Source organism: Streptomyces sp. NPDC053474, from assembly GCF_044544845.1.
In the GTDB taxonomy this organism is placed as follows: Bacteria; Actinomycetota; Actinomycetes; order Streptomycetales; family Streptomycetaceae; genus Streptomyces.
In genome coordinates this window covers 345,236-402,906 of sequence record NZ_JBITXV010000003.1, presented here as the reverse complement: position 1 = coordinate 402,906, position 57,671 = coordinate 345,236, and the positions used below count along the sequence as shown (strand labels likewise).

Sequence of the window (57,671 nt, the reverse complement as noted above, 5' to 3'; positions counted from 1 at the left end):
TGCGGTCGGCCAGGCGCTGCGCGGCGGCCTTGCCGTTCTGCGCGTCCTCGACGAGCTTGGCCATCCGGGCCAGCTGCGTGTCGGCCCCGACGCGGGTCGCCTCGACGACGAGCCGCCCGCTCTGGTTCACGGTGGCCCCGGTCACCGTGTCCCCGGCGGTGACGTCGACGGGCACGGACTCGCCGGTCAGCATCGACACGTCGACGGCGGACGCCCCCTCGACGACCGTGCCGTCGGTGGCGACCTTCTCGCCGGGCCGCACGAGGAACCGGTCTCCGACCTTCAACTCGCTAACTAGAACGTTCTTTTCAGTCCCATGAAGAAGTACGGTGACGTCCTTGGCGCCCAACTCCATCAGCGCGCGCAGCGCCGCGCCCGCCTTGCGCTTGGAGCGCGCCTCCAGATAGCGGCCGAGCAGGATGAACGTGACGACGCCCGCGGCCACTTCGAGGTAGATCGCCGAGGACCCGTCGGTACGCGTCACCGTCAGGTCGAAGCCGTGCCGCATGCCGGGCTCCCCGGCCGTGCCGAGGAACAGGGCCCACAGCGACCAGCCGAAGGCGGCGAGCGTACCGAGGGACACGAGCGTGTCCATGGTGGCGGCGCCGTGCCGGGCGTTCAGGAGCGCGGCCCGGTGGAAGGGCAGCCCGCCCCACACCACGACCGGCGCCGCGAGCGTGAGGGACAGCCACTGCCAGTACGTGAACTGGAGCGCCGGGACCATCGCGAGCACGACGACTGGCAGCGCGAGGGCGGCGGAGACCAGCAGCCGCCGCAGCAGCTGGTCGGCCTCCGTGAGGTCGGCGGTGGTGGGGCGTCCGGCGGGGTCCACCGGCGCGTGAGGGCCCTCGGGCCGCGGCGGGACGATCTCGCGCGCCGAGTAGCCGAGCTTCTCGACGGTGGCGAGGAGGTCGGCGACCTCGACCCCCTCGGCGTAGCTGACCTTGGCCTTCTCCGTGGCGAGGTTGACCGACGCGGTCACGCCCTCCATGCGGTTCAGCTTCTTCTCGATGCGCGCCGAGCACGAGGCGCAGGTCATGCCGCCGACGGCGAGTTCGACCTCGGAGGTGTTCATGACGGCTCTTTCGCGGCGTGGGGGGTACGAGGGCGACGGCGCGTGGTGCGCAACGGGCTCAGGGCCCCGCGCCGTGGTGGCGCGGGGCCCGGGGCCGGGGGAGGGGAGGTCAGGCGGTCGCGCCGGTCAGCTCGTAACCGGCCTCGTCGACCGCGGCGCGGACGGCCTCCTCGTCGAGCGGGGCCGCGGAGACCACGGTCACCTTGCCGGTGGCGGCGACCGCCTGGACCGAGCTGACGCCCGCGATCTCGGAGATCTCGCTGTTGACCGCGGACTCGCAGTGGCCGCAGGTCATCCCCTTCACGTCGTACACGGTGGTGACGGCGCCGGGCTGCGAGGTCTGGGCGTTGGCGGTCATGTCGTTCTCCTCAGTGAAACGTGTGTGACGTGCGGGTTGTCGGAACGTCGACGTGGGGGAGGGGCCCCGGTAGCTCCAGGGAACCTCCCGACGTGCTTCACACTATACCCCTAGGGGGTATTTTCCAAGAGGGGCTCGGGTGGCGGGGCAAGACGGGGGTCACTCGCCCTTGCGCGCGCGGTTGCCGGGCCGCGACGCGACCCAGGCGCGGATGGTGTCGGCGTACCAGAACGGCTTGCCGCCCTCTACGTGGTCGGGCTCGGGCAGGAGGCCGTGCTTGCGGTATGAGCGCACGGTGTCCGGCTGGACGCGGATGTGCGCGGCGATGTCTTTGTACGACCAGAGCCTGCGGTCGGTCATCGGTGGCTCCTCCCTGTGCGCACCCAGGGCGACCGGAGGGGTCGACGGGGGAGCTGGGCGCGGCACTGGTGTCACTCAGCCTGTGCCCCGTGAACGACGGAGAGTGACTGTGGAGGAGTGCTTGTCGACTGGCTGTGACGGGAAACCCGCGTACGTGTCACATGTGTGACGGGAGTGCAGTGTTTGTCACCTACGTGACGCGCTTGACTGGCGCGGGCGCCCGGCGTGTTGGGGGCGCGTTCGCGTGCCGAAGCGGTAAAGGGGGGCCTGGACGCGGCTGAGGGGAGGCCGCGCGGTCGCGGCCTCCCCTCGGGTGTCAGGGGCGTGCGGGCCTCACGCCCCGCAGGAGCGCAGGAAGGCGCGGGTGCGGCGGGCGATGGGCAGCGGCTTGTCCGGTGCGCACGGGTACATGTCCTGCTCGACGATGGCGAACAGGTCGACGCCCAGCCTCTCGGCCGCCGCGAGGACCGGTTCGAGCGCGGGCACCCCGGCGGGCGGCTCGCACATCACGCCGCGCGCGACGGCGGGCCCGAACGGCATGTCCTGCGCCCGCACTTCGGCCAGGACCGCCGGGTCCACCTGCTTGAGGTGGAGGTATGCGATGCGCTCGCCGTACGTCTCGATGAGCTTGACGCTGTCGCCGCCGCAGTACGCGTAGTGGCCGGTGTCCAGGCACAGCGAGACGAGGGCGGGGTCCGTGGCGTCGAGGAAACGGGCGACGTTCTCCTCGGTGTCGATGTGGGTGTCGGCGTGCGGGTGGACGACGATGTCCAGGCCGTAGCGCTCGCGCACCTCGTGGCCGAGCCGCTCGGTCTGCGCCGCCAACTGGCGCCACTGCTCCGGCGTCAGCGTCGCGTCCTCCAGGACGGCACCGGTCTTGTCGTCGCGCCAGAAGGACGGGATGACGACGAGGTGCCGCGCGCCCATCGCCTGCGTGAGACCGGCGATGGCGGACACGTGCTCCCACGTCCTGTCCCACACGTCCGGGCCGTGGTGCAGGCCGGTGAACACGGTGCCCGCCGAGACCTTCAGGCCGCGGCGCCGCGTCTCGTCGGCGAGCCGGGACGGGTCGGTCGGCAGATAGCCGTACGGGCCGAGCTCGATCCACTCGTACCCCGACGCGGCGACCTCGTCGAGGAAGCGGCTCCACGGCACCTGCTGGGGGTCGTCGGGGAACCACACGCCCCAGGAGTCGGGGGCCGAACCGATCCGGATGCGGCTCAATCGGGAACCACGCGACAACTCTGTCTGCTGCGCCATGGCCGCAAGCCTCGCCGTCCGCCGAGAACAGTGTCAAGCAGTAGTCCGAATGTAAGGACAAAATGTTGACAGGGTTCCTGGGACGGGATTAGACCTGAGGGAAGCCACCATGAAGGGATGTGCAGGGTGACCGATCCGCACCCGGATCCGCACGCCGACGCCGGCGCCGATCCGTACGACGTCATCACCATGGGCCGGATCGGCGTCGACCTGTACCCCCTCCAGACCGGGGTGCCGTTGTCGCAGGTCACGACGTTCGGGAAGTTCCTCGGCGGCTCGGCGTCGAACGTGGCGGTCGCGGCGGCCCGGCTCGGGCGGCGCGTCGGCGTCGTCACGCGGACGGGACAGGACCCCTTCGGCGCGTACCTGCGCGGGCAGCTGCGCGCGTTCGGCGTCGACGAGCGGTGGGTCACCGAGGTGCCGGACCTGCCGACGCCGGTCACCTTCTGCGAGGTGTTCCCGCCCGACGACTTCCCGCTGTACTTCTACCGCCTGCCCAAGGCCCCCGACCTGGAGATCCGCGCGGACGAGCTCGACCTCGGCGCGATCGCCGCGGCGCGGATCTTCTGGGTCACCGGCACCGGCCTCAGCGAGGAGCCGAGCCGGGCGGCGACCCTGGCCGCGCTCGCCGCCCGCACCGGCGGGACCACCGTCTTCGACCTCGACTGGCGGCCCATGTTCTGGCGCGACCCGGAGGAGGCGCGCCCCCACTACGCCGCCGCGCTGCGGCACGCGACCGTCGCCGTCGGCAACGTGGACGAGGTGGAGATCGCCACCGGCGTGCGCGAGCCGCGCGCCGCCGCCGAGGCCCTGCTCGCGGCGGGCGTCGAACTGGCCGTGGTCAAACAGGGGCCGAAGGGCGTGCTCGCGATGGACCGGGCGGGGGCGGTGGCCCAGGTGCCGCCGCTGCCGGTGTCGGTGGTGAACGGGCTCGGGGCGGGCGACGCGTTCGGCGGGGCGCTCTGCCACGGGCTGCTCGCCGGGTGGGAGCTCGCCCGGGTGATCCGGTACGCCAACGCGGCGGGGGCGATCGTCGCTTCGCGCCTCGAGTGCTCCTCGGCCATGCCGTACGCGGCCGAGGTCGAGGCCGCCCTGGAAGCGGGGGCCGTGCGGTGAGTCGCTCCGGCACGTCCGTGGACGTCTCCGCGCTCGTGCGGACGCGTGCGCACCATCCCGAAGCCATCGCCGAAGCCGCCGCGCGGCGGCTTCGGCGGCCCTTGGTCGGGGCTTCCGGGCGGTTGATGATCATCGCGGCGGACCACCCGGCGCGGGGCGCGCTCGGCGTGGGCAAGGACCCGCTGGCCATGGCCGACCGGGCCGATCTCCTGGAGCGGCTGTGCCTGGCGCTGTCCCGGCCCGGCGTCGACGGCGTGCTCGCGACCGCCGACATCCTCGACGACCTGCTGCTGCTCGGCGCGCTCGACGGCAAGGTCGTGATGGGGTCCATGAACCGGGGCGGGCTCGCGGGCGCCGCCTTCGAGCTGGACGACCGGTTCACCGGCCACCGCGCCGAGGACCTGGAGCGGCTCGGCTTCGACGCGGGCAAGCTGCTGCTGCGCGTGGACTACGAGGACCCCGGGTCGCTCGCCACGCTGTACTCCACCGCGCGCGCGGTCGACGCGATGGCGGAGCGTCAGCTTCCGGTGTTCGTCGAGCCGTTCCTGTGCCGCAGGACGCCCGGCGGCCTGCGCAACGACCTGAGCGCCGAAGCGGTCACCCGGTCCATCGCGATCGCGTCGGGGCTCGGCGGCACGTCGGCGTACACCTGGTTGAAGGTGCCCGTGACGGAGAACCCGGATGACATGGCGCGCGTCATGGAGACCTCGACGCTGCCCGCCGTGCTGCTCGGGGGAGACATCGGCGGGGACGCGGACACCGCGTTCGAGAAGTGGCGCGGTGCGCTCCAGTTGCCCACCGTGTACGGCCTGGTGGCCGGGCGGACGCTGCTGTACCCGCCGGACGGGGACGTGGCGGGCGCGGTCGACACCGCCGTCGGGCTGCTGTAGCCGTGACGTACGCATCCGACAGGAGATCCGCATGACGTACGTACCGAAGGGAAGCGCGGTCGAGGGCCCGTACGCCCTCGCCGTCGATCCCGCGCGCGCGGGCTGGGTGTACTCCAGTTTGCGCGTGGTCGAACTGCCGCCCGGCGGGTTGCACTCCTTCGCCACCGGGGAGAGTGAATGGATCGTGCTCCCGCTGACGGGCGGCTGTACGGTGCACGCGGAGGGCGAGATCATCGAACTCCTGGGCCGGGAGAGCGTGTTCAGCGGAGCGAGTGACTTCGCTTACGTTCCCCGCGATACCCGCATCCAGATCGCCTCCGGCGTGGGAGGCCGCTTCGCCCTGGCAGGAGCGAAGTGCGAGCGCCGACTCCCCGCCCGCTACGGCCCCGCGCCGGAGGTCCCCGTCGAGCACCGCGGCAGCGGCACCTGTGCCCGCCAGGTGCGCAACTTCGCCGCCGCGGACACGTTCGCCTGCGACCGGCTGATCGCCGTGGAGGTCGTCACGCCCGGCGGCAACTGGTCCTCGTACCCGCCGCACAAGCACGACGAGCACCGCCCCGGCGTCGAGGCCGAGCTCGAGGAGATCTACTACTTCGAGATCGACGGCGACTCCGGCTTCGGCTACCAGCGGGTCTTCCCCTCCCGCGAGGGCGGCACCGACGTGCTCGCCGAGGTGCGCTCGGGCGACGCGGTCCTCGTGCCCGACGGCTGGCACGGCCCGTCCATCGCCCAGCCGGGCCACGCCATGTACTACCTGAACGTCATGGCGGGCCCCGGCGACGAGCGGGAATGGAAGATCTGCTTCCACCCTGACCACACGGAGGGATACCGATGAGCGGCACGGTCCGGCTCACCACCGCCCAGGCCCTGGTGCGCTTCCTGGCCCGGCAGTTCACCGAGCGGGACGGCGTCCAGCGGCGCCTCATCGGCGCGACCTGGGGCATCTTCGGCCACGGCAACGTCGCCGGGCTCGGCCAGGCCCTGGTGGAGCACGGCGACGAGATGCCCTTCCACCAGGGGCGCAACGAGCAGGCCATGGTGCACGCGGCCGTCGGCCACGCCCGGCAGTCGGGCCGCCTGACGACCCACGCCGTCACCACGTCCATCGGCCCCGGCGCCACCAACCTCGTCACGGGCGCCGCGCTCGCGACCATCAACCACCTGCCGGTCCTGCTGCTGCCCGGTGACGTCTTCGCGACCCGCCCGGCCGACCCGGTGCTCCAGCAGCTCGAAGTGCCGTACGCGGGCGACGTGTCCGTGAACGACTGTCTGCGCCCGGTGTCGGCGTACTTCGACCGCGTCACCCGGCCCGAGGCGCTGATCCCCGCCGCGCTCCAGGCGATGCGGGTGCTCACCGACCCGGTCGCCACGGGCGCGGTGACGCTCGCGCTGCCCCAGGACGTGCAGGCGGAGGCCTTCGACTGGCCGGCGGACTTCTTCGCCGAGCGCGTCTGGCCGGTGCGCCGCCAGGCCCCCGACCCCGCGGAGGTCCAGGCCGCGGCGCGGGCCGTGCGCGCCGCCGCGCGGCCCCTGCTCGTCGCGGGCGGGGGAGTGCACCACAGCGCGGCCGAGGACGCGCTGCGCGCCTTCGCCGACGCCACCGGCATCCCGGTGGCGTCCACCCAGGCGGGCAAGGGCTCCCTGCGCCACGACCACCCGGCGGACGTCGGCGGCATCGGCCACACCGGCACCGCCACCGCCGACGAACTCGCCCGCGGCGCCGATCTGGTGATCGGCGTCGGCACCCGCTACACCGACTTCACCACCGCGTCCGGCACGCTCTTCGCCGCCGACGGCGTGCGCTTCGTGAACCTCAACGTGGCGCCGTTCGACGCCCACAAGATGGCGGGCGCCACGGTGGTCGCGGACGCCCGCGCGGGCCTGGAGGCGCTGACCGCGGCGCTCGCGGGCCACCGCGTCGATTCCGCGTACGTGGCGTCGTACACGGCGGGCAAGCAGCGCTGGGAGCGGCGCGTCGACGCCGCCTACGCGGCCGACGAACCGGCCGCGCGCCCCACCCAGGCCCAGGTCCTCGGCCTGCTCGACGCGCTCGTCACCGACGAGGACGTCGTCATCAACGCGGCGGGCTCGCTCCCCGGCGACCTGCACAAGCTGTGGCGGGCCCGCGCGCCGCGCCAGTACCACGTCGAGTACGGCTACTCCTGCATGGGCTACGAGATCCCGGCGGCGATCGGCGTGTCCCTGGCCGCGCCCGAGCGGCCCGTGTGGGCGCTGGTCGGCGACGGCACGTATCTGATGATGCCCACCGAGATCGTCACGGCGGTGCAGGAGGACATCCCCATCAAGGTCGTCATCCTGCAGAACCACGGCTATGCCTCCATCGGCGGCCTCTCGGAGTCCGTCGGCGGCGAGCGCTTCGGCACCGACTACCGCTACCGGGCGCCCGACGGCACGTACACCGGCGGCCCGCTGCCCGTGGACCTCGCGGCCAACGCGGCCTCGCTGGGGCTGCCCGTGACGCGGGCGAGGACCGTGGCCGAGCTGCGCGCGGCCCTGCGCGAAGCGCGCGAAGCGGACGGCCCCACATGTGTCTACGTGGAGACGGAAACGGCAGACACAGTGTCGGGCCCGCCCCCGGCGCAGGCGTGGTGGGATGTGCCCGTGGCCGAGATCGCGACCCGCCCGTCGGCGGTCAAGGCCCGTGAGGAGTACGACCGGCACGTGTCCGCCCGGCGCCGCCAGCTGTGAAGGGATTCCTGGCATGACCAGCATGACGAAGACCGTCGACCACTGGATCGGTGGCAAGAGCGTCGAGGGGACCTCCGGCACGTACGGCCCGGTCACCGATCCGGCGACCGGCGCCGTGACCACCCGGGTCGCCTTCGCGAGCGTGGACGAGGTGGACGCGGCGGTGGCCGCCGCCAAGGCCGCGTACGCGACCTGGGGCCAGTCCTCGCTGGCGCAGCGCACCTCCGTGCTCTTCAAGTTCCGCGCGCTGCTCGACGCGCACCGCGACGAGATCGCCGAGCTGATCACCGCCGAGCACGGCAAGGTGCACGCGGACGCGCTCGGCGAGGTCGCGCGCGGCCTGGAGGTCGTCGACCTGGCGTGCGGCATCAACGTGCAGCTCAAGGGCGAGTTGTCCACGCAGGTCGCCAGCCGTGTGGACGTCGCCTCGATCCGCCAGCCGCTGGGCGTCGTCGCGGGCATCACGCCCTTCAACTTCCCGGCGATGGTGCCGATGTGGATGTTCCCGCTCGCCATCGCGTGCGGCAACACCTTCGTCCTGAAGCCCAGCGAGAAGGACCCGTCGGCCGCGATGCGCGTGGCCGAGCTGCTCGCCGAGGCGGGCCTGCCGGACGGCGTGTTCAACGTGGTGCACGGTGACAAGGTGGCCGTGGACCGGCTCCTTGAGCACCCGGACGTGGCGGCGGTGTCCTTCGTGGGCTCGACCCCGATCGCCCGCTACATCCACACCACGGCCTCCGCGAACGGCAAGCGCGTGCAGGCCCTCGGCGGCGCCAAGAACCACATGCTGGTCCTGCCGGACGCCGACCTGGACGCGGCGGCCGACGCCGCCGTCTCGGCCGCGTACGGCTCCGCGGGCGAGCGCTGCATGGCCATCTCGGCCGTCGTCGCGGTCGGTTCGGTCGGCGACGAGCTCGTCGCGAAGATCAAGGAGCGCGCCGAGAAGATCAAGATCGGCCCGGGCAACGACCCGGCCTCCGAGATGGGCCCGCTCATCACGGCCGCGCACCGCGACAAGGTGGCCTCGTACGTGACGGGCGCCGCCGCGCAGGGCTGCGAGGTCGTCCTGGACGGCACCGGCTACACCGTGCCGGGCCACGAGGGCGGCCACTGGATCGGCCTGTCGCTGCTCGACCGGGTGCCGGTCACGGCGGACGCGTACCAGGACGAGATCTTCGGCCCGGTCCTGTGCGTGCTGCGCGTCGACACCTACGAGGAGGGCCTGGCGCTCATCAACGCCTCGCCGTTCGGCAACGGCACGGCGATCTTCACCCGGGACGGCGGCGCCGCGCGCCGCTTCCAGCTGGAGGTCGAGGCGGGCATGGTCGGCGTGAACGTGCCGATCCCGGTGCCGGTGGGCTACCACTCCTTCGGCGGCTGGAAGGACTCCCTCTTCGGCGACCACCACATCTACGGCAACGACGGCACGCACTTCTACACCCGCGGCAAGGTCGTCACCACCCGCTGGCCGGATCCCTCGGACGCCCCGGCGGGCGTGGACCTGGGGTTCCCGCGCAATCACTGACAGCTCCACCCCACTGAACGAAGCCGTCCGCCCTGCGGACGGCTTCGTTCCTTTTTTCGCCGATCACCTGCGGTTCCCGCACGGAGGGGATGAATGGGGCGAGAAAGGCGTGGGCGAAATTCCACCTTGCTATCAAAGGTAAACAAGGCAAACATCTAGCTAATTGCCACCTATGGTCGCCAACATCTGCGATTCATTGGCCAGTTGAAGATCGTCAGGGCTGCGGATTCCGTAGGCAACCGGCCATTGACGTTTTCCTGACGCGGGGATTCCATGACGCTCTGCCGCCCCCCTCTGGTACGAGCCGATCGGAATCGCCGCATGACCGAAACGCTGCACACGCCGCCGCAGTCCGCGGCCGTCCCCGCGGCGGCGGAAGCCCCCGGGACCCCGGCTGCTCCCCGCAAGCTGAAGCGGTCCATCGGCGTCGTCGGCGGCACCCTGCTCACGCTGTCCTGCGTGACGCCCGCGTCCACGCTGTTCGTGGTCGTGCCCGACCTGTTCTCCTCGCTCGGCACCGCCACCACCCTCACCATCGCGATCGGCGCGCTGCTCTGCGTCGGCGTCGCCTTCTGCTACTCCGAGCTCGGCACGCTGATCCCCAGCGCGGGCGGCGAGTACGCGATGGTCTCCACGATGGCCGGACGGCTCGCGGGCTGGCTCGTGTTCGTGCTCTCGCTGCTCGTCGTGATGATCGTGCCGCCCGTGATCGCCATGGGCACGGCCGACTACCTCGCGCCCCTGGTCAAGATCGAACCCGCCTACGCGGGCGCGGGCGTCATGCTCCTCGCCACCCTCGCGGGCCTGCTCGACCTGCGGGCCAACGCCTGGATCACCGGGATCTTCCTGGTCCTCGAAGTGGTCGCGGCCGCCGTCGTGGCCGTCCTCGGCTTCGCCCACGCCGAGCGCGGCGCGGGCAGCCTCGTCGACCTCAGCGTGGCCAGCGGCTCCGGAGACGGCACCAAGACCGTCACCGCGATGCTGATCGTCTCCGGGCTCGCCATCGCGCTCTTCGTCACCCAGGGCTTCTCCACGGCCGTCTACCTCTCCGAGGAGATGGAGAACCCGCGCCGCAACGTGGCCCGCACCGTGCTGCTCACCCTCGGCATCTCGGCGGTCGTCCTGCTCGTGCCCGTCGCCGCGATCACCCTGGGCGCGCCGGACCTGGCCGCCCTCACCGGCGGCGACATCGGCGCGATGGTCACCGCCTGGTCCAGCTCCGGCGTCGGCACCTTCATCAGCCTCTGCGTGGCCCTCGCCATCATCAACGCGGGCATCGTCATGGTCATCCAGAACTCCCGCGTCCTGTTCGCCTCCGCGCGCGACAAGGCCTGGCCCGAGCCCGTCAACGCGGTCCTGTCCCGGCTCGGCGGCCGCTTCGGCTCCCCGTGGGTCGCCACCCTCCTGGTCGGCGTCCCCGGCGCCGCGCTCTGCTTCGTGAACCTCGACACCCTGTACGGCGTCACCGGCGTGTCCGTGACCGGCATGTACCTGCTCGTCGCGGTGGCGGCCCTGCTCGCCCGCCGGGGCGGCCACGGCGCCGCCCCGGCCTGGCGGATGCCGCTGTGGCCCGGGATCCCGCTGGCGCTCATCGCGGTCCTCGCGTACGTACTCAGCCAGCAGGAGGCCCGGTACCTCCTGTGGACCGGCGGCATCGTGGCCGTCGCGACGGTGTACTGGGCCTGCTACCTGCGGCCGAGGGCGGCCACGCGCTGGCTGGTGACGGTGCCGGAGTAGCCCTCGCGGGGCGCCCCTGACCCGCCCCTTCCCGCTTCCTGGGGGCTCCGCCCCCAGACCCCCGCTCCTCAAACGCCGGAGGGGCTACAAGTAGCCCGTCCGGCGTTTGAGGACGAGGCGCGAAGCGCCGATAAGGGGGTCCAAGGGGGCGGAGCCCCCTTGTTCGGGAAGGGGCGGGTCTGGGGCGCCCCCGCGAGGGCTAAAGGCCCAGCCAGTCCTCCGCGGCCACCGCGGCAGGCTTCGCCAGGAGGTCCCGGTCCTTGAACCCGCTGGACGTGGAGACGCACACCACGGGCCCCTCCCCGCCCGGGCAGAGCTGCCGCAGGCCCGCGAGTCCCGCCGCCGCGGACACCTCCGCCCACACCCCGCCCCGCGCCAGCTCCGCCCGCGCGGCCACCAGCTCCTCGTCGGTCACGAGCAGCGCCGCGCCCCCGCTCTCGCGCAGCGCGAGCACGCCCCGGTAGCCGCCCACCGGGCAGTCGATGGCGTACGCGGCGGTGTCCCCGACGGGGACGTGCGCGGCGGGCACCCCGTCGCGCACGGCGGCCGCGAGGGGCCCGCCGACGGCGGGCTCGCAGGAATACAGGCGCGGCACCCGCTCCCCGTACCCGAGCCGCACCAGCTCGGCGAACCCCTTCCAGACGCCGAACAGCATCTCCCCGTACCCGGTCGGCACGAACACCGCGCGCGGGAGGGCGCCGAGCTCGTCGTGGATCTCGTAGGCGATCGTCTTGTAGCCCTCGGGCCCGAACCCGTGCCCGGTGTGCGCGGCGGACGTGAGGTTGCTGACGGGGTGGTACCCGGTCCGCTCGACGATGCGGCGCAGCAGCGGCCACCGCTCGTCGGTGGGCACGTGCAGCACGGTGGCGCCGTACGCGCGCAGGAACGCGTCGACGGCGGGCGGCGCGTCCGGCGAGGTGAGGACCGTGCACGGAAGACCGGCCCGGGCGGCGTACGCGGCCGCCGACGCGCCGTGGTTGCCGGAGGAGGCGACGACGACACCGGGGGCGCCGACGCTGACGGCCGCGCTCACCGTGATCCGGTTGAGCCGGTCCTTGTGGCTCCAGGTCGGATTGCGGGACTCGTCCTTGATCCACACGCCGTCCTCCAGGGGGAGCAGCGGGGTGCCGCCCTCGGCGAGGGAGGGGGCGCGCAGCGGCGGGAGGAGCGGCGCCCAGCGCTCGTGCCCGCGCGGCCGCGCGGCGGCGGCTCCGGGCGCGAAGAAGCCGTCGGGGACCTGGTCGTAGGCGTAGTCGACCTCTACGGGGTACGCGATGTCGTCGGTACTCGTGACCGGACAGCCCGCCGTGAGCGGCGGCCAGAGCGGGAAGCGGACGGAAGGGTCACCCAGGGAACGCTGGCCGATGGCAAGGGAGGTCATGGGTCAGCAGCGTAGGTGCCCCTGACATCCGGTGCGGGGCGCCGGGGGCCTCCGTACCGCGGCGGACGTACGGGGGCGGCGGATCGTACTCCCCGGGGAGACAGCGGGGTTCCGACCGGCGGCCGCATCGGTTGTCGGTGACCGCCCGTACCGTTGACGCATGGATCTACGACTGCCCCGGGCCAGAGCCTGGAAGGCGGCGCTGCGCGCGCCGCGGCGGACGGCCGCCGCCGCGGCGGCGGTTGTGGTGCTCGCGGGCGCGGGCACGTGGACGGCGCTCGCGTCCGACGAGGCACCCGCCGTGCGCCGCACGGACCAGACGCTCGCCATGGGCCGGGGCCAGGGGCAGGAGGTGCGGATCGACACCTCGTACTTCACCGCGGGCGACCCGGGCACCAAGCGCCCCGCGGTGCTCGTCGGGCACGGCTTCGGCGGCAGCAAGGACGACGTGCGCGAGCAGGCCGAGCGCCTGGCCCGCGACGGGTACGCGGTCCTGACGTGGTCCGCGCGCGGCTTCGGCAGGTCCACCGGGCGCATCGGGCTCAACGACCCCAAGGGCGAGGTCGCCGACGTGTCGCGGCTCGTCGACTGGCTGGCGAAGCGGCCCGAGGTCCGCCTCGACAAGGACGGCGACCCGCGCGTGGGCGTCACGGGCGCCTCGTACGGGGGCGCGGTGTCGCTGCTCGCGGCCGGGCACGACGACCGGATCGACGCCATCGCCCCGCTGATGACGTACTGGAACCTGGCGGACGCGCTGTTCCCCAAGGACGTCTTCAAGAAGCAGTGGGCCGGGATGTTCCTGAGCGCGGGCGGCGGCTGCGACAAGTTCGAGCCGAAGCTGTGCGCGATGTACGAGCGCGTGGCGGTCGCGGGCAAGCCCGACGCGCGGGCGCGCGAACTGCTCGCGGGGCGCAGCCCGGCCGCCGTCGGCGACCGCGTCAAGGTGCCCGCCCTGATCGTGCAGGGCCAGCGGGACTCGCTGTTCCCGCTCGACCAGGCCGACGCGATGGCCAAGGCGATCCGCGGCAACCACGCGCCCGTAGCGGTCGACTGGACGGCGGGCGGCCACGACGGCGGCGACCAGGAGACCGACCGGGTCGCGGGCCGGGTCACGCGGTGGTTCGACCGCTACCTCAAGGACGACAAGGGCGCCGACACGGGCCCCGCCTTCCGCGTCACCCGCACCGGCGGCATCGACTCCACGGACGGCGCGGCGACGCTGCGCGGCGCGAGCGCCGACCGCTACCCGGGGCTCGGCGGCGGGCTGCGCGAGGTCCCGCTCGCCGGGCGCCCGCAGACCTTCGACAACCCCGCGGGCGCCGCGCCGCCCGCCGTCTCCGGACTGCCGGGCCTCGGCGGCGCGGGCGGCGGGGGCGACGGCCTGAGCCGTCTGTCCTCGCTGGGCGTCGGCGTCTCCCTGGACATCCCCGGGCAGTACGCCGCGTTCGAGTCGAAGCCGCTCACCGAGGACCTGCGGATCACCGGCGCCCCCGCCGTGCGGGTGCGGGTGAAGTCCGACAGCGCGGACACGGTCCTCTTCGGCAAGGTCTACGACGTGGGGCCCGGCGGCGGCCAGCAGGTGCTGCCCGCGCAGCTCGTCGCCCCGGTGCGGATCGGCGGCGCCGTGGATGGCAGGACCCTGGACCTGCGGCTGCCCGCCGTCGACCACGAGCTGAAGAAGGGCCACCGGCTGCGCCTGGTGTTCGCCGCCACCGACCTGGGCTACGCCTCACCGGCCGAACCGGCCGCGTACACGGTGGCGTTGAAGAGCGGCCTGAAGGTCCCGACGGCCCCCGGCGTGGACACGGCCGCGGCCCCGCTGCCCGCCTGGGTGTGGTGGCTGCCGCTGGTCGGCGCGGCCGTGGCGGCCGCCCTGCTCCTGGTCGGCCGCAGGCGCGTGACGGCGCCCGCGCCCGACCCGGACCTCGCCGACGTGCCCCTCCAGATCACCGGCCTGAGCAAGCGGTACGCGAAGTCCACCGAGCGGTACGCGGTCCGCGAGCTGTCCTTCCGCGTCGAGAAGGGCCAGGTCCTCGGCCTCCTCGGGCCGAACGGCGCGGGCAAGACCACCACCCTGCGCATGCTGATGGGCCTCATCCGCCCCGACGCGGGCGAGATCCGCGTCTTCGGCCAGGCGATCCGGCCGGGCGCGCCGGTCCTGTCCCGCGTCGGCGCGTTCGTGGAGGGCGCCGGGTTCCTGCCCCACCTGTCGGGCCGGGAGAACCTGGAGCTGTACTGGCGTGCCACCGGCCGCCCCGCCGGGGACGCGTACCTGGACGAGGCCTTGGAGATCGCGGGGCTCGGCGACGCCCTCGCCCGCGCCGTGCGCACGTACTCCCAGGGCATGCGCCAGCGCCTCGCCATCGCCCAGGCCATGCTGGGCCTGCCGGACCTGCTGATCCTGGACGAGCCGACGAACGGCCTCGACCCGCCCCAGATCCGCGAGATGCGCGAGGTGATGATCCGGTACGCGGCGGGCGGCCGCACGGTCATCGTCTCCAGCCACCTCCTCGCCGAGGTCGAGCAGTCCTGCACGCATCTGGTCGTCATGGACCGGGGCCGCCTCGTGCAGGCGGGCCCGGTCGACGAGATCGTCGGCGCCGGGGACACGCTCCTGGTGGGCCTCGCGGCGGACATCCCCGACCCGCTGGTCGAGAAGGTGGCCTCGCTCCCGGGCGTGGCCTCGGCGGCCCGCACCGAGGGCGGGCTGCTGGTGCGGCTCGACGGCGGCCCGGCGGCCACGGGGGCGGCCCTCCTGCCCGAACTGGTCCGCCTGGAGGTGCCCGTGGAGGCGCTCGGCCCGCACCGGCGCCTGGAAGACGCGTTCTTGACCCTGATCGGAGGAGGTGCGGCGTGACGGCCCCACAGGACACGACGGCGGCCCCGGACGGGCCCCGGGCCGCGGCGGCGACCGGGGGACCCCGGGAGACCGGCACGGCGGCGACCGACGGCCCCCGGGAGACCGGTACGGCGGTGGCCGACGGCCCCCAGGACACCGGCGCGGCCCAGGACACCGGCGCGGCCACCGCGCCCGGCTACCGCCCGGGCCGCACGCTGCCGCTGCGCGTCGAGGCCGTCCGCCAGCTCAAGCGGCGGCGCACGCTCGTCATGGGCGGCGTCCTCGCCCTGCTGCCCCTCGTGCTGCTCCTCGCGTTCGCGATCGCCGGTTCGCCGGGCGGCCGCAACGACCGGGTGACGCTGATGGACACGGCCACGGCCTCGGGCGTGAACTTCGCGGCGACGTGCCTGTTCGTGTCGGCCGGGTTCCTGCTCGTCATCCCCGTCGCGCTGTTCTGCGGGGACACCGTGGCCTCCGAGGCGGGCTGGTCGAGCCTGCGCTATCTGCTCGCGGCGCCCGTGCCCCGGGCCCGCCTTCTGTGGTCCAAGCTGGCGGTGGGGCTCGGCCTGAGCGCCGCCGCGATCGCGCTGCTGCCGGTGGTGGCGCTCGTCGTCGGCACGATGGCGTACGGCTGGGGGCCGCTGGAGATCCCGACCGGCGGCGTCCTGGAGCCCGGCACGGCCGCGCGGCGCCTCGCCGTCGTCGTGGTGTACGTCTTCGCGTCCCAGCTGGTCACGGCAGGCCTCGCGTTCTGGCTCTCCACGAGGACGGACGCGCCCCTCGGCGCCGTCGGCGGCGCGGTCGGCCTGACCATCGCGGGGAACGTCCTGGACGCGGTGACCGCGCTCGGCGGCTGGCGCGACTTCCTGCCCGCGCACTGGCAGTTCGCCTGGGCGGACGTCTTCCAGCCCACCCCGGAGTGGTCGGGCATGCTCCAGGGCACCGCCGTCTCGGTGACGTACGCGCTGGTGCTCTTCGCCCTCGCGTTCCGCGGGTTCGCGCACAAGGACGTGGTGTCCTAGGGCCTGCCCGATGGGTCGGCACGGCGTCGCGGAGCCCTAGCGCCTGCCCGCCCCGCACAGCTCGCGTTCCGCCCGCACCGGATCGTTCGGGAAGCGGAACGCGGTGCGCTCCACGGCGCCGCCGACGTTGCGCAGGAAGCGCCCCGCCGTGAGGGGCTCCCGGGTGGCCGCGCGGAGTTCGGCCAGCGGGCCGCAGGCCAGGGCGCGGCGGGCGGCGGCCACGCGTGCCGGGTCCATGCCGGGCGGCAGGTCGCCGGTGCCCCGGTCGGCGACGATCCACTCGTCGGGGAGCCGCTTGTCGTGGCCCACGCGCGCGTGGGCGATGCGCTCGGAGTGGGCGGCCAGCGGGTAGGCGAGCCCGATGGGGTCGAGCGCCGCGCCGTCGAGGGGGACGACGGTGCCGTTGAGCCCGAGCGTCGCGTACGCGCCGGACACGGAGGGCGCCGCGCCCTCGACGCGGGTGCGGGCCAGGAACAGCGTGGGCGCCCCGGTGTGCGCGGCGTCCCGCACCTCACGCGCGTACGCCGCGTTGCCCCGGAACCCGGCGAAGGTGTGCCGCAGGGGGTGCGCGGCCGCGTTCTGCCGCACGTACACGCCGCGCTCGTCCGCGATGCCGCGCGGCCCGATCAGCCCCTCGTACGGAACGCGCAGCGACGCCGCGCACACCAGCGCCCAGGCCCCGACGCCGACCGTCGTGAGGGTCCACGCGCGCGTGGCGGGCACCACGAACACCGGCAGGACCAGCAGGAGGAGCCCCGGCAGGAACATCCGCGCGTGCATGAAGTCCCCGCCGACCTTGATGACGTACGCCCAGCACAGGACCCCCGCGACGACGGGCGCGAGCGCGGGCACCCAGGGCACCGCGCGCCCCGGCCGTCCGCCGCGCCGCGCGGGCAGTACGGCGGCCAGGACGAACAGGGCGGGCAGCCACAGCAGATACGGCCCGGCGAAGTCGGCGAGGTAGGCGGCCCCGCGCCCCCACAGGCTGGACGAGGCCTCCTTGGTGACGCCGGGCAGCGGCATGAGGTGTCCGTAGTAGCCCATCCGGAAGACCTCGTAGGCGACGGGCAGCACGCCCGCGGCTGCCGCCCCGGCGAGCGCGGCGCGGCGCGAGGGGCGCGCGCTCAGCCACTGCGCGCCGAGGAACACGGCGGACACCAGGGCGAGATCGGGCCGTACCAGCGGACCGAGCCCGAGGACGAACGCGGTGGCCAGCGCGCGCGGACGGGTCACGAGCAGCAGCCAGGCGCCCGCGAGCCAGCACGTGGCGAGCCCCGTCTCCAGGCCGGAGGTGGCGAAGTCCCACACGGGCGGCAGCGCGAGCGGCACCAGGGCGCCGAGCGGCAGGAGGGGGCCGCCGGACGCCCCCGTGTGCAGGCGTGCCGCGCCCCACGCGGCGAGTGCGAACCCGGCCGCCGTGAGCAGCAGCCCGCCGTACACCGCGGCCGCCACCACGTCGGCCCCCGGCAGCCCCGCGAGGACGAGCAGCCACTGCCACAGCGTGCCCGTCGAGGACTCGGCCCGCTCGCCCACGTTGAACACAGGACCGTGCCCCGCGAGCACCTGCCGGACCGTCCGGACGTAGATGTGCCCGTCGTCGGACATCCAGCGCCGCTGGTACCCGGCCCAGACGACGGCGAGCGCGGGCAGCAGACACACGACGACCCGGAAGGGCTGCCGGGACCGGAGGGGAGGGTGCATGGCTGTCATGCACGGTACTTCGGCGCAGGTCAGCGAGGCCTTGAACGGGATGGATCTCTAGCCCGTCCGGCGTTTGAGGACGAGGCGCGGAGCGCCGATGACGGGGGGTCCGGGGGGCGGAGCCCTCTGGTTTCGGGAAGGGGCGGGCCTGGGGCGCACCCGCGAGGCCCCGGCCCCCGCGAGGCCCCGGCCCCCGCGAGGCCCCGGCCCCGTCCCCGGCGAGGACCCCGCGACTCACGCCTTGGGGATGTCGAAGTACCGGGTGAGCCCCGCGGCCAGCGCCACGTCCCCCACGACCTTGAGCTTGCGGGTCATGAACAGCGTGACGGGCTGCGCGTTGCCGGACACCAGCTTCAGGAACTCCGCGTCGCCCATCACCAGCGTGACCCGCGGCTCCGCCGCCGAGCGCCCCTCGCGCACCACGCACGCGCCCTCCGCGATGTCCGTCTCGTACACCGCGTCCCCGACGCCCCCGCTCCCCGTGACCTGCCACCGGATCAGCGCCTTCAGGGAACCCGCGGCCTCCGGCCTGAACTGCTGCTCCATGCGCGTGAACACCTCCCGCAGGACGCGGGCGCGCAGCGGGCCGTCCGTGGCGATCTCGGTGAGCTCCTTGCCGGAGAGGCCCTTGACGATCCGCGCGAACTCCGTGGGTGTGACACTGGCGAAGTCGAGCCCCGCGATCTCCCCGGCCTTGTCCGTCCCCAACGCAAGCTCCTTACCACGAAGTAAACTTACTGGGAGGTAAGGTAAAGCCGGGGCGAGGAGGCTGACAAGGGTGGGTGGCACGCCACAGGAGCGCAGGCGGCGCGTTCCGCGCAAGGAGCGCGAGCAGCAGATGATCGACGTGGCGGTCCAGGTCTTCGCCAAGCGGGGCTACCACGCCGCGTCGGTCGACGAGATCGCCGAACTGGCCGGGATCTCCAAGCCGATGGTGTACCTCTACCTCGACTCCAAGGAAGGCCTGTTCCTGGCCTGTCTGCGGCGGGAGGCCGACCGGTTGGTCGCGGCGTTCCAGGGGGCGGCCCGGGAGGCGGCCGCGAGCGGTCCCGCCGACGCACGGGACCGAGGCGCGCGGCCGGGCGCGACGAAGCCCCAGGGCGCCCCCGAAGTGCGCCTGTACGCCGGGCTCCTGGCCTTCTTCTCCTTCGTCGCCGAGCACCGCGACAGCTGGGTGGTGCTCCACCGCCAGGCGTCGGAGCTGAGCGAGGCCATCGCGGCCGCCGTCGCCGACGCGCGCCGCGCGGTGATGGCGCAGGTCGCGGAGCTCGTCCGGGCGGGCATCGAGGAGAGCGCGACCCCCTCGCAACTCACCGAAAGGGACGCCGATTTCGTGGCCCACGCCCTCGTCGGCGCCGCCGACTCACTCACCGACTGGATGGCCCGCAACCCGGACCAGTCACCGGAGGGCGTCACCCTGCGCCTGATGAACATGGTCTGGGTCGGGATGGGCCGGGTCCTGGAGGGGGAGATCTGGACCCCGGCCCGCGAGTGAGGCCCGCGCCGCCGCCACGCTCCTGCCCGGACTTCTGCGCGACCCATTGAAATCTCCCTACGCGCCGGTAAGTTGACCGCAAGGCAAGTACGCGCGCGCCCGTACAGCACGCAGCCGTACCGCGCGCACCCGCACCACGGACCACCACGGACACGTACCCGCACGTACCCGCACCACGGACACGTACCGGGAGCCGTCATGGGCGTACGCAAGGACTTGAAGAAGGCGCGGCGCCACCCCGGTCTCGCCGGGCGTGCCGAGGTCGAGCTCGTCCGGGACGGGCACGGCGTGGTGCGCGAGGCCCGCGCCCCCGCCCTAGTCCCGGAGGCCACGCACGGCAGCACGGCCGACATCCCCTTCACCAACGCGGCCGAGGCCCCCGACGCCGTGGTGCTGCGCCGCAAGGAGGCGGGCCGGTGGCGGCCCGTGACGGCCGCGGCCTTCGCCCGCGAGGTCACCGCGGCCGCGAAGGGCCTGATCGCGACGGGGCTCGCACCGGGCGGCAGGGTGGCCCTGATGTCCCGTACGCGCTACGAGTGGGCGGTGCTCGACTTCGCCGTCTGGGCGGCGGGCGGCCAGACCGTGCCCGTCTACCCGACGTCGTCGGCCGCGCAGATCGAGTGGATCGTACGGGACTCCGGCGCGAGCCTGCTCTTCGCCGAGACCCCGGCGAACGCGGCGACGGCACGGGACGCCGTCGCGGGCCACGACGCGCCCCTGACCGTCCGGACGATCGACGACGGCGCGGTCCTCGAACTCGCCGAACGCGGCCAGGAGGTGAGCGACGAGGAGGTCGCCAAGCGGCGCGCGGCGCTCACCCCCGACACCATCGCCACCATCTGCTACACCTCCGGCACCACGGGGCGCCCCAAGGGCTGCGTCCTCACCCACGGCAACCTGCACGCCGAGGCGGCCAACACCGTCGACCTGCTGTACCCGGTGTTCAAAGCGATCACCGGCCAGCGGGCCGCCACGCTGCTCTTCCTGCCGCTCGCCCACATCCTGGGCCGTAGCATTCAGATCGCCTGCATGCTCGCCCGCATCGAACTCGGCCACTGTCCGAGCATCAAGCCGGACGAACTGCGGCCCGAACTGCGCGCGTTCCGGCCGACGTTCGTCGTCGGCGTGCCGTACCTCTTCGAGAAGATCCACGACACCGGGCGCGCGACCGCCGAACGCATCGGCCGGGGCGCCTCCTTCGACCGCGCGGAGCGGATCGGCGTGCGCTTCGCGGAGGCGTATCTGAACAGGTTCCTCGGCACCGGACCCGGCCCCTCCGTCGGGCTCTACCTCGGCTGGGCGCTGTACGACCTGCTCGTCTACCGGCGCATCCGCAAGGAGGTCGGCGGCCGTCTGCGCTACGCCATCAGCGGCGGCTCCCCGCTCGACCGACAGCTCAACCTGTTCTTCTACGCCGCCGGAATCGTCATCTACGAAGGCTACGGACTCACCGAGACCACCGCGGCCGCCACGATCATCCCGCCGCTGCGGCCGCGCCCCGGAACCGTCGGCCTGCCGGTGCCCGGCACGGCGGTGCGCATCGCGGACGACGGCGAGGTGCTCATCAAGGGAGGCATCGTCTTCACCTCGTACTGGAACGACCGGGACGCCACCGACGCCGTCCTCACCGGCGACTGGTTCGCCACCGGCGACCTGGGCGCCCTCGACGAGGACGGCTATCTCACCATCACCGGCCGCAAGAAGGACATCATCGTCACCAGTGGCGGCAAGAACGTCTCGCCCGCCGTCCTGGAGGACCGGCTGCGCGGCCGCGCCCTGGTCGGCCAGTGCCTCGTCGTCGGCGACAACCGCTCCTACGTCGGCGCGCTCATCACCCTCGACCCGGAGGCCGTGGCGCACTGGCTGGCCGTCCGCAAGCGCCCCGCGGACACGCCACCGGCCGAGCTGCGCCGCGACCCGGAGCTCCTCGCGGACCTCCAGAAGGCCGTGGACCACGCCAACGAAGCGGTGTCGCGCGCCGAGTCCATCCGCCGCTTCGCGGTCGTGGAAGGGGAGTTCAGCGAGGAGAACGGCCTGCTCACCCCGTCGCTGAAGATCAAGCGACGGGCCGTGGAGCAGGCGTACGCGCAGGAGATCGAGGCGCTCTACCGGGGCTGAGCGTCAGGGCGCGTCCGGCTCCTCGCACGACTCCTCCAGATAGGTGCGCGCGACGGCGCTCGCCCGCGCGGACCAGGCGGCGATCACGGCGATCTCGTCGGGCGTGAAGTCGTCGAACAGCGCCATCAGGCGTGCGTAGTACGGCTCGTAGATCTCCCGCACGCGCGCGGACGCGGCCGGTACGGCGACGACGCGCACCCGGCGCCGGTCGGCGGGGTCGGGGCACCGGGTCACGAACCCGCCGCGCTCCAGGCGGTTGAGGATGCCCGTCACCGCGCCCGTCGTGACGTGCGCGCGCGTGGCCAGTTCGCCCGCGGTGACCGCGTCGTCCCCGGCCTGGAGGACGTACGCGAAGCAGATCAGGTCCGTGACGGACAGGCCGAGGTTCCGTGCGAACTCCTGCTGCCCGACGACGCTCGTCGCGACGAGGTCGTCCACCGCGGCGACCACGTCCTGCGCGGACGCGCTGGGGCGACGCTTGCCCTCCATTGAAATCCCTTAGTACGTAAGATAAATTACTTACTCGCTAAGGCATCTTACGTCTGGTGCCGGGGGCGCGGCCAGGCCGTGCCCCCGCGGGCACGGGGAGGGCGCGACACGTGAGTACACATGACGACGGCCACACGATCGCCGGCTGGACCGGCTGCGCGGTCGGCACGGTGGGGGCGCTGATCGCGGGAGTGGGCATCACCGGCTGGCGCCCCGGCATCTGGCTGGGGCTCGGCGTGATGGCCCTCGCGGTGTTCGTCACCTGGTTCCTGCACCTGGCGGGCTGGGGCAAGGGACCGGGCCCGAGACCGCCGTCCCAGCGGCCCATGAGGCTACGCGACAGCACGGCGCGCGCGGGACACCCGGGCTGCGTCGGCTGCCGCCTGGCGGGCCGCCGGGGGATGGCTCCCGGAGCGACGGTGGCGCCTTCCCGGCGGGAGAGCGGGGACGAGGTGGCGCACCCGGTCGCGTGACGGGGCCTCGGCCTGGTGGCTGCGCTGGTGGGGGCGCATTCGTGTTGCGGGGCCCGGCCTGGTGGCCGTGCTGGTGGGGGTGCATTCATGTTGCGGGGCCTCGGCCCGGTGGCCCCGCGCTGGTGGGGGCGCATTCATGCCTCGGGGCCCGGCCCAATGGGCGCGCTGGTGAGAGCGCATTCATGCTGCGGGGCTCCGGCCCGGTGACCGCGCCGGTGAGGGCCCGTTCATGTCGCAGGGCCTCGGCCCGGTGGCTGCGCTGGTGGGGGTGCATTCATGCCGCGGAGCCCGGCCCGGTGGCCGCCCCGGTGAGTACGCGTACTCATGCCGGGGGCGGGCCGCCGGGCCACAGTGGTGCTCGCCGAACCGGACCGAGCCCAAGGACCCGCGATGCCGCCTGCCTACCGCCCTCGCCGCCGCCTGCGCCGCCTGCTCGCGCTCGCCACGGACACCTGGCTCGCGCGGGTCTACCTCGCGGTGGTCGCGGCGGCGCTGGCGTTCTTCCTGGGGGCCTGGTACGCCGGTCCCGACCCGGGGCTCGCCGGGTTCTACCCGTTCCTCGCCACGGCACCGCTCGGCGCCCTCGCCTTCCTGGCGTCGCTGCCCGCCGAACAGTCCTCACTCACCTGGCTCGCCCCGACCGTCTTCGCCGTCGGCACGGCAGCGGCGGGGCTCTGCAACGCGGCACTCCTCGGCAGCCTCACGCGCGTGCCCGCAGCAAAAAGGGCCTTCCCGAAGGAAGGCCAATGAGGTGCGCCCCCGGCGGGGCTCGCCGCAGAAGGTGGACGGTCTGACCTGGGGGTTTTGACGGGGAAGCTTGTTGTCGAGGGGAGCTTCTGCCCGACGGCCAGGGGGAGGGCGGGGCGGTGAAGCGGTCCGCCGTGCGGATGGCCGCCGACTCGGAGGTGTGGGTTCGGCGCGTGGGGGCTGTGGTGGTCGCTGGGGTTGCGGCGTACGCCTCGTACGTCCACCAGCGGGAGTTCGCGCTGCAGGGTGGGGCGGACAAGACCATTGCGACGCTGTGGCCGCTGTCGGTCGACGGGCTCCTTCTGCTGGCGACGGTCGGTGTTCTGAAGCGGTCCAGGGGCGGTGACCGCCGGTCGCGATGGGTGGTGTGGCTGGCGTTTCTGCTCGGAATCGCCGTCTCCCTTGCGGCGAACATCGCCGCGGCTCCCGCTGTGGCGTGGAAGCCGGTGCTGGTGGCGGGTTGGCCACCGGTGGCGCTGTTGCTGGCGGTGGAACTTCTCTCTGATCGTTCCCGTGGCGAGGCGAAGAGCCGGGTAGAGCAGCAGCCAGGGGAGGGAGATACCGACGATCGCGATCCGCTACTGGAACGTGCCCGGCGTGTGGATGACCGGCATCGGGAGCTGCATCAGCGGCCGGTGTCGGCGGAGTCGCTGCGTAAGGAGCTTCGGGTTGGTGCCGAACGGTCGAGGCGGCTGGTAGCGATGGTACGCGCGAGCTGTAACGGCAGAGCGCGAGCTTGAGTCCCGGCGTACAGTTCGACGGGTCTTCCTCTTCTTTTCTGCCGCTGACCAGCACATTTGCTCACGGGCCGCGCGGAGGGCCGAGTTGCCCTCGACGTGGCCGTTCGCGATCAGTGAGTGGAGTTGGGGGACGGCTTCTGAGCCGTCGAGTCCTCAGCGGGCGCCGGTGATGTCGAGGCGATCGTAGTTGGTGCCCCGAACACGAAGGTTGAGTTCCAGGCGGCCGGACTTGACGCCGAACACACCGCCCTTCCGCTGGGCACCGCGACGACGGAGGCGATCACGACAAACCGGGAATGATCGTCGATGCCGGTCACTAGCTTGCATGACCGCCCATCGGCCAGCGGCACTCCGCCAACCAGGTCCAGCTGCCACAGATGCATCGGCGCCTCACGCTGCCAGCGTCGGTACTTTCGCGGGTGCCGCTGTTCCTGCCGCCGGATCAGGCCGTTGCACGACAGCACGCGGTGGACGGTCGCGCGCGACGGGGCAGATCCCGGGCTGCGGCGGTCGAGCTCATGGGCGATCCGACGGGCGCCGTGCTGCGGGTGCTGCCGACGCAGCTCGCAGATCAGCGCCTCAACATCGGCGGAGATCCGCGCCGGACTGTTCCAAGGCCGCTTGGACCGGTCAGCCAGCCCCAGGATGCCCCCTGATCAAAACGTCGCCGCCACGTGTGCAGGGTCTGCCGGGACATGCCATAGCGGGCGGCAACCTCCCCAATCGGTGACCCACCAAGTACCTCGCGAACTGCGCGGTAGCGGTACTCAGTCAGCTGCTGCTGATCCACGTCCACCCCCTCGGCCCGTCAGCGTACGCGGGCGCGGAGGTCACGGATCGGCCGAGTCTGAACCAGGGCAACACCTGAGTGAGGTCAAGCATCTCCTGACGACAAATGGTTCGACAAGTGATGCCGCCGGAGCGGGCGTTGGGGAGAGCAACATCAACCACTCCACGCTCTCGAAAGCCACGACTGAGTAATCTTGTCGCACACGCGGTGATGACAGCATCGCCAGGGTGCGGGCGGTGACGGTCGGCATCCACGACTGAAGCTGGAGGGGTTTCAGTGTCACTTGGTGCAAGCGAGCCGTACCCGGAGAGCCTGGATCTGACGCCCTCGCCACGGCTCCTTGAGGTGCTGGGCGACATCCCCTACAAGCCATGGCAGTGCCTCGCCGAGCTCATTGACAACGCGTTTGACGACTTCCTCTCCGATGACGCTCGCGATGCCGACGATCCGCCTTACGTCCGTGTCACACTGCCGAAGCCTGGCACCCCCGAAGGCGATGAGATTGTGTGTGTCGCCGACAATGGGCGCGGCATGAGCCTTGAGGCCTTCCAGCTCGCCCTGCGCGCCGGCTATAGCCGGAACAGTCGTTACGGAAGCCTGGGACTCTTCGGCATGGGCTTCAACATCGCAACTGCCAATCTGGGATCCGTGACCGAGGTGCGGACCACCCGGGCAGGGGACCGGGACTGGCTGATCGCTGAAATCAATTTCCTTGAGATGCAGCAGAAGGGGGAGTTCAGGGCGCCTCTGCGTCGTGAAGCCAAGGACGACCCCACGATGCACGGAACGGAGATCACCGTGCATCGGTTGAGGACTGACACTCGAGCCGCGCTGCGCCGCCCCCAGTTGGCTTCCAATATCCGGGATCAGCTGGGCAAGGTCTATTCATATCTCCTTCGCGGCAAGGATGATCTGCCCGAGCTTCCCGGGGTTGACCTGAAGGGGCGCGGTTTCCAACTACTGGTCAACAACACCCTTGTGCGCCCGCGTCGGCCTTGCGTCTGGGACGCCCAGCGTTCGGTTCCGTATCGAGGCTCCGATGTGAAGGCCATCCAACCGATCGATCGTCCACTGTCTCCGGCTTGGGCGTGCCAGGACTGCGGACATTGGCACCGCGTGTCCCCCGAGGCGTGCGTCGAGTGCGGCGGCGGGAATCTTGAACTGCGGGAACGCCGTATCGTCGGCTGGGTTGGGATCCAACGCTATCTACACATCAGCGATTTCGGGATTGACTTCCTCAGGAACGGACGGAAGATCCTCACATCGGATCGAAGCCTCTTCGAATGGGAGAATCCTGACACCGGGGAGACGCTTGCTGAATATCCGATCGAGCTAGGCGCGACGGTGGGCGGACGCATCGTTGGCGAGATACATCTCGACCATGTTCCCGTGACCTATCAGAAGAATGACTTCAAGAGAGATTCCCGCGATTGGATCACCGCCGTCCATGCGATTCGCGGGGAAGGGCCTCTACAGCCAAATAAGGCGAAGGCTCTCGGGTACCCGCCCAATGATAGCCCTGTGGGGCTCTTGTTTAACGGCTTCCGCAGGAATGATCCGGGGGTGAAGTGTCTCGTTCCGGGCGACGGTAAGCGACCTCTTCACGAACTGGCTCGGGAATGGGCTGCATCGTTCCGTAAAGGTCTCGCCGAGTTCCTGACGGATGAAAAATGGTACGAGGCCGCACGGCAACACGACGAGATTAAGCGCGGTCGAACGACAACCTCGGCTGGAGGTGGGACGACTGCGGCAGCCGCTAACGGTGCTGCCGACGGCTCCTCCGAACCGCCCGGTGATCTACTCAGCCGCACAGGACTCGGTCTAGGAGACCACGCCGCGATGGCAACGGGTGGCTCGCCGGCCCCCTCCCAGCCACAGCCTCAGCCGGAGACGGAGGACCAGCGTTTCGCCAGGTATCGCACCGGAGCACGGAAGCTGAATGATCTGGGCGGCGCAGTGTCCGTGGCAATGCTGGGCAAGCGCATGGTCACCGTATATGACACGCCCGTGCCGCTGCTGGACCATTCCGGTCGGTCGACCCCGTGCGTGTCGCACACCCTTCGCGGCAACTCGATCGAGGTTTTCGTCCATGGGGACCACAAGGTGTTCCGGGAGTTCGGGCGGGATCCCCGTGACTACGCGATCATTGAGATAGCCGAGGCGTTGCGGGCCCTGGCCAATACCGACGACAGTGCCGCACGCATCGCTGCTGAGGTAACGGTGCAGTTCCCGGATCAGCGCTTTACCGACGGGGCGTTGCGGGAGCGCGCCAGCGCCCTTCTTGGGCGGGTGAGGGAAGGCCTCCAACGCGTCGGCGCGTCCCGGGCTGACGCCCTGTGGGCAAGCCTGCCGGCTGACGAGAAGCAAGCCGCTGAAAAGCACGCCGCTGGCGCAGACCCCCGGCTGGTGTGGCCTTCGGCCACTGAGAACGGCGACTTCATCGTGCATCTGACCGCGGAGGGCATCGCTGCCATCACCCGCGCCCACCCCGAAGTCGTGATGGATGATGCGGTGTTCTCCACGACTTGGTCGACATGGAACGACCCCGATGCCCGCCATGCCCAGGTTGAACGACTCGGTCGTCTCCTCGAAATCATGGGCTCGTTCCTCAGCAATACCAGCGGTAAGACCAGACTCGATCTAGCCATGATGCGCATGACGCTCGACGTGTTGGAGGAAGAGATCGCCGTCGAGGAGTTGGCGTGAGCTCATCCTTTGTAGCTCCGGACTTCCTGCTGGACATCGGCCCCGCAGCCTTCCTCCGCCAGGTGGAGCGACTGCTTCTGCATATCGGCTTCACCGAGGTGGTCAATATCGACGGACCAAACGATCACGGTGGCGACATTCTCGGGACCCTGAACGGTCAGCGCTGGGTGTTTCAGGCGAAGTGGAAGGCGCGTGGGACAGTGGCACCCACCGCCGTCGACGAGGTCATCAACGCGAAAGCTTTCTACCGCACTGATCGTGCGGCGGTGGTTACTAATGCCCGCTTCGGCCCTAAGAGCGAGGAACGACGCGAAGCGCTGCGCCGGGTGGGGCATCCCATCGAGTTTTGGTCAGGACGCGAACTCGTCGACCTGTACAACAGCGAGCAAATCTGTTCCGAGCGATTGCCGGAACGCCCACTACGCCAATATCAGGCCAAGGCTTTCGAGCGTCTCGTGGAGGACCTTGAGGGAGCGGGACGCGCCCTGTTGATCCTCGCGACCGGCCTGGGGAAGACAGTGATCGGCGGGGAGATCGTCGCCCGTCATCTACGCCTCAAGCCATCGGACAAGATCCTTATCGTCGCCCATACCAAGGATCTCGTTGAGCAACTCGAGCGCGCACTGTGGTATCACACGCCGAAGACTGTACGCACCCAGCTGCTCACCGGCGACCACAAGCCGGACGACCTGCGCGGAATTACCTGCGCCACGGTGGCCACCGCCCTGACCTACGTGCGCAGTGGGTATAGGCCCGCGCTGGTCATGGTGGACGAGGCCCACCATGTGTCCAAGGACGGATACTTCGCCGAGCTGCTCGATCTCCTGGCCGATGTGCCGCGGCTCGGCGTCACCGCCACACCGTGGCGCGGAGACCGCTTCGACATCCGAAACAGCTTCGGAGAGCCCAGCTACACCTTGGGCATCGACGAAGGAATGAGACTCGGCTACCTCGCCGAGGTCCGTTACCGGCTCTTCACGGACAACATCAACTGGGACTTCGTACGCGAGGCGAGCCAGCACGACTACAGCGTGCGAGACCTCAATGCCCGACTGTTCCTACCAGAACGGGATGAGGCAATCCGGGACCGCCTCATCGAGACGTGGGCACAAGTCAAAAGCCCCCGTGCCGTGGTGTTCTGTCGCACGGTCGAGCATGCTGAGCGCCTCGCCGGCCTGCTCAACCAGGTTCCCCAGTGGAAGAACGTGAAAGCAGTTCACGCTGGTCTGGACAGAAGAGAGCGGCAGTTGCGGCTCATGGCCTTCCGGCAAGGTGACATCCCGATCATCACTGCCGTCGACATCCTCAACGAAGGCGTTGACATTCCAGATGTCAACATCCTCTGCTTCGCACGGGTCACGCACAGCCGGCGAATTTTCATCCAGCAACTCGGCCGCGGCCTGCGCCTCCGCGAAGGCAAGAGTCACGTCGAGGCCCTCGACTTTGTCAGCGACATCAGGAGAGTAGCGGCGATCATGAGCCTCCGCGAGCGAGTGTCCGCCGACGTGTACGAGACGCTGCGCCTGGCTCCCACGGGTACTCGCTTTGAGTTCACTGACACCCGAGCCGAGAGCCTCATGCAGGAATGGATCAAGGATGCGGCGAGCTTGGAGACCGCCCTAGACGAACACCGCCTCCAGTTCCCCGATCCCGACGCGTTGCTTGGAGAAGCATGAGCGATATTCCGGAAACGATCCGACGCGCGGTGATCAGAGACATCTATAGAAAAGCAGATGAACTCGGCTGGGACGGCCTCAGCCCGGTAGATCGCACCACTTGGTACAACCGCTGGGTCGACGACGAGGAACTGGGTGGCGTTCTGACCCGTTACATGCCGCGCGACCGCGCACGCATGTGGATCAAGGACGTACCGATGAAGCACTACAACCGCGCCCGCAGCGGGATCGGACCATACGCTGGCCTCGTGGGCAACCCGCTCCCGAGCGCCTACGATATTGCTCGCTATGCGCTGGGAGAGGATTGGGCGGTGTTGAGCGGAACCCTGCGCGAGAAGCCGAATCGATGCCACGTGACGGATGGAAATCACCAGAAATTGCTGATCTGGGGTAATCCGCGCAACCTTAAGAGCCTCGTGTGGGCTGGCCTCAACGCGCGTGTCGACGGACTTCCGGCCCCCTTGGTAGTCATCAGCTTGCTGCAAGGGGAACGTCTCCCCGACAGTGAACGGAGGCGTCACAAAAGACTGTGCGAGCTCGCTGGGCTCGATGTACAGGTGATCACAACTCGGGCAACCCGAACGGCATCAGCCAATCCCGAGGGTCGAACGCACCTGCTGTCAGACGGCTAAGCTCACCAGCGATACTTGGAGGTGCGGTGTGCGTGATCCTGCAGTGACCAGTCGAATCATGGCGGCCGTGCCCAACCGGGACACGAAACCAGAGGTTGCACTCAGGCGTGCACTGTGGCATCGCGGTCTGCGCTACCGAGTCCGCACGACCTTGATCGGCAAGCCCGACATCGCGTTCCCCGGAGCCAGGCTGGCAGTGTTCGTCGACGGCGACTTCTGGCATGGCAACGCCTGGAGGGTGAGAGGACTGGCCTCCTTCGAGACGCAGTTCGACCGCATGAACAATCCGGACTTCTGGCGCGCTAAGCTACGCAAGAACATGACGCGCGACGCGGAGGTCAATGCCGCGCTCGCCAAGGCGGGCTGGACAGTCTACCGAGTCTTCGAATCACGATTGAAACGCGAATTCGACACGGTCGTCGAGGAGATTATCGAACGTGTCGACGTCGGACCGCCCAGATGACGGACAACCCAAATTCAAAGTTCACGCCACTCGAGCCGCGAAACGGAGCCAAGATGCCTCGGTCAGTAGAATTGTTTGCTGGCGGCGGCGGAATGGCCATAGGGATGTTCAATGCGGGGTTCGAGCATGAGCAATTGATCGAGAGGGATCCGCGAGCATGTGCCATTTTGCAGGCGAACGCGGATCGCTCTCCAGCGCTGTGGAAGCGAGAGCATGTCCGCGAAATGGATGTGCGTAATTGGTTGAAGGAAGCCCCTGATCTCGACCTCGATGGCATCGACCTCGTAGCGGGCGGTCCTCCCTGTCAGCCATTTTCGATCAGCGGTGTACACGCTGGCGAGAACGATGACAGGAACATGTTCCCAGCGTCCGCTGAGACCGTACGCACCCTGCGGCCGAAATGCTTCGTCTTTGAGAATGTTCCCGGCCTTCTGCGGCCGTCCTTCAGGCCCTACTACGATTACATCACCGATTGGCTCAAGAAGCCGTCCGTCCGGCCCAGACGTGATGAGCATTGGACAGCTCATCACGAGCGAATCGTGAAGACGAAACGCCCCGGTCTCTCCTATTTTGTCCATCGACAGGTCATCGAGGCTGCGGACCTGGGTGTACCCCAGGCACGCAAACGCGTATTCCTGATCGGGATCAGAAAGGACCTGCCCGGCGCAAAGCGATGGTCCGAAGTGCGACCAACCCACGCCAGGGATCAGCTGCTTCGAGAGCAATGGGTCACTGGAACCTATTGGCAACGACATGGGATCAAGAAGCCAGAACTTCCGGAGCGCTATCGGTCCCGCGTAGAACTCCTCCGCGGCGGAGGCCTTTGGGCGGAGGAGATGCATGCCTGGCGCACGACTCGAGACGCCATTGCAGGTCTCCCGGCCCCCGAGGATGATGTCGAATGCCCCACTTTTCTGAACCATCGGGGCATTCCTGGCGCACGAGTCTATGCCCGCCACAGCGGCGGATGGATCGACTGGCCCGCTAAGACTCTGAAGGCCGGGGTTCATGGTGTTGCCGGCGGAGAAGCCATGATCCGCTTCCAGGACGAGTCCGTCCGTTATCTCACGGTCCGGGAGTCCGCGCGAGTCCAGACGTTTCCTGATGACTATGAGGTTCCCGGCACAAGGACTGCGGCGATGCGCGCCCTAGGTAATGCAGTGGCGGTTGAGGTGGCGGCTGAGATCGGTAGGCGGCTTCGCGTAGTACTTGACGACAAGCCACCAGTACCGAGAGAGTAAACCTTCCCGTACTGTCGTGCGGCGACTGGTATTGAATGCGTGATGTCGTCTTGGGGGAGTGTGCGCGAGTCCGGCGCCGATCGGGCTACCGTCGATGAATTCCCTGCGGTAATGGATCTCCCCCGTGACCCATCGGTATGGAGCAGCCTCAAGCGCCGCTCGGCGGGCCCCGAGCGGCGCACCGCTACGAACACGCCCAGGGACACATCGCGGGAGCGCTCTATGCCGCCCTCTTGTCAGGGGCCAGCTGGCCCCTTGATCGGCTGCTGTCGCCTCACGAGTTGGACAATGCGGCGGGCCAGATCCATGAGATTCGTGATCGACGGTGCTTCAATGATCAGCAATCGCTCGCCGTGCCCACTGCCATCCCCGAAGCCGCATCCGCTCTGGCTCACCAGCGGGGTGAGCCAATGGACCGTGGAGCGCTCGGCCGCGAAGAAGACCACCGGCCGCTCCGACCACGAGTGATCCGAGTAGTGGCTGCGACAACTCGCCGCAGTGAAGCACCCGATCGACGTTAGGGCATACGACAGTCCGGCCACGCCGAGTTCGAGGCCGTCGAGCGGTGGTATGTCCTCGGCGCTCTCATCAATCACGCGAACGAGATTGCTATCGGGGTTCTGCGCCTTGTATTCGGCTGGAAGATACTCGTGTTCCGTCATCTCCAACGCCTTGGCGAAGGCTTCGAAATCGGAATGCGTCCGACTTACCTGATCTACGAGGTCGACAAAACGTCGTTCCTCGTCGACCATGTTGACCGCTTCCTGATAACTCACCTCCCCCATGGCCCAAACTCCGCGGAAGAATCCGTAACCTTCTTCGTCTACGTCTTCTGCATCGGGCATGCCCATCGCGAGCTTCGCCGGAAACCTGGGATCGACTTCGATGTCGACAATGGGAATCATGCAGCACCTACTCGGTCGTCTAGGTTCGCGCAGGAATGGAAAGGTCAATGCGGCGGAGGTTGGCATCGCCAACGTCGACAGTCACTCGCTGGAGGTGAGGAACGATATTCGCATTCCTCCCTTCGGGGTGTGAAGTGGCCGGGTGGCCCAATGGTACCGAAATAGCGGGATAGAACTCTGAGTTGGCGTCCAACGCCTGGTTGGCACTGATCCTTCGTCAGGCAGTGCTGGCGCAAAAGGTCCGTCATCAAGGGACAGGGCAGGGTGGTTGGCGCTCCGCTGGCGGATCGCCAACCACCTGCAGAGTGTGTCAGTGATGTTCTCGAGGTTGCGCGCCAGCGCCGCACGGATTCCTGCCCTCGGTTGTGAGCCGCGCGCTCCTTTCCTCCAGCACCCCACTGATTTGGTCCAACCACAGCGACAGGACGCTTACCTGGGGCCCTTTCAGAAGCACACCAACCTCGGCGTGGGCGCTCGTACCGTGCACCGTCATGTTCGCCGAGCCTAGATACGCGACACGCCCGTCAGCGATCATGACCTTGCAATGGATGCCAAGGGTGGGCTCCTCCCAGGATCTGATAGTCAGCCGCTCGCGATGCCTCATAGTCCCCTTGGTGAGAACCTGCACAGCCTCCAAGTTCGCGCGGGACTGGCGGCCGCCGGGTGAGGTCAGAGCGCGGGTGATCAGCAGTACATCTCCGCCACTCGCGAGCAGCCTCCGCACGTGGGGCAGAAGCGAGCCCATCAGGTCCCGGTGCAGGAACGGCGCCGCGATGACCAGACGCTTCTTGGCTTCGCGCGCTAGGCCGACCAGGGTCTCCGATGTCTCGCGGGGCCGGTGCACGGCTGGCCTCTCACTAACCAGCTCGGACAATGCCGAGCGGAGAAAGGCGGGGACCGTCACCACCAGATCGCACTGGTTCTCGCACAACGCCTCGACCAGTGCCTCGGCTTGTGCAAGTCGGACAACGGCCGTCGGAAGCAGCCGCGACGACTCGTCAACGACCCCGGCATGGCAGAGAACGCCACTCGCGAGTGGCTTGTCGACGACCGACGCCGCCAGCCGCTTGATCAGTACGTGCCCCGGCTCCGTGTCGGCCGCTGAGCTGAGCTGCCGGCACACATCAGCGGGATTCTCCGCCTGCCCGAGGAGGGTGACCAGCGGCTTTAGCGACTCCAGTACGCCTGCCACCGCGTCCTCCCCTCGTTGTGGTCCACATTGCCCACGGCTCCGAAGAGCATGTTGCGGTCGAGCACCGTGTTAAAGCGAGCGCACGCCACCTCCGACATATGGAGGCAGGCGGCGCACGCCGCACCGTCGCGGAAGTTCCGGCACGGCGGGTCGAACATGCAACGGGAATCGGTATCGAGCTCCTCCAGGGCGTCCCTGAGGTCGTACCGGTAGACGTACTCAAGTCCTCCGAGGGTGAAGTCGCTTCGGGTGTTTGCATAGAGGAGGAAGGCTCCGCGCGCCGGGAAGAGGTACTCCGCCATCGAGTCCGCGTGCAGCCCGCTCCGGCTTGCCAGGGACTTCATGGCGCGGTGGGCGAACGAGTGGACGAGGCCGAGCACCGCATGCGAGATCTCGTCTTCCGGCTTGTGAAACAGGTCCACGATCGGCTGGACACGCTCGAACAGCCAGCGCTGCGCGTCCGCCTGCGTGTCGATACCCCGAGCGTCGTCGGCGACACCACTGTCCACCAGCCACCTCACCATCTTGACGAGGTCGAGCTGGAACAGCAGCGCCTCCGTCTCGGTGCGCACCCCGTACATCGGGAAGCGACCGTTCTTGAGTGGGTCGAAGAATCGGAACGCGACTGGTGTCTGCCCACGCTTGGTAGTGCGGATCGCGGTGGCGTCCTGCCGGGAGTAGCCGGCCACCACGAATGCCATGGGCAGCTTCCGGATCAGGGTGACCTCGGACAGACCGTACCGGGCGAACAGTGAGCCATACCTGTTGTACTCGGTTACGAGAGGGTCCCCGTCGAACTCCTTCACCAGCTCGTCCGAGGTGAGCTCGGAGGCGTTGCGGGCGAGGGTGTACTGGAGGCACTCCTCGCCCAACGCATCGATCACCTGCTCCTTTCGCCCCAGACGGTCGACGCGATCCCCCCACTCCTCCGCCGACAACTGGTCGTCGCGCCGCTTCTTGGCGGCGCGCTTCATGATCTCGTCATACATGGGGTCCCCACGGTCAACCCCTAGCCGAGCGGCGATGTGTTCGGCATCGTCGGCTGGATCTCCGACCTCGTGCCCGCGAACGGCCTGCTGCAGCCCATCAACTCCGGGTGGAAGGGTGCCGAGGGCTTGGGCGACGGCAGCCCGGTGCACCGAGTCATTGGACAGGTCCCGGTAGGTGTCGCGCGTCGGAGGGTTGATGAGGGTGATGTGCTGCGGGTAGTGCGCTCTGGACTGCGGAAGTCGCACGAGCTCCGCGCGAGCCGATCGGCAGGTGCCACACCAGTTCGCCACGGGGCGGCCGGGCTTGACATTGCAGTGCGTACATTGCCAGAACCAGCGGCTTGTGAAGAACGCTTTCGTGTTCCGCAGCGCCATCGGGGCTCGGCACCCGTTGGGGCACCCGGGGGCGGTCAGCTCTCTCAGATGTCCACATTCGTGGATCTCGGCCCACGGGAACTGATCCATTGGACCATGTCCATCGCAGCGCGGGTGATCCCCTGTGCGGACGGACTGAAATCGGCCGCACTGTTTACACAGAAAGGTGTTCGGGAAGCGCTCAGCCTGGAGAGCCTCGGCCTTGATGATCTCGAATCGCCCTTTCTCGACGATTTCAAGTTCCGGGCCGTTCGAACTTCCTCGGAACTCGCGGACGAAGGGTCGGATCAAGCGGCGCAGCTGCGGCTTCGCCCAGTCCTCAGGAATGTCCAGATCACTGGTCTGCCGCGGCGGTCGGCCGATGACGGTCGCCTTGGCCGACCAGTTGTAAGGCTGTCCGGGCATGTAGCGGAAGAGCGCCTGGATGTTGCTTCGGCTCAGCTCATCGAAAGTCATGCAGATCTCCACTCGGATGGTGGTGGCCCGTCAGAGCTGGCCGTAGATAACGATGGGCTCTTCGATGTCACGTAGCGACATGGGAACCGGTGGATTCAGCAGGTCACCGAGCTTGGCGTCCGGATCGGGACGGAGAGCGACCGTGTCCCGCAGGTCGTCCACCCACTTGACGATGAGGTCGCGATGCATCTTGTGATACACGCTGAGCGCATGCACCCCGAATCCCTCAGCCAGATCACGGATCAGAGGGTTGCGCTCGATATAACCCGACTCTATGGCCCTTTGAAACTCGCCGGCGCTCGCGAGGCTTTTCCTCCCCCTGCCCCCTGTCACCCAGCCCCGGTCGTAAACTTGGAGGACCCATGCCAGGAGGCCGCCAGGCATGACACGGTTGAGCACGGGCAGTGACTCCCGGTTCACCGGAACCTTGTGGACCATCCGGTCGAGGTAGCGAATCCATTCCGCGTAGTACCGGTACACGCTGGCGTCACGGTCACGCGTCGGGTTGATGACGTTGATCACGAGTCCCGGATACTTGCGTCCGACCCGCGCCGATGCCTGGATGATCTCAGAAGCCTGGTTCGGGGTCCCCATCACGGCCATGACTCCGAGCCGGTCGACATCAAAGCCATGGCCAATGGCCTTCGTCGCCACCACGACCTTGACGCGGGATTCCGGGGCTTTCGGCGGGTCGACGAGTCGGCGTACAGCCGCCTGGATCTCGCTCGTCGTAGCGTCGGAATTGATCACCACGAGGTTCTGGTCGGGCGCGACTTCCTGGACCCGCTGGTCGCGAGCGAACGAGGTGAGGTCCTCGATCCTGAGACAATAGGCGGTCAGAACCTCATACAGGTCCTCGCCCATGTCCTGGACCAGTTGCACGACGCGCGGGTCGGCGGCGTCGAGTCCGGATTCGGTAGCAACCTCCTCTGGGCGGCGGCGCATGTCCTCGACCCATTCGGCGTGGGCAACCGCCACCTCCCGGGTGGCCGTGATCATCGTGCCCGCCCGAGGACGAACGCCGACGTATTGGCGAAGGGGGTCGCCCGGCCTTGCGGTCGCCCAGAAATTCTCGCCCGCGCGGGGGCCGGGAACGGGGAAGCGGTGCGCCTGCCGCTTGTACAAGTGGTCCACCTGGCGCTCGTAGCCCTCGATGGTCGCCGTTGCGCCGACGATCTGGAAGGGAGGCCTCCTCAGTTTGCGGTTGATCGCGTGGAGGAGCGTCTCGTACATGCCGTCGAGCGCGCCGAGGCTTTCCTCAAGGAGATGGAGCTCGTCAGCGATCTCCAGTCGGAGCCCACCGAAACCTTTGCCAACCGCTTCGCGGCGTTCCTCACAGCGGAAGACAGCGCAGAATCTCGGATTGGCTCCGTAGCCGTGCCGTGGGCAGCGGGAGTGGGCACGTCCCAGGAGAATCTGGAAGTTTCCATTGATGGCGAGCAGCGCCAGTTTGTCGACGGTGCCCACCAACACGGAGGGCGCGTTGCGGTAGATGTCGTCGTCCACGCTCCAGACGGGAAGTGGCCCAGCCATCTCACACGTCCCATTCGGGCAGATGTGGCGCATGGTGTGGGATTCCTCGTCGTAGCGCACATGAAGCCGGGTGCGGCACAGCGGACAGCTCTCCAGGACACGGCAAAGCTCGATGACCCGCGGATCATCGGGGTTGGCGCCGAATCGGTACCGGGACCGGGGATCGGGCCGGGACAACTTGTTGGGGGTGTTGGTGCTGCCAACGAAGTAGCCGAGCCCGAACGGTGCTCCCGCCGCGATCTCGGGGATACCCTGGCGTACGAGCTCGGCGTTGAGGACCGCTTTCGCGAACCGCTCGGCCTGTTGGAGGGCAAGGAGTCGCAGCGGGAACCGCGCCCATACCTGGGAGCCTGCGGTGACGCCGGTGTAGCGGCCGTAGAAGAGAGTGACCAGCATCAGGCCCAGGTACGCCTCGGACTTGCCGCCGCCGGTCGAGAAAGAGAGAATCTCCACCGTCTGGTGGGACTCCGGGTCGAGCACCCCGGGCAGGCAGCCGATGATCCAAGCGATCTGGAAGGGCCGCCAAGTGTCGAAGCCGTTCGCCGCACGCCGCATGGACTGGTTCGCCGCGACGAACGCCTTCCGGATGTTGTCGTGCGACTCCAGGACCTGGACACCCGCGCGCAGCCACTTGACCTCCGCCCGAGCACCGGCGGCCGCTTTCTCCGCCTCGCCGCAGGCACCAGCCCCCCATCCGTTCGCGACCGCGAGACGATCGAGTGCCTGGGAGGACCACTCGCGCTCGACCCAGGTATCGAGCAGGTCCACGAGGCGGCGGGCCGTTCCTACTGGATCATTCTCGAACGCCTTGAACCGGGCATCAATCGTCTCCGACTCTCCCTCGCGGCCCTCGATGGTTAGACGTGGATGGACCCGCGTCGTGGGCTCGCCCGCGGCGAACTGAGTGCGGAGGGTCGTTACTCCGTCTTCCCCGTGGGTAACTCGGACCGGGCAGGCATGACCGAGTGCGGGGATTTCGCGGTCGTAGCGATAGGAGTGGGCAACCTGCTCGAGTTCGTAGTCGAGCACGGGAACCGGACACTGAGCGGTGAGCTCGACCTCGTAGATCCGGGTCTCGGTGTGCGCGGGGTCTGCCGCTCCCACTCCTTCCTCGGCGCGCTGCGCGAGAGAAGGAGTGGTGTTGACGACGAGGAGGAGCAGCTCGTGGGGCTCGGCAGCGGACCGCGCTTCCAGGTGGACGGCGGCGCGGAAGGCCGGTGGCGGTACCTCACCTGGACTGGCGAGGTTGGCCGTCGAGTAGCGCTGCCACGCGGCGTCGTCGACGAGGTCGGCGTCTCCCGGGAGAGAGCCACGTACCGGTCGGTAGAGTTCGTCTTGCGGGACAGCGGCAACGGCTTGCCGAGCCGCTTCGGCGATGGCTTCCTCGATGTCCTTCGGCCTGGTCTCACCCGGGCCTACCGCCAGCGTGAACGGGACGGGCCCGACATGAACCTTCCGCCAGACCGCGGCGAGTTTGTATCCCCGATTGTTGGCAGGGGCACGCCCGGCGGGGCTGGCGCCGGGGGTGCCGGCGTCCTCGACCTCTCGGCGCTGCTCCTCAAGCGTCGGATGGAGCCCAACATAGAGGCTGAAGGCGACGCTCCCGCGAATTTCGCGAGGAAGCTCGCTGGTGCGGAATGCGAACCCCTGCGCCGGCGGGGTGATCTTCTCTCGGAAGGCCTGGCGACCCGGCTCGGCTTGCTCACGGATCTCCGGCTCACTGGTCAGCATGCCCAGCCACAGGCGCTGCTTGGGCTCTTCGAGAATCCGTGTCCCGATCGGGAGCGTGGAACCGGTCGCACGTCCGACGATGCGCCGAGACAGGGCCGCGAGGGCGGCATCGTGGACCTGCGCGTCGCTGCGGGCCGATACAGGGCGCGACGCGGTGTAGACGTGCGATTTCATGGCAACTCCAGCGTGAGGTAAGTGCTTGATGAACCGGCCCTATGGGCCTGCGAACGCGTCCGGGGTGTCCTCGCGCGTCCAGGGAAAGAAAAAGCGCAGTACTGGATGCCGATATGAAGTTGTCAGAACCGGCAGCCGTGCGCCCGTTCCGCTGAAACTCTACGCCACCCAAGGCAGTTAGCACACACAAGTCACCAAAGTGCCTGTTCAGGGCAGGTGTTGGCAGACCGCTTGCCCATGTCGACCGCCACTGCCTCCGCAGCCGGTCGAGCGTGCGAACGGTGTGCTCATGCCTCAGCGAACGAACGCTGGTGGCAGACCACGGGCAGGAGATGGCGGCCCCGGCCAGGCACTCAGGCAGCGGCCGCAGCGCGACCGAACCCGAATCCACTCGTAGCCCTGGCCATGCGCAGCCGCTGAGATTAGGGCACGCGCTGCCTGCGGGAGGGCGCTCAAGGGCGGCCCAAAACCGGACGGAGCCCGGTCGACCGTGGCCGGCCGGGCTCCAAGCACCAGGTGATCTGCGATGCCACCGGCATCCCGCTGACAGTCACCCTGACCGGCGGCAACCGCAACGACGTCACCCAGCTCATGCCGCTGCTGGCGGCGGTGCCGCGCATCCGGGGCAAACGCGGGCGACCCCGCCAGCGGCCGAAGGCGATCTACGCCGACCGCAGCTACGACCACGACTGCTACCGCCGCCAGGGCCGGGCGAAGGGCATCAAGCCCGTCATCGCCCGCCGCGGCACCGCCCACGGCTCCGGGCGGGACGCCACACAGAAGGTGGACGGTCTGACCTGCAGGTCCTGGGAGGGAAGCTCGTCATTGAGGGGAGCTTTTGCCCTACGGCGCGGGGGAGGGCGGGGTGGTGACGCGGTCGACCCCGTGGTGGACGTCGGATACGGATACCGATACGTGGATCCGGCGTGGTGGAGCTTTGGCGGTGGCCGCAGTCGCGGCGTACGCCTCTTATGTGCACCAACGTGAGTTCGCTCTGCAGGGCGGGGCGGATACGGTGAGCGCCGGTCTGTGGCCGCTGCCGGTTGATGGACTGCTTCTGCTGGCGACGATGGGTCTGCTGAAGCGGTCGGACGGCCGTAGCCGCCAGGCTCACTGGGCGGTGTCGTTGACCTTCCTGCTCGGCATCGCGGTCTCCCTCGCGGCCAAGATCGCGGCCGCGTCTGCGCTGGCCTGGAAACCGGTGCTGGTGGCTGGGTGGCCGCCCATCGCCTTGCTGCTCTCGGTTGAGCTCTTGGCCCACCGACGATCGGCCAGAACGCAGGTGAGCACCGCAGTGGGGCGCGTGCGCAGGGTGGTGACCGAGAGGAGCTGGATGGCGATGATCCACTTCTGGAGCGTGCTCGGAGTGTGGATGTGCGGCATTGGGAGCTGCATCAGCGTCCGGTCTCGGCCGAGTCACTGCGCAAGGAGTTGCGGATCGGTACGAAGCGTGCGCGCCAGCTCGTGGTTGCGGTGCGTGTAAGCCGCAGCGGGGCAGCGTAGAGGGTGAAAGCATAGAACGCAGGCATTACCTGGAAGCTCTTAGTGCCGCGGTTCTGCTTGCGATCAGCAGGAGTGTGTTCAGGCCTCTTCTGAAGCGCAAGGAGCGTGCGTAGCTGGTGAACCGCGCTGTGCGCCTGCCCGGTGGCTCTTGGGTGTGCCTGAGTGCTGTTGGTCACACATTGGTGATGTGCGTCCCGCGCTCAGCGCGCCGGATACCCACCCTGCGGGCACCGTACCGACGGGCCCGCGGGGCGCGGGACGTTTGGAACACGTCCGCTCGTCGGCTCTGAAGCGCTTCCCGATGCGTTCGGGCCTGGTGTGTCAGTCTCCTATGACAGGATCTCGCCGTGAGTAATGTGCAAGACGTGAGCCAGCAGCCCCTACGAGTCGCGGCGCTCTTCGCCGGCGTAGGTGGCGTGGAGCTTGGCCTCAAGCGGGCCGGGCTTCAGACCACGCTCTTGTGCGAGGTGTGGGACCCCGCGAAGGCGGTCCTCACGAAGCAGTTCCCGGACGTACCGCTCGCACCCGATGTACGGATACTCGAAGCACTGCCCGAAGACATCGACGTCGTGACCGCGGGTTTCCCCTGCCAGGACCTCTCGCAGGCAGGCCGGACAGCGGGCATCGGCGGCGAGCAGTCCGGGCTCGTGTCGCACGTCTTCCGCCTGCTCGACCAGCACCACCCCCGTTGGCTCGTCCTTGAGAACGTGCGCAACATGCTGGTACTCGATCATGGCAAAGCGATGCTCTACTTGGTCCATGAGCTCGAAGCCCGTGGCTACTCATGGGCCTATCGGCTCGTCGACTCCCGATTCGCGGGCGTGCCCCAGCGCCGCCAACGCGTACTCTTCGTGGCCAGCCTCACCGAGGATCCACGCAACGTCCTTCTCTCCGACGATGCAGGCGAGCCTGAGGACGAGGGGCGCTTCAGAACGGATGCTTACGGCTTCTACTGGACCGAGGGTCTCCGTGGTCTCGGGTGGGCGCGGGACGCCGTACCGACGATCAAGGGCGGATCGGGTCTGAGCATCCCTTCCCCGCCCGGCATCTGGATTCCTGGCAACCCCCCGGGCCATCGGATCGTGACGCCGTCGATCACGGACGCTGAGCAGCTCCAGGGCTTCGACAAGGACTGGACCCTGACCGAGGCGACGGCCGACCAGAAGAGCGGACGCGACCGCTGGAAGCTCGTCGGCAATGCGGTCACTGTCGGTGTCTCGCGGTGGCTCGGCGAGCGTCTGCTCGACCCCGGCGAGTACGACGAGTCCGAATCCGACCTGATGTCCGACAAAGCCAGGTGGCCTACTGCCGCTTGGGGCCGGGACGGCAAGAGGTGGCGTTCCTACGTCAGCATGTGGCCGCAGCAACGTCCGTACACGCATCTCATGGACCTAGTTGACCGGGCCGGACTCACGCCGCTGAGCTACCGGGCCGCAGCTGGCTTCTACTCCCGTACGCAGAAGGCGAAGCTGAAGTTCGACGAGGACTTCCTCGTCGACATGAAGCAGCACGTCGAGCTGATGGATCCTGCCAACAAAGCTCCTGTCGGTGCCCATGGTGAAAGGTAGGGTTCCCCCGGGAGGGTGAGCCTTGGACGCTGTAGACATTCTGGTCAGGAGCTTGAGCAAGCCTGTCGACATCAAGGGTGAACTCATGCAGTACCACCCCCGGAGCGATCGGCACTCGAAGATCGCCTGCTGGGGCATCATGTTCGACTTGTTGCAGACCAGTGGTTTGCTCCGCAACCACGTCGAGTCGGGGAAGGTCGTATTCGGCATCAACCACCGGATGACCGACTACGTGAACCACAAGCACAAGGACTTGGACCTGGTCCTGTGCCGGCCCGGCACAGGACCAAGGCCGAAGCGCAGGCCCTACACGCTCGACTCGCTGGCGCAGAAGTACGGCGTTGAGCTCACTGCTGACGAGCAGGCTCGTCTCATGACTCTTCCTGTCCTTACCGAGGCGCCCGTCTCCAGCGTGCTCGTCGCGCTGGAGGCGAAGGCGTGCATGACGGAGCACGGCAAAGCTGGGCCTCGGCTCTACGACGAACTCAACTCAAGCCATCAGATCGTCCACGGCTCTTCGAATCAGGCACTTTCCGTGGGCTTCTGCATGGTAAACGCGGCGACGTCCTTCTACAGTCCCACCAACCGGCACAACGGCAGTGGCGCCAACGAGCACAATCAGCCCCGCGCCACCGAGAAGGCGATCGAATCCGTTAGCCGACTCCCGCGCCGCAGTGGGACGAACTCGGTGGGGTACGACGGCTTCGGGATCGTCGTTGTTGACATGCTCAACGACGGCGAGACTCAGGTCGACCTCGTCACCTCGGCTCCGGCCCCACAGCCCGGGGACATCTTCCACTACGACTCGATGCTCCACCGTGTGGCCCACGAGTACGACGCAGCTTTCAGGAGCATCTGAGTCCATGACGACAGTGAGCAAAGCGACAGATTTCAACGCGTTCCTGGACGTCCTGGATGTGGAACCCCGGCCACTGGCGACCCAGCCCCAAGGCATAAGGAACAGCTACGCCACACGTTTTGCGAACCGCCTCGCGGTACTGTTCGCCAATTCCCTGCGTAGCACCTTTGAGGGCATCCTGCCCCGCCCTGACGGCTCGGGCCAAGAGTCACGTGCCCGAACCGCGAAGGGCTACAAGAAGCTGGACGTCAACTACTCGACTCCGGAACTAGGCCTGGGCCTCGGCGTCTCGCTCAAGCACATCGGCTATCGGGACGCAAAGACCAAGCGCTACACCAAGAACTACACACGGAACGACAACGAGCTCCGTGCCGAAGCCATGGACTACCACGAGCGTCAGCCGTACGCGGTCATGATTGGCGTGCTCTTCCTCCCCTACGACGCCTGTGACGATTGCAGCGGCAAGAAAGATCCGTCGTCCTTCGGGGCTGCGGTCAAGCACTTCCGGAATCGTGCAGGCCGGAGCGCCGTGGATGCTCCCCCCGACCTCTTTGAGAAGTTCTACATCGCTCTGTACGAGCACTCCGGGGAGAAGCGCGGGAGCCTGGACTTCTACGATGTAGACCGGCCGAAACCGCCTTTCGGTCGACGTCCGTACCCGGACGAGGTCCTCTCATTCGAGCAGTTCGTCGAGGACGTCATCGAGGTCTACGACTCAAGGAATGCACCGCCCTTCGAGTGGGCTGTCTGACACGAGCCCCCAGCTCATGGTCCGGTCGTTCCCACTGCCGCACGTCCCGCCGGCGCAGGGGCGACCTACCCGCTCATGGCGCGAACCGACGGCCACCGTGCTGCTTGTGGTGGCGTCGTTCGACATGGCAGGTACGGAACTACGGTCGCGCACAAACGGACGTAGCTGAGGCCGAACTCGCCGGAGTCAAGGCAGGGAGGAGTCGTTCGCGGTCTCACCGTGTAAGGGCAAACGGATTCCGGCAGTCTGAGGGGCATGAAAGCCGAGGACAGCGCCAGCGGGAGCACACGTTCCAGTCGGAGGGCAGGGCGTCCGCTGGCCTTCCGTTATGAGATCCGTGTCGTGTATGGCCCCGAGGGCGAGGAACTGGCCCGGCAGCAGGCCGCGGTGGTCCGGGACGTGCTGATCTGGATTGCCGAGCACCGCCGAGAGGGCAGCGCGGAACCCGATGTCGAGCACGCAGCGGCACCGCCGCCAGGGCATGACGCTTGAGCGGTGCATCCCGTGCTGCAGGCCGAGCGCCCTGACCAGATCGTGGTCACGCAAAGTGAGAGGTGCTTGCTGGAGTTGCCCCCCATGACTCGAACCTGCGGCGGCTCCACCACGCGAACGGGGCTGTGGGGTGGCCGTCTACCTGCGACGATGCTGGACAGATCAGAATGGCCCGGCTAGCTCATCGCGGACGTGTGGCATCGCCAGTAGGCCAGAGGTAGACCGTATGCCGCATCTGGCCTGCGAAAACACAGGCAGTAACGGTAGCGCCCCCGGCAGGACTCGAACCTGCGGCCAAGTGCTTAGAAGGCACCTGCTCTATCCACTGAGCTACGGGGGCCGGGTGGTGGCCGGTGGCCTGGAGCCCGGTGTGGGGCCGGTCCGTGACCTTGCCGGGGTCAAGGATAGGGCTCCCGGGTCCTTGTCCCTGGTGCTTCACCTCCGCACCGTGATGTGGAGGTTCGGTGAAGCGGTCCTGATAATCGCAGGCAGGTGCGAATCTCGCAGCGCTTTTGGCGCCTGGCGCCCCGGGTGTTGTGCACTCGTTATGCCTGTGCCCCACTCGTCCCTTCCGTCACGTGTGTCCGATCGGCGCGCAGGCGTGCCCATATGCTTCAGAAAGCCATCAAAATTGGGCATTCTTCGTATGTGGTGACCTTGGACGTACGGCCTCAACTGCTTGACGCGCTTTCCACCCTGCGTGAGCGTGTCGCCGCCGCACGCTTTCCGCTCCCCCTGGCGGGGGCGCCACGCGCGCGTGCCAACCGGGACGAGCTTCTGGCCCAGCTCGACGACTATCTGGTGCCCCGGCTCAGGGCCCCCGAAGCACCCTTGCTCGCCGTCATCGGCGGGTCCACGGGGGCCGGGAAGTCGACGCTCGTGAACTCCCTGGTGGGCCGTCAGGTCAGCGAAGCGGGTGTGCTGCGCCCCACGACGCGCACACCGGTACTCGTCTGCCATCCGGAGGACCACCACTGGTTCGCGGGGATGAGGGTGCTGCCGGACCTCACGCGCGTGTGGGTGCCCCTACAGGACGGCGAGGACGGCGCGAGGGACGGCGACGGCAGCCGCGTGCTGCGGGTGGAGACCGCCGACACGCTCCCCAGAGGGCTCGCCCTCCTGGACGCGCCCGACATCGACTCCCTTGTCGCCGAAAACCGCGTCCTGGCCGCCGAACTCATCTGCGCCGCCGACGTGTGGGTCACCGTCACCACGGCCGCCCGCTACGCCGACGCCGTGCCCTGGCACCTGCTGCGCACCGCCAAGGAGCACGACGCCACCCTCGTCACCGTCCTCGACCGCGTGCCGCACCAGGTCGTCACGGAGGTGTCCCGGCAGTACGAGGCGCTGCTCGCCAAGGCGGGCCTCGGCGACGTGCCCCGCTTCACCGTGCCCGAGCTGCCCGAGTCCGCGGGCGGCGGCGGACTGCTGCCCGCGACCGCCGTGGCGCCCCTCCTGGCCTGGCTCGCCGACCGCGTGCAGGACACCGCGGCCCGGGAGGAGGCGATCGCGCGCACCGCCCACGGAGTGCTCGGTTCGCTGAACTCCCGCATGCCCGAGCTCGCCGGTGCCGTCGCCGCCCAGCACGCGGCCGCCCTGCGGCTCACCGCCGCCGTCGACGAGGCGTACGAGGGCGAGCACGCGCGCGTACGGGAACGGCTCCAGACGGGCGCCGTGCTCGCCGGGGACGCGCTGAAGCGCTGGCGGGCCTATCCGCTCGACTGCGGCCCCGGAGAGCTCCTGGACGCCGTCTCGGCCGGTCTGGAGACGCTCCTGGTGTGCGCCGTCACCGCCGCCGACGAGCGCGTGGACGAGGCCTGGCGCCGCGAACCCGCCGCCGGGCTCCCCAGCCTCGTCCCGCGGCGCGAGGACGGCGCGGAGCACCGCGTCGGGATGGCCGTGCGCCGCTGGCGGCGCGTCCTGGAGGAGTACGTGGAGGACGAGGTCCGCGCGCTCGACCGCGTCGACAAGGGCGCCCCGCCCGACCCCGACGCGCTCACCGCGCTGCTCGCCACGGCCCTGCTCGGCGGTCGCCGGGCGCGCTCCGCGGGGGAGACCCTCGCCGAACGCGTCGGCGCCCACGGCGCGCTGCGCCTGCGCGACCGGGGCGGCCGACTGCTCACCGACTACCTGGACACCGTCCTCGGCGCGGAACGGGAGCGGCGCCTGGCCCCCCTCGACGCCCTCGGCGTCCACCCCGAACCCCAGGCCGAACTCATCGCCGCGCTGTCCGTACTGCAGAAGGAGAGGTGACCGCGGTGACCGCCGTCACGGATCACACCGACCACGCCGACCGGCCCGAAGACCGGGCCTCCCGCGCGCGGGAGGCCGACGGCATCTGGGACGACGGCCTCATCGCACGGCGGGCCGGAGCCGGTGGCAATGGCTCTCCTGGGGATGACGATTCGGCGGGCACGGGCTCTATGAGGACGGGGGACAGGGGCGCGACAGGCGACGAAAGCTCGTCCGCCTGCGGCACGTCCTCCCCGTACGCGAACTCCTCCGGCTACGAGAAGTCCTACGACAACGACGGCCCCTACGAGGCCACCGCCGAGGCAACCGCCCTCTACGAAGGGCCGCTGCGCGCCCGGCTCGACGCGCTGCGGGAGCTGATCGGCCTCTCCAGGACGCGCCTCGACAGCGCCACGCTCGCCGAGGCGGGCCGCGTCCTCGACGAGGCGGCGGCCCGGCGGCGCCTCTCCGACCGGCACACCGTCGTGGCCATCGCCGGGGCCACGGGCAGCGGCAAGTCGACGCTGTTCAACGCGCTCGCGGGCGTGATGATCTCCGAGACCGGCGTCCGCAGGCCGACCACGGCCGCGCCCATCGGGTGCAGCTGGACGGACGGCGCGGCGGGCCTGTTCGACCGGCTCGGCATCCCGGGACGGCTGCGCAGAAGGCCCCTCCCGGGGACCGACGCCCAGGCCCTGGAGGGGCTCGTCCTCGTCGACCTGCCCGACCACGACTCGGCGGCCGAGGACCACCGGCGGCACGTGGACCGCATCCTCCGGCTCGTGGACGCCGTCATCTGGGTCGTCGACCCGGAGAAGTACGCCGACGCGGTCCTGCACGAGCGCTATCTGCGGCCCATGGCGGGCCACGCCGAGGTCATGTTCGTCGTGCTCAACCAGACGGACCGGCTCCCCGGGGACGCCGCCGACCAGGTGCTCGACGATCTGCACAGGCTGCTCGACGAGGACGGCATCGCCCTCGGCGAGCACGGGGAACCGGGTGCCGCGGTGCTCGCCCTGTCCGCGCTGACCGGCGACGGCGTCGGAGATCTGCGCGAGGCGCTCGGGCAGTTCACGCGCGAGCGGCGCGCCGCCGCGCGCCGCGTGGAGGCGGACCTGGACGCGGCGGCCGCGCGCTTGCGCCCGGTGTACGCCGCCGACGCGGGGCCCGCCGTCGGCCGGGGGCGGGTCGGGCTCAGCGAGGAGGCCCGCGAGGAGTTCGCCGACCGGCTCGCCGAGGCCGTGGGCGCCACGGCCGTGGGCCAGGCCGCCGAGCGCGCCTGGCGCAGGCACGCCAACAAGGCGTGCGGGACACCCTGGCTGCGGCTGTGGCGCTGGTATGAGGCGCGCCGCTCGCCGTTCGGGTCGATCGTCGCGCCCGTGACCCGCGCCCCCGTCGACGAGGAGGCCACGGCACGCGCGCGCGTGGAGCACGCCGTGCGCACGGTCGCCGACGAGGCGGCGACGGGGCTGCCCACGCCCTGGGGGCAGGCCGTGCGGGAGGCCGCGGCACGCGGCGCCGAGGGGCTCCCCGAGGCCCTTGACGAGCTGGCCGTGCGGGCCGGGCTGCCACGGGGGCGGCCGCCCAGGCCCGGCTGGTGGCCGGTCGCGGTGTTCGCGCAGGCGGTGATGACGCTGCTCCAAGTCGTCGGCGGGCTCTGGCTGGTGGCGCAGATCGTGGGGGTCGCGACGCCGAACCTGGGCGTGCCCGTGCTGCTGATGCTCGCGGGCATCCTGGGCGGCCCCGGCGTGGAGTGGCTGAGCCGGATGGCGGCACGCGGACCCGCGCGCCGGTACGGCTTCGAGGCGGAACGCAGGCTGCGGGAGGCGGCCTCGGGGTGCGGCCGGGCACGGGTGCTCGACCCGGTGGCGGCGGAGCTGCTGCGGTACCGGGAGGTGCGGGAGCAGTACGTGCGGGTGGCTCAGCGGGGGTGAGGGGCCGGGCCACTGGGGGGAAGTGGCCCGGGCGGGAAGTGGCCCGGCCGGGAAGCGCCGGGGAGCACCGCTGGAGGCCGGGAGCACCGCGGGTGGAGGCCGGGAGCGCCGCTGGAAGCGGAGGGCCTCCATCGGGTGACGGAGTTGTCCACAACCCGTCGGTACGGCACAGCGCTCAGCGGGCCCGGCCGGACCGGCGCAGTCTGGATCTGCGGTCGTCGCGACCGCCGCCGACGCGGGAGAGGCCCGCACGCGGTGTGCGAGGGAGGGGCCCGACGATGAACGACACGATGATCACGGTGGTGGGACGGGTGGCCACGACACCGGTGTTCCGGGAGCTGCCGTCCGGCCCGGTGACACGCTTCCGGCTCGCGGTGACACCCCGTCACTTCGACCGCGCGCGCAATGAGTGGGCGGACGGACACACCAACTTCTTCACGGTCTGGGCCCGAAAGGCCCTCGGCCTGAATGCGCAGAGCTCGCTGTCGGTCGGCGAACAGGTCATCGTGCAGGGCAGGTTGAAGATCAAGGACGAGGAGCGCGGCGGCCAGCACTGGCTGTCGGTGGACATCGACGCGCAAGCGATCGGCCACGACCTGGCGCGGGGGACGTCCGCGTTCCGCCGCGGCAAGGTGCAGGCCCAGGCGCCGATGGAGCGCGAGCCCGCCTGGGAGTCACCCGCCGAAGGGGCCGACCCGAACGCCGAGAAGGCGAGTGGCGCGGCGGCGGATGCCACGGCCGCGGCGCGAGCGAAGCCCGAAGCTCCGGCCGACGCCCGCCCGGAACCGGCCGCGGTCGGCTGAGGCGCCGGAGGGCCCGACCCCACGTCCAACGCCCGCCGCCCCTGCGTGAAATGAGGGGGACGGAACCATGGATTTGTCGATAAGCCCAGCTCAACGGGGGCGTTGCCGATAACGATTCCGATTCGGATCGGTTGTCGGACGGTCGTACTGGGAACGGCGATGCGTCGCGTCTTTAGGATGCCGGGCGTGGCTCCGTGGGTCAGTTGATGCCCGAGTGGAGCGCTCGGCAGGTGACTCTGCTCGCTCTGAGTCTGCTGGGCTCGCTCTGAGTCTGCTGGCGGGGCCCGTCCCCCCATGTGAATCGGTCCTGCCCGGAGGGGAATTCTGTGTTTGCTGCGTTGTCCATACGGGGTCGGGGTGCCGCGCGCCTCGCCGCCGCGCTGGTCGCGTCCGGGCTCGTCTCGGCGGGCGCGACAGCCACCGCGGCGGCGGCCGTGGCGACGGACGCCCCGCCGTACCGGGGCGGGGCCACCGCCACCCTGGACGGTCTGAAGACCTACAGCCAGGCCGTCATCCGCGAGGACGGTGAGAGCCAGAGAATCCCCGCGGGCCTCTTCGAGATGTCCGTGGACAACGGCGGCACCCTCCAGACGTACTGCGTCGACCTCCACAACCCCACGCAGAAGGACGCGCGGTACAAGGAGACCCCTTGGCGCGGCACGTCCCTGCACGCCAACCGCGACGCGGGCAAGATCCGTTGGATCCTCCAGCACTCCTACCCACAGGTGAACGACCTGGCGGAGCTGGCCCGCAAGGCGGGCGCGGGCTCGCTCACCGAGGAGACGGCCGCGGCGGGCACCCAGGTGGCGATCTGGCGCTACTCGGAGAAGGCCCAGAGGGCAGCGAAGACGGAGAAGGCGAAGAGGGCGGAGCGGACGGGGAGGTCGGACAAGGCGGGCCGGGCCGCCGGGGTCCAGGTGGAGGCGGTGGACCCGCGGGCCGAGAAGCTCGCCGACTATCTGGAGCGCAGCGCGCGCACCAGCCCCGAGCCGAAGGCGTCCCTGACCCTGGAGCCGCCCGCCGTGTCCGGCCGCGCGGGGGAGCGGCTCGGCCCGGTGACCGTGCGGACGGGCGCGGACAGCGTGGCCGTCATACCGCCCGCCGACCCGGCGAGCGGAGTGCGGGTCGTCGGCAAGAACGGCAAACCGGTGACGTCGGTGTCGGACGGCGGCAAGCTGTACTTCACCGTCCCCAAGGGCACGCCGGACGGCATGGCCGCGCTGGAGGTGCAGGCGTCCACGACCGTGCCGGTCGGGCGGGCCTTCACCTCCGAGACCAGGAGCCAGACGCAGATCCTCGCGGGCTCCAGCGAGTCGACGGTGGCCGCGACGGCGACCGCGCACTGGGCGCACAAGGGCCCGATACCGGCCCTGTCCGCGGAGAAGAACTGCGCGGAGTCCGGCGTGGACATCACGGCGAGCAACAAGGGAGACGCGCCGTTCACCTTCAGCCTGATGGGCGCCAGGCACACCATCAAGGCCGGTGAGTCACGCACGGTGACGATCCCGCTCCAGGAGGACCAGGCCTACGACTTCACGATCACCGGGCCCGGCGGCTTCGAGAAGCGCTTCAGCGGAGTGCTCGACTGCAGGACCGAAGCCGGTGCGGTCGTCGGTGTCGGCGGCAAGGCGCAGCCCGCGCCCCAGCCGAGCCCCGCGTCGGCGGGCGGCACCTCCGGCGGCGACCTCGCGGCGACCGGCGGGTCGAACGCCACGCCCCTGATAGCCGGGCTCGCGATCGCCCTGGTCGTGGTCGGCGGCGGCGCGGTGTTCCTGCTCCGCAAGAAGAACGCCCCGGCCGGGACCGACAAGGCCACCCCGACCGAGAAGTGAGCGCACCGTGACCACCCGGTCACGGTGCACGCCACCGGCCCCGGCCCCGGGCCCGCCACCCGCACTCCTGACGGGCGGTCCCCGCAGGTCGGGCGGGCCGCACGGCTATCCGGTTTTCTCCGGGGGGTAGCCGTACGGCAAGATGGGGTGTATCTGCCCACACACTGATTGCCGGACGGTTTCTCTTGGCTGAGTACATCTACACCATGCGCAAGACGCGCAAGGCGCACGGCGACAAGGTGATCCTCGACGACGTCACCTTGAACTTCCTGCCTGGCGCGAAGATCGGTGTCGTGGGTCCGAACGGCGCCGGTAAGTCCACGGTGCTGAAGATCATGGCGGGTCTGGAGCAGCCGTCGAACGGCGACGCGTTCCTGTCGCCCGGCTTCACCGTCGGCATGCTCCTGCAGGAGCCGCCGCTTGACGAGTCCAAGACCGTCCTGGAGAACGTCCAGGACGGGGCCCGCGAGGTCATGGACAAGCTCAAGCGGTTCAACGAGGTCGCCGAGCTGATGGCGACCGACTACTCGGACGCGCTCATGGAGGAGATGGGCAAGCTCCAGGAAGACCTCGACCACGCGAACGCGTGGGACCTGGACACCCAGCTCGAGCAGGCCATGGACGCCCTCGGCTGCCCGCCCGGCGACTGGCCGGTCACCAACCTCTCCGGTGGTGAGCGCCGCCGCGTCGCGCTGTGCAAGCTGCTCCTCGAGGCGCCCGACCTGCTGCTCCTCGACGAGCCCACCAACCACCTGGACGCCGAGTCCGTGCAGTGGCTGGAGCAGCACCTCGCGCAGTACCCGGGCACCGTCGTCGCCGTCACCCACGACCGGTACTTCCTGGACAACGTGGCGGAGTGGATTCTGGAGCTCGACCGCGGCCGCGCCCACCCCTACGAGGGCAACTACTCGACGTACCTCGACAAGAAGGCCACCCGCCTCAAGGTCGAGGGCCAGAAGGACGCCAAGCGCGCCAAGCGCCTCAAGGAAGAGCTGGAGTGGGTCCGCTCCAACGCCAAGGGACGGCAGGCCAAGTCCAAGGCGCGACTCTCCCGCTACGAGGAGATGGCCGCCGAGGCCGACAAGATGCGGAAGCTGGACTTCGAGGAGATCCAGATCCCGCCGGGCCCCCGCCTGGGCAACATCGTCGTCGAGGTCAACAACCTCTCCAAGGCCTTCGGTGAGAAGGTCCTCATCGACGACCTGAGCTTCACGCTGCCGCGTAACGGCATCGTGGGCGTCATCGGTCCGAACGGCGCGGGCAAGACCACGCTGTTCAAGATGATCCAGGGCCTGGAGACCCCGGACGCCGGCAGCATCAAGGTCGGCGACACCGTCAAGATCTCCTACGTCGACCAGGGCCGCGCGAACATCGACCCGAAGAAGACGCTGTGGGCCGTCGTCTCCGACGAGCTGGACTACATCAACGTGGGCCAGGTCGAGATGCCCTCGCGGGCCTACGTGTCCGCGTTCGGCTTCAAGGGCCCGGACCAGCAGAAGCCCGCGGGTGTGCTCTCCGGTGGTGAGCGCAACCGCCTCAACCTGGCGCTGACCCTCAAGCAGGGCGGCAACCTGCTGCTCCTCGACGAGCCGACCAACGACCTGGACGTCGAGACCCTGTCGTCCCTGGAGAACGCGCTCCTGGAGTTCCCGGGCTGCGCCGTGGTCGTCTCCCACGACCGCTGGTTCCTGGACCGCGTCGCCACGCACATCCTGGCGTACGAGGGCGACTCCAAGTGGTTCTGGTTCGAGGGCAACTTCGAGTCGTACGAGAAGAACAAGATCGAGCGCCTCGGCCCGGACGCGGCCCGTCCGCACCGCGCCACCTACAAGAAGCTCACCCGGGGCTGACATGGCCCGTCATCTGTACAGCTGCCCGCTGCGGTGGTCGGACATGGACGCCTTCGGGCACGTCAACAACGCGGTCTTCCTGCGGTACTTGGAAGAGGCGCGCATCGACTTCATGTTCCGGCTCTCGTCGGAGGACGGCCCGTCGTTCTCCGGCGGGTCCGTGGTGGCACGGCACGAGATCGACTATCTGCGGCCGCTGGTGCACCGGCACGAGCCGGTCACCATCGAGTCGTGGGTGACGAAGATAGGCGCCGCGTCCCTGACGGTCTCGTACGAGATCAAGGACCCGGAGCAGGTGTACGTGCGGGCGACGACGGTCGTCGTGCCGTTCGACCTGCGGGCGCAGCGCCCCCGGCGGATCACCGCCGAGGAGCGCGCGATCCTGGAGGAGTACCAGGACGACAGCGCGGGCGGTGCGGAGGCGCTGGTCGCATGACCGTGCGGCTGCACTTCGTGGACCCGGGGGAGGCGGCGGACCTGGCCGCCTTCCTGGCCCGCCTGGTCCACTATGACAAGGCGGCCGCGGTGCGGCTGCAGGCGGCGGGGGAGACGCTCGCCGTGTTCGGGCGGCCGCCGTCGTTCGAGGTCCTCGCGATCCGGACGGCGCGGCTCGCCAAGCCGTACGAGGACGGGCTCGACACCTCGCTCGACGTGACGGTGTCCGCGGGCGAGTTCCTGGAGTCCGTGGGGGAGTCGGCGGAATCGACGGGGGCGGCGGGTACGGCCGCCGTGCCCGCCGCCGTGACCGGGCCGCCGTGGGCCGGTGTGCTGCCGCCCCGGGGCGGCTGGGAGCGCGTCCCTGGCCTTCCGGCAGCACCTGAGGTGCGGGCCCTGGTGCGGAGCGCGGTCACCGAATTCCGGGCCCGGGTGGAGGAGTTGGCGCCGGAGCGCAGGGTCCGGGCGGAGCTGGACCGGGTGGGGCGGGAGATCTGGTCCCGCGTCGTGCCGGGCACGGGGCTGCCGGTGCGGGCCGCGCACGCGGCGCAGTCGCTCGGGTTCCTGCGGGGGGACTGCATCGACCTGCTGTCGGCCGGGGTCTGGCTGCGGCTCCGCACGCCCTACGGGTCCGTCGCGCTGCGGCGGGCGGGCGCCGGAGCGCTGTCCGTCACGCCCGCCTGAGGCGCGTGGCGGGCCCGCTCAGCCCGGAGTGTTCACCATGGAGGCGGCCGCGTAGGTCAGGTAGTTCCACAGCGTGTGCTCGTGCTCCTCGGAGAGGTTCAGGGAGTCGACCGCCGCGCGCATGTGCTTGAGCCAGGCGTCGTGGGCCGCGCGGTCGACCGTGAAGGGGGCGTGGCGCATGCGCAGCCGCGGGTGGCCGCGGTTGTCGCTGTAGGTGCGCGGGCCGCCCCAGTACTGCATCAGGAACAGCACGAGGCGCTCCTCGGCCGGGCCCAGGTCCTCCTCCGGGTACATGGGCCGCAGGAGCGGGTCCTCGGCGACCCCCTCGTAGAACCGGCGCACCAGGCGCCTGAAGGTCTCCTCGCCGCCGACCTGTTCGTAGAAGGTCTGCTCCTGAAGCGTGCCGCGCGGGATCTCATTCACCTCTCCATGGTCTCAGACGCCGTGGCCGAGGACGGAAGGCTTAGGACCGCTCGCATCAGACGCCCGGGAGCAGCACAGTGGGGGTATGGGTGCGCAAGCTCCGCTCAGGGACGAACCCGACCCCGTCGTCGCCGCCGAGGCGCGGGCCGCCCTGGTGCGGGACATCGAGGCGGGCGGTGCCTTCGACGGCGATCCCGGCTGGCGGGCGGCGTTCGCGGCGGTGCCGCGGCACGTGTTCGTGCCCTACTACTACGTGAGCCAGGCCGGGGGCTACGAACGGCTGTGGGGCGAGGACCCCGACCCGGTGCGGCGGGCCCGGTGGCTGCGCGGGGCGTACGCGGACGCGCCGCTCGCCACCCGCGTCCGGGACGGAGAGCTGCTCTCCTCCAGCAGCCAGCCCTCGCTCATGGCCAAGATGCTGGTGGAGCTTCAGGTCGGTGACGGCGGGCCGTACGACGTCCTGGAGATCGGCGCGGGCACCGGCTACAACGCGGCGCTGCTCGCCCACCGGCTCGGGGACGGCCACGTCACGACCGTCGACCTGGACCCGGAGATCACCGAGTCCGCGCGGCGGCACCTCGCCGTGGCCGGGTACCGGCCCACCGTGGTCACCGGGGACGGGGCCGCGGGGTGCGCGCGCCGGGCGCCGTACGACCGGATCGTCGCGACCTGCACGCTGAACTCGGTGCCGAGGCCCTGGCTGGCGCAGTGCCGCCCCGGGGCGCTGGTGCTCGCGCCCCTGGCGACGGGGATCATCGCGCTGCGGGTGCGGGACGCCACGCACGCGGAGGGGCGGTTCCTGCACACGCCCGCGTACTTCGTGCCGCTGCGCGGCGGCAGCGGCCGGATGGCGCAGGAGCCGCACCTCGGGGGGCTGCCGCGCCGGGCGTTGCAGAGCGAGCTGTTCCGCTTCCTCCTGGAGCTGACGGCCGGGACCCTGGATCCGTACGAGGCGCTCGCGCTGTGGCAGCGGGAGGGGCGCCCGGTGCGGGAGCGGTTCGGGGTGACGGTCAGCGGGGAGTACGCGTGGGCGTGGCTGGACGACCCCGAAGGGCCGTACGCCTGGCCGCTGTGACGGCGGGCGTACGGCCCTTCGGGGTCGCGCTGGGCGCGCTGGGGTCAGTCGCGGCGGACGGTGATCGTCGTCCAGGCGCCCACGTGCACCTTGTCGCCGTCCTGGAGCGGGACGGGGACGAACGGCTGGATGGGCTCCTCGCCGCCGTTGACCGTGGTGCCGTTGGTCGAGTTCTGGTCGACGACCGCCCAGCCGCCGTCGGGCTGCTGGACCAGGATCGCGTGCTGGTGCGATACGCCCGGGTCCTCCGGCGGCACCGACAGGTCGATGTCGGGGGTGTCGCCGGTGGAGTGCCGACGGCGGCCGATCGTGACCTGGTTGCCGACCAGCGGGCGGTGCTGCTCGGGCGAGTACGCGGGCAGGTTCAGGCCCGCGGCCTCGGGGCCGCTGCGCTGCATCATCGCCATGAAGTACTCGCGGTCGGGCCCGATGGTCGCGGTCCAGGTCCCCGGGCCCTGCGCCGGGCTCTGCGGCTGCCCCTGGGGCGGGAAGCCCTGCGCGGGCGCCTCGGCCGAGGGCGGCGAGATGACCCAGTCGTCCCCGCCACCGGTCGGCGGGCCCGACGGGCCGGGGCCCGGCGGCGGGGGCCCCTGCGGGGCACCGGTCTCGCGCGGGAACGCGGGCGGCGCGGGGGGACCCTGCTGCTGGAACCCCTGCGGCGCGCCGCCGCCCGGGCCGCCGCCGAAGGGCGGGATCGGCTCGGCGGGACGGTTCACCTGGGAGGGGCGGGAGCCCTGGTAGTCGAAGGGGTCGTGACCGGAGCCGGAGCCCGCGGACGGGGGGAACTGGGAACCGGGGTTCGGGCCACCGGGGCCACCAGGGCCGGGTCCGCCAGGGCCGCCCGGTCCACCGGGGCCAGCAGGCCCGTTGCCCGGCCCGCCGGGGCCTTCGGGCGCGCCGGGGCCGTTCGGGGCGCCGGGTCCGCCGAAGGGACGCGGTCCGCCAGGCCCACCAGGCCCGCCGGGGCCTTCCGGGCCGCCGAACGGGCGGGGCCCACCGGGCCCACCGGGAGCGCCACCAGGCCCGCCAGGGCCCTCGCCGAAGGGGCGGGGCGCACCGGGACCCTCGGGGCCACCGAACGGACCAGGGCCGCCCGAGGGGCCGGGTCCACCGGGACCGCCCGGCCTACCGGGACCTTCCGGGCCACCGAACGCACCGGGACCGCCAGGGCCACCCGGGCCGCCGGGACCGTCAGGGCCGCCGAACGGCCCACGGCCTCCAGGCGCACCCGGCCCACCGGGACCGCCGCCGGGCCCACCAGGACCACCCGGGCCCCCGGGCCCACCGAACGGACCGGGACCACCCGGCGTACGCCCGGGACCACCGGGACCATCAGGGCCACCGAACGGACCGCGACCACCGGGACCGCCAGGCCCACCGGGACCGCCAGGCCCACCGGGCCCCGCGGACCCGTCGAAGCCGGGCCGCGACGGGCCGCCGGGCCCGGGCATGCCCGGGGACGTGGGCAGCGGCGGGTTCGGCGCGGCGGGCGTGTACGACGTCGCCGTGTTCGTCAGGAAGTTCCAGCGGCACTCCTCGCAGAACGGCGCGTTCGCCTCGCGGGGGGTGCGGCACTGGGGGCACAGCTGGGGCTCGTGGTCCGGCACCGCGGACAGGTGCGGGCGGCCGCCGGGCGCGGGCGGCGGCCCGGGCTGGCCGGGGCCGGGCTGGCCGGGCCCCGGCGGCGGATAGCCGTACCCGGCGGCCGGGGGCGGCGGGGAGGGCGGCGGCGGTACGGCACCGGCCATGCGGTGACCGCAGACCTCGCACCAGTCGTCGGAACCCGACTGGTGTCCGTTCGGGCAGGTCGGCATGTCGGCGCTTCCCCCTCTCCTTCTCCGGCCCCAGGGCCGTGTGCGGTGCTTGTCCGGTACGGGCAGGCGTAGCTGTACTGCGCCGTCGTATCACGACGCTCCGTGCCGTCGTATGACGAGGGACACGTTCGCTCGCTCGTGCTACTTCTTCACGCGCACGGTCTTCGTCGAGCGCGTCTCGAGCGTCATCTCGTCGGCCTCGGCGACGCGCGCCTTCAATCGAACAGTACCTGTCGTGGCGTCCACGACGTCCACCACCTTCGAAAGCAGCTTGGCGGTGTCCTCGTTGCCGGAGGCGCTCGCGAGCTGAACGGCCCGGCCCAGCTTGGCCGTTGCGCCGTCGAGGTCGCCCAGCTTGCGGGCGTCCAGGCCCTGCTGGATCACCTGGGCCAGCTCGGCCTGGCCGGTGTAGTGCGCGACCTGCGGATTGATGGAGGTGGACGCCGCCAGGTCGTCGGTCCACACCGCGCGCACCAGGCCCTGGGCCAGGCTCTGTACGGTGCCGTCGCGCTGCGGCA

General features: G+C 70.1%; 48 protein-coding genes, 1 tRNA gene and 1 pseudogene (2 of these 50 running past the window's edge). 32 read left to right on the top strand and 18 right to left on the bottom strand.

Annotation, left to right across the window (positions count from 1 at the left end):
- The 4 genes from ACIG3E_RS08535 to ACIG3E_RS08520 all read right to left on the bottom strand — a co-directional run.
- Positions 1 to 1,075, bottom strand: the 5' portion of a protein-coding gene (locus tag ACIG3E_RS08535; protein WP_399612917.1) for a heavy metal translocating P-type ATPase. 1,184 nt of this gene lie to the left of the window's left edge; the window shows 1,075 of its 2,259 coding nt (coding positions 1-1,075); the start codon lies at positions 1,073 to 1,075; its stop codon lies beyond the left edge, outside the window.
- A gap of 109 nt (positions 1,076 to 1,184) precedes the next feature.
- A complete protein-coding gene (locus ACIG3E_RS08530; RefSeq protein ID WP_366792670.1) occupies positions 1,185 to 1,433 on the bottom strand; it encodes a cation transporter in 249 nt (82 codons plus the stop codon).
- A 159-nt stretch (positions 1,434 to 1,592) separates the two neighbouring features.
- A complete protein-coding gene (locus tag ACIG3E_RS08525) occupies positions 1,593 to 1,793 on the bottom strand; it encodes an AlpA family transcriptional regulator (protein WP_030687661.1) in 201 nt (66 codons plus the stop codon).
- Positions 1,794 to 2,126: 333 nt separating this feature from the next.
- Entirely contained in the window at positions 2,127 to 3,053 is a 927-nt protein-coding gene (locus ACIG3E_RS08520; RefSeq protein ID WP_399612914.1) for a sugar phosphate isomerase/epimerase family protein, read from the bottom strand.
- A gap of 117 nt (positions 3,054 to 3,170) precedes the next feature.
- Between ACIG3E_RS08520 and iolC the strand changes: the two genes are divergently transcribed.
- From iolC to ACIG3E_RS08490, 6 genes are all read left to right on the top strand, one after another.
- On the top strand, positions 3,171 to 4,169 hold the full coding sequence (gene iolC / locus ACIG3E_RS08515) for a 5-dehydro-2-deoxygluconokinase (RefSeq protein WP_399612911.1): 999 nt from the start codon (positions 3,171 to 3,173) through the stop codon (positions 4,167 to 4,169).
- Positions 4,166 to 5,059, top strand: coding sequence for a deoxyribose-phosphate aldolase (locus ACIG3E_RS08510; RefSeq protein ID WP_399612908.1), 894 nt, complete (start codon positions 4,166 to 4,168; stop codon positions 5,057 to 5,059). The genes iolC and ACIG3E_RS08510 overlap by 4 nt, the downstream gene beginning before the upstream one ends.
- Positions 5,060 to 5,090: 31 nt before the next feature.
- Positions 5,091 to 5,894, top strand: coding sequence for a 5-deoxy-glucuronate isomerase (gene iolB / locus ACIG3E_RS08505; protein ID WP_399612905.1), 804 nt, complete (start codon positions 5,091 to 5,093; stop codon positions 5,892 to 5,894).
- Positions 5,891 to 7,768, top strand: a complete 1,878-nt coding sequence (gene iolD, locus ACIG3E_RS08500) for a 3D-(3,5/4)-trihydroxycyclohexane-1,2-dione acylhydrolase (decyclizing) (RefSeq protein ID WP_399612902.1) — start codon at positions 5,891 to 5,893, stop codon at positions 7,766 to 7,768. Before iolB ends, iolD begins: the two co-directional genes overlap by 4 nt.
- A gap of 22 nt (positions 7,769 to 7,790) precedes the next feature.
- Positions 7,791 to 9,293, top strand: coding sequence for a CoA-acylating methylmalonate-semialdehyde dehydrogenase (mmsA, locus tag ACIG3E_RS08495; RefSeq protein WP_399613515.1), 1,503 nt, complete (start codon positions 7,791 to 7,793; stop codon positions 9,291 to 9,293).
- 321 nt (positions 9,294 to 9,614) lie between these two features.
- Positions 9,615 to 11,030, top strand: coding sequence for an APC family permease (locus ACIG3E_RS08490; RefSeq protein WP_399612898.1), 1,416 nt, complete (start codon positions 9,615 to 9,617; stop codon positions 11,028 to 11,030).
- Positions 11,031 to 11,229: 199 nt separating this feature from the next.
- Here the strand turns inward: ACIG3E_RS08490 and ACIG3E_RS08485 are convergent, their stop codons facing one another.
- Complete coding sequence (locus tag ACIG3E_RS08485; protein ID WP_399612895.1) at positions 11,230 to 12,411, bottom strand: pyridoxal-phosphate dependent enzyme; 1,182 nt, start codon at positions 12,409 to 12,411, stop codon at positions 11,230 to 11,232.
- 160 nt (positions 12,412 to 12,571) lie between these two features.
- Here ACIG3E_RS08485 and ACIG3E_RS08480 point away from each other — a divergent pair, with 160 nt between their 5' ends.
- Both ACIG3E_RS08480 and ACIG3E_RS08475 read left to right on the top strand, forming a co-directional pair.
- The gene (locus ACIG3E_RS08480) at positions 12,572 to 15,268 is read left to right on the top strand and encodes an alpha/beta fold hydrolase (RefSeq protein WP_399612893.1); all 2,697 of its coding nucleotides are present in this window, start codon (positions 12,572 to 12,574) and stop codon (positions 15,266 to 15,268) included.
- 116 nt (positions 15,269 to 15,384) lie between these two features.
- Positions 15,385 to 16,272, top strand: a complete 888-nt coding sequence (locus ACIG3E_RS08475) for an ABC transporter permease (protein WP_399613513.1) — start codon at positions 15,385 to 15,387, stop codon at positions 16,270 to 16,272.
- A gap of 36 nt (positions 16,273 to 16,308) precedes the next feature.
- Here the strand turns inward: ACIG3E_RS08475 and ACIG3E_RS08470 are convergent, their stop codons facing one another.
- Entirely contained in the window at positions 16,309 to 17,973 is a 1,665-nt protein-coding gene (locus tag ACIG3E_RS08470; protein WP_399612891.1) for a hypothetical protein, read from the bottom strand.
- A gap of 234 nt (positions 17,974 to 18,207) precedes the next feature.
- A complete protein-coding gene (locus ACIG3E_RS08465) occupies positions 18,208 to 18,681 on the bottom strand; it encodes an SCP2 sterol-binding domain-containing protein (protein ID WP_399612887.1) in 474 nt (157 codons plus the stop codon).
- A 130-nt stretch (positions 18,682 to 18,811) separates the two neighbouring features.
- On the opposite strand from ACIG3E_RS08465, the gene ACIG3E_RS08460 reads away from it, so the two are divergent.
- Together ACIG3E_RS08460 and ACIG3E_RS08455 are read left to right on the top strand one after the other, a co-directional pair.
- The gene (locus ACIG3E_RS08460) at positions 18,812 to 19,468 is read left to right on the top strand and encodes a TetR/AcrR family transcriptional regulator (RefSeq protein WP_399613511.1); all 657 of its coding nucleotides are present in this window, start codon (positions 18,812 to 18,814) and stop codon (positions 19,466 to 19,468) included.
- Positions 19,469 to 19,666: 198 nt separating this feature from the next.
- Positions 19,667 to 21,586 carry an AMP-dependent synthetase/ligase gene (locus tag ACIG3E_RS08455; protein WP_399612884.1) on the top strand — a complete coding sequence of 640 codons (1,920 nt, stop codon included), beginning with the start codon at positions 19,667 to 19,669 and terminating at the stop codon, positions 21,584 to 21,586.
- A 3-nt stretch (positions 21,587 to 21,589) separates the two neighbouring features.
- On the opposite strand, the gene ACIG3E_RS08450 is transcribed toward ACIG3E_RS08455, so the two are convergent.
- Complete coding sequence (locus ACIG3E_RS08450; protein ID WP_399612882.1) at positions 21,590 to 22,075, bottom strand: MarR family winged helix-turn-helix transcriptional regulator; 486 nt, start codon at positions 22,073 to 22,075, stop codon at positions 21,590 to 21,592.
- Positions 22,076 to 22,185: 110 nt separating this feature from the next.
- Here ACIG3E_RS08450 and ACIG3E_RS08445 point away from each other — a divergent pair, with 110 nt between their 5' ends.
- From ACIG3E_RS08445 to ACIG3E_RS08435, 3 genes are all read left to right on the top strand, one after another.
- On the top strand, positions 22,186 to 22,548 hold the full coding sequence (locus ACIG3E_RS08445) for an HGxxPAAW family protein (RefSeq protein WP_399612879.1): 363 nt from the start codon (positions 22,186 to 22,188) through the stop codon (positions 22,546 to 22,548).
- Positions 22,549 to 22,938: 390 nt separating this feature from the next.
- A complete protein-coding gene (locus ACIG3E_RS08440; protein ID WP_399612875.1) occupies positions 22,939 to 23,298 on the top strand; it encodes an SCO4225 family membrane protein in 360 nt (119 codons plus the stop codon).
- A 116-nt stretch (positions 23,299 to 23,414) separates the two neighbouring features.
- On the top strand, positions 23,415 to 24,035 hold the full coding sequence (locus ACIG3E_RS08435; protein ID WP_399612873.1) for a DUF2637 domain-containing protein: 621 nt from the start codon (positions 23,415 to 23,417) through the stop codon (positions 24,033 to 24,035).
- Between the two features lie 110 nt (positions 24,036 to 24,145).
- Here the strand turns inward: ACIG3E_RS08435 and ACIG3E_RS08430 are convergent, their stop codons facing one another.
- Both ACIG3E_RS08430 and ACIG3E_RS08425 read right to left on the bottom strand, forming a co-directional pair.
- Positions 24,146 to 24,631 carry a hypothetical protein gene (locus tag ACIG3E_RS08430; protein ID WP_399613508.1) on the bottom strand — a complete coding sequence of 162 codons (486 nt, stop codon included), beginning with the start codon at positions 24,629 to 24,631 and terminating at the stop codon, positions 24,146 to 24,148.
- The gene (locus ACIG3E_RS08425; RefSeq protein ID WP_399612869.1) at positions 24,607 to 24,825 is read right to left on the bottom strand and encodes a transposase; all 219 of its coding nucleotides are present in this window, start codon (positions 24,823 to 24,825) and stop codon (positions 24,607 to 24,609) included. The genes ACIG3E_RS08430 and ACIG3E_RS08425 overlap by 25 nt, the downstream gene beginning before the upstream one ends.
- A 276-nt stretch (positions 24,826 to 25,101) precedes the next feature.
- On the opposite strand from ACIG3E_RS08425, the gene ACIG3E_RS08420 reads away from it, so the two are divergent.
- From ACIG3E_RS08420 to ACIG3E_RS08400, 5 genes are read left to right on the top strand one after another with little or no spacing between them, the layout of a single operon-like run.
- Entirely contained in the window at positions 25,102 to 27,531 is a 2,430-nt protein-coding gene (locus ACIG3E_RS08420; protein WP_399612866.1) for an ATP-binding protein, read from the top strand.
- Entirely contained in the window at positions 27,528 to 29,207 is a 1,680-nt protein-coding gene (locus ACIG3E_RS08415; RefSeq protein ID WP_399612863.1) for a DEAD/DEAH box helicase family protein, read from the top strand. Before ACIG3E_RS08420 ends, ACIG3E_RS08415 begins: the two co-directional genes overlap by 4 nt.
- Positions 29,204 to 29,839: a hypothetical protein gene (locus tag ACIG3E_RS08410; RefSeq protein ID WP_399612861.1), complete on the top strand. Its 636-nt coding sequence runs from the start codon at positions 29,204 to 29,206 to the stop codon at positions 29,837 to 29,839. The genes ACIG3E_RS08415 and ACIG3E_RS08410 overlap by 4 nt, the downstream gene beginning before the upstream one ends.
- Positions 29,840 to 29,867: 28 nt before the next feature.
- On the top strand, positions 29,868 to 30,302 hold the full coding sequence (locus tag ACIG3E_RS08405; protein ID WP_399612859.1) for a very short patch repair endonuclease: 435 nt from the start codon (positions 29,868 to 29,870) through the stop codon (positions 30,300 to 30,302).
- The gene (locus ACIG3E_RS08400; protein WP_399612856.1) at positions 30,299 to 31,543 is read left to right on the top strand and encodes a DNA cytosine methyltransferase; all 1,245 of its coding nucleotides are present in this window, start codon (positions 30,299 to 30,301) and stop codon (positions 31,541 to 31,543) included. Before ACIG3E_RS08405 ends, ACIG3E_RS08400 begins: the two co-directional genes overlap by 4 nt.
- Before the next feature lie 236 nt (positions 31,544 to 31,779).
- Here ACIG3E_RS08400 and ACIG3E_RS08395 read toward each other — a convergent pair whose 3' ends face one another.
- The 4 genes from ACIG3E_RS08395 to ACIG3E_RS08380 form a co-directional block, all read right to left on the bottom strand.
- Positions 31,780 to 32,448, bottom strand: a complete 669-nt coding sequence (locus tag ACIG3E_RS08395) for a hypothetical protein (RefSeq protein WP_399612854.1) — start codon at positions 32,446 to 32,448, stop codon at positions 31,780 to 31,782.
- 310 nt (positions 32,449 to 32,758) lie between these two features.
- The gene (locus ACIG3E_RS08390) at positions 32,759 to 33,640 is read right to left on the bottom strand and encodes a phospholipase D-like domain-containing protein (RefSeq protein ID WP_399612851.1); all 882 of its coding nucleotides are present in this window, start codon (positions 33,638 to 33,640) and stop codon (positions 32,759 to 32,761) included.
- A complete protein-coding gene (locus ACIG3E_RS08385) occupies positions 33,616 to 35,460 on the bottom strand; it encodes a hypothetical protein (RefSeq protein ID WP_399612848.1) in 1,845 nt (614 codons plus the stop codon). The genes ACIG3E_RS08390 and ACIG3E_RS08385 overlap by 25 nt, the downstream gene beginning before the upstream one ends.
- A 30-nt stretch (positions 35,461 to 35,490) precedes the next feature.
- Positions 35,491 to 38,898, bottom strand: coding sequence for a helicase-related protein (locus ACIG3E_RS08380; protein WP_399612845.1), 3,408 nt, complete (start codon positions 38,896 to 38,898; stop codon positions 35,491 to 35,493).
- Between the two features lie 465 nt (positions 38,899 to 39,363).
- On the opposite strand from ACIG3E_RS08380, the pseudogene ACIG3E_RS08375 reads away from it, so the two are divergent.
- From ACIG3E_RS08375 to ACIG3E_RS08350, 6 genes and pseudogenes are all read left to right on the top strand, one after another.
- Positions 39,364 to 39,663, top strand: a pseudogene (locus ACIG3E_RS08375) (transposase); the annotation flags it as partial.
- 100 nt (positions 39,664 to 39,763) lie between these two features.
- On the top strand, positions 39,764 to 40,381 hold the full coding sequence (locus ACIG3E_RS08370; RefSeq protein ID WP_399612842.1) for a DUF2637 domain-containing protein: 618 nt from the start codon (positions 39,764 to 39,766) through the stop codon (positions 40,379 to 40,381).
- Between the two features lie 385 nt (positions 40,382 to 40,766).
- Positions 40,767 to 41,969 carry a DNA cytosine methyltransferase gene (locus ACIG3E_RS08365; protein ID WP_399612839.1) on the top strand — a complete coding sequence of 401 codons (1,203 nt, stop codon included), beginning with the start codon at positions 40,767 to 40,769 and terminating at the stop codon, positions 41,967 to 41,969.
- A 22-nt stretch (positions 41,970 to 41,991) separates the two neighbouring features.
- Positions 41,992 to 42,828: a hypothetical protein gene (locus ACIG3E_RS08360; protein WP_399612837.1), complete on the top strand. Its 837-nt coding sequence runs from the start codon at positions 41,992 to 41,994 to the stop codon at positions 42,826 to 42,828.
- A gap of 4 nt (positions 42,829 to 42,832) precedes the next feature.
- The gene (locus tag ACIG3E_RS08355) at positions 42,833 to 43,579 is read left to right on the top strand and encodes a hypothetical protein (protein WP_399612833.1); all 747 of its coding nucleotides are present in this window, start codon (positions 42,833 to 42,835) and stop codon (positions 43,577 to 43,579) included.
- Between the two features lie 255 nt (positions 43,580 to 43,834).
- Positions 43,835 to 44,071, top strand: a complete 237-nt coding sequence (locus ACIG3E_RS08350; protein ID WP_399612831.1) for a hypothetical protein — start codon at positions 43,835 to 43,837, stop codon at positions 44,069 to 44,071.
- A 267-nt stretch (positions 44,072 to 44,338) separates the two neighbouring features.
- Here the strand turns inward: ACIG3E_RS08350 and ACIG3E_RS08345 are convergent.
- Positions 44,339 to 44,411: transfer RNA gene (locus ACIG3E_RS08345), tRNA-Arg, on the bottom strand.
- 308 nt (positions 44,412 to 44,719) lie between these two features.
- Here ACIG3E_RS08345 and ACIG3E_RS08340 point away from each other — a divergent pair.
- The 7 genes from ACIG3E_RS08340 to ACIG3E_RS08310 all read left to right on the top strand — a co-directional run bounded on the left by ACIG3E_RS08340 (position 44,720) and on the right by ACIG3E_RS08310 (position 53,841).
- Positions 44,720 to 46,324, top strand: coding sequence for a dynamin family protein (locus ACIG3E_RS08340; protein WP_399612829.1), 1,605 nt, complete (start codon positions 44,720 to 44,722; stop codon positions 46,322 to 46,324).
- Complete coding sequence (locus tag ACIG3E_RS08335; protein ID WP_399612826.1) at positions 46,321 to 48,237, top strand: GTPase; 1,917 nt, start codon at positions 46,321 to 46,323, stop codon at positions 48,235 to 48,237. The genes ACIG3E_RS08340 and ACIG3E_RS08335 overlap by 4 nt, the downstream gene beginning before the upstream one ends.
- Positions 48,238 to 48,515: 278 nt before the next feature.
- Positions 48,516 to 49,040 carry a single-stranded DNA-binding protein gene (locus ACIG3E_RS08330; RefSeq protein ID WP_399612823.1) on the top strand — a complete coding sequence of 175 codons (525 nt, stop codon included), beginning with the start codon at positions 48,516 to 48,518 and terminating at the stop codon, positions 49,038 to 49,040.
- A gap of 344 nt (positions 49,041 to 49,384) precedes the next feature.
- Positions 49,385 to 50,872, top strand: coding sequence for a Cys-Gln thioester bond-forming surface protein (locus ACIG3E_RS08325; RefSeq protein WP_399613506.1), 1,488 nt, complete (start codon positions 49,385 to 49,387; stop codon positions 50,870 to 50,872).
- Between the two features lie 185 nt (positions 50,873 to 51,057).
- Positions 51,058 to 52,722 (top strand): energy-dependent translational throttle protein EttA, encoded by a 1,665-nt coding sequence (ettA, locus tag ACIG3E_RS08320; RefSeq protein WP_399612821.1) that lies wholly within the window; start codon positions 51,058 to 51,060, stop codon positions 52,720 to 52,722.
- A 1-nt stretch (position 52,723) separates the two neighbouring features.
- Positions 52,724 to 53,158 (top strand): acyl-CoA thioesterase, encoded by a 435-nt coding sequence (locus ACIG3E_RS08315; RefSeq protein WP_399612818.1) that lies wholly within the window; start codon positions 52,724 to 52,726, stop codon positions 53,156 to 53,158.
- Complete coding sequence (locus ACIG3E_RS08310; protein WP_399612816.1) at positions 53,155 to 53,841, top strand: hypothetical protein; 687 nt, start codon at positions 53,155 to 53,157, stop codon at positions 53,839 to 53,841. The genes ACIG3E_RS08315 and ACIG3E_RS08310 overlap by 4 nt, the downstream gene beginning before the upstream one ends.
- Positions 53,842 to 53,859: 18 nt before the next feature.
- Here ACIG3E_RS08310 and ACIG3E_RS08305 read toward each other — a convergent pair whose 3' ends face one another.
- Positions 53,860 to 54,264: a globin gene (locus ACIG3E_RS08305; RefSeq protein WP_399612814.1), complete on the bottom strand. Its 405-nt coding sequence runs from the start codon at positions 54,262 to 54,264 to the stop codon at positions 53,860 to 53,862.
- Between the two features lie 85 nt (positions 54,265 to 54,349).
- On the opposite strand from ACIG3E_RS08305, the gene ACIG3E_RS08300 reads away from it, so the two are divergent.
- Positions 54,350 to 55,339, top strand: a complete 990-nt coding sequence (locus ACIG3E_RS08300; protein WP_399612812.1) for a methyltransferase domain-containing protein — start codon at positions 54,350 to 54,352, stop codon at positions 55,337 to 55,339.
- 44 nt (positions 55,340 to 55,383) lie between these two features.
- Here ACIG3E_RS08300 and ACIG3E_RS08295 read toward each other — a convergent pair whose 3' ends face one another.
- Entirely contained in the window at positions 55,384 to 57,153 is a 1,770-nt protein-coding gene (locus ACIG3E_RS08295; protein ID WP_399612809.1) for an FHA domain-containing protein, read from the bottom strand.
- Positions 57,154 to 57,294: 141 nt separating this feature from the next.
- Positions 57,295 to 57,671: the 3' end of a VWA domain-containing protein gene (locus ACIG3E_RS08290; RefSeq protein ID WP_399612806.1), read on the bottom strand. The gene runs 967 nt beyond the window's last position; 377 of the gene's 1,344 nt are visible here — the last part of the coding sequence; its start codon lies off the right edge, out of view; the stop codon is at positions 57,295 to 57,297.

Coding starts and splice junctions, on each gene's coding strand:
- ACIG3E_RS08490 (WP_399612898.1), top strand. CDS start 9,615: ATGACCGAAACGCTGCACACGCCGCCGCAGTCCGCGGCCGTCCCCGCG.
- ACIG3E_RS08530 (WP_366792670.1), bottom strand. CDS start 1,433: ATGACCGCCAACGCCCAGACCTCGCAGCCCGGCGCCGTCACCACCGTG.
- ACIG3E_RS08315 (WP_399612818.1), top strand. CDS start 52,724: ATGGCCCGTCATCTGTACAGCTGCCCGCTGCGGTGGTCGGACATGGAC.
- iolC (WP_399612911.1), top strand. CDS start 3,171: ATGTGCAGGGTGACCGATCCGCACCCGGATCCGCACGCCGACGCCGGC.
- ACIG3E_RS08525 (WP_030687661.1), bottom strand. CDS start 1,793: ATGACCGACCGCAGGCTCTGGTCGTACAAAGACATCGCCGCGCACATC.
- ACIG3E_RS08385 (WP_399612848.1), bottom strand. CDS start 35,460: ATGACTTTCGATGAGCTGAGCCGAAGCAACATCCAGGCGCTCTTCCGC.
- ACIG3E_RS08330 (WP_399612823.1), top strand. CDS start 48,516: ATGAACGACACGATGATCACGGTGGTGGGACGGGTGGCCACGACACCG.
- ACIG3E_RS08460 (WP_399613511.1), top strand. CDS start 18,812: ATGATCGACGTGGCGGTCCAGGTCTTCGCCAAGCGGGGCTACCACGCC.
- mmsA (WP_399613515.1), top strand. CDS start 7,791: ATGACGAAGACCGTCGACCACTGGATCGGTGGCAAGAGCGTCGAGGGG.
- ACIG3E_RS08485 (WP_399612895.1), bottom strand. CDS start 12,411: ATGACCTCCCTTGCCATCGGCCAGCGTTCCCTGGGTGACCCTTCCGTC.
- ACIG3E_RS08440 (WP_399612875.1), top strand. CDS start 22,939: ATGCCGCCTGCCTACCGCCCTCGCCGCCGCCTGCGCCGCCTGCTCGCG.
- ACIG3E_RS08295 (WP_399612809.1), bottom strand. CDS start 57,153: ATGCCGACCTGCCCGAACGGACACCAGTCGGGTTCCGACGACTGGTGC.
- ACIG3E_RS08480 (WP_399612893.1), top strand. CDS start 12,572: ATGGATCTACGACTGCCCCGGGCCAGAGCCTGGAAGGCGGCGCTGCGC.
- iolB (WP_399612905.1), top strand. CDS start 5,091: ATGACGTACGTACCGAAGGGAAGCGCGGTCGAGGGCCCGTACGCCCTC.
- ACIG3E_RS08310 (WP_399612816.1), top strand. CDS start 53,155: ATGACCGTGCGGCTGCACTTCGTGGACCCGGGGGAGGCGGCGGACCTG.
- ACIG3E_RS08450 (WP_399612882.1), bottom strand. CDS start 22,075: ATGGAGGGCAAGCGTCGCCCCAGCGCGTCCGCGCAGGACGTGGTCGCC.
- ACIG3E_RS08350 (WP_399612831.1), top strand. CDS start 43,835: ATGAAAGCCGAGGACAGCGCCAGCGGGAGCACACGTTCCAGTCGGAGG.
- ACIG3E_RS08400 (WP_399612856.1), top strand. CDS start 30,299: ATGACGGACAACCCAAATTCAAAGTTCACGCCACTCGAGCCGCGAAAC.
- ACIG3E_RS08410 (WP_399612861.1), top strand. CDS start 29,204: ATGAGCGATATTCCGGAAACGATCCGACGCGCGGTGATCAGAGACATC.
- ACIG3E_RS08355 (WP_399612833.1), top strand. CDS start 42,833: ATGACGACAGTGAGCAAAGCGACAGATTTCAACGCGTTCCTGGACGTC.
- iolD (WP_399612902.1), top strand. CDS start 5,891: ATGAGCGGCACGGTCCGGCTCACCACCGCCCAGGCCCTGGTGCGCTTC.
- ACIG3E_RS08520 (WP_399612914.1), bottom strand. CDS start 3,053: ATGGCGCAGCAGACAGAGTTGTCGCGTGGTTCCCGATTGAGCCGCATC.
- ACIG3E_RS08455 (WP_399612884.1), top strand. CDS start 19,667: ATGGGCGTACGCAAGGACTTGAAGAAGGCGCGGCGCCACCCCGGTCTC.
- ACIG3E_RS08395 (WP_399612854.1), bottom strand. CDS start 32,448: ATGATTCCCATTGTCGACATCGAAGTCGATCCCAGGTTTCCGGCGAAG.
- ACIG3E_RS08300 (WP_399612812.1), top strand. CDS start 54,350: ATGGGTGCGCAAGCTCCGCTCAGGGACGAACCCGACCCCGTCGTCGCC.
- ACIG3E_RS08380 (WP_399612845.1), bottom strand. CDS start 38,898: ATGAAATCGCACGTCTACACCGCGTCGCGCCCTGTATCGGCCCGCAGC.
- ACIG3E_RS08470 (WP_399612891.1), bottom strand. CDS start 17,973: ATGCACCCTCCCCTCCGGTCCCGGCAGCCCTTCCGGGTCGTCGTGTGT.